Source organism: Crossiella sp. SN42 (assembly GCF_023897065.1).
Classification (GTDB): domain Bacteria; phylum Actinomycetota; class Actinomycetes; order Mycobacteriales; family Pseudonocardiaceae; genus Crossiella.
The window spans coordinates 1-45,271 of record NZ_JAMHIV010000055.1; the positions used below are offsets into that span (position 1 = coordinate 1).

The window sequence follows — 45,271 nt, forward strand, 5'->3', positions numbered from 1 at the left end:
GGCGGTCGCGTGCGAGGCTCGGCGGACACGCCCTAGGGTCTGGTGTGGGGTGCTACGCGCGAGTGGCGGCAGGGAGGCCGGGGTGATCTTCAAGGACGTCCGGGACGGGCGGCCGTACCCGGACCACGGGCTGAGTACCAGGGAGTGGGCGAAGATCCCGCCCCGGCCGGTCCGGCTGGACGAGCTGGTGACCACGAAGAAGGTGCTGGAGCTGGACCGCCTGCTCAGCTCCGACTCCACCTTCTTCGGCGACCTGTTCGCCCACGCGGTCCAGTGGCGCGGGGAGATGTTCCTGGAGGACGGGCTGCACCGGGCGGTGCGGGCGGCGCTCCAGCAGCGCAACTTCATCCACGTCCGGGTGCTGGCGCTGGGTTAGTCAGTAGCCTTGGGGTGCCCGGTGCCGGCCGCCTGCACCCAGACGGTGTGCCGGTCCTCGTCGAGCAGGTACCAGATCCGGCCGCCGCCGGTGACCTCGATCTGCCACTGCGGCAGGGTGCGGCCGCCGTGGCTGCCGGTGGCCAGCGAGCGGCGGAGCTGGTGGTGCCTGCTGGTCGGCTTGCCCGGTCCCGGACCGGGTTCCGCGCGCATCGTCTCCCAGGCCTTGCGCAGGTTGCCGGGGGCGGTGTTCTCCAGGTCCTGCCAGCCCTTGACCGCCTCGGTGGTGCTGAACCGGATCTGCCACTCCGCGCCGATCGCCGGGGGTGCGACCGGATCGCCTTTCTTCGGACTCACGCCCGCGTCGCCTCCGGTGCCGGGACTTCGCCCAGGTCCTCTCCGTCCTTGCGCAGGGTGGCCAGCAGTTCGGGGTCGGCGTGCACCTCGGCGGTGTGCCGCCATTCGGTGATCAGCTGGACCACCGGGGCGGGATTGCCGAGGGAGTTCGCCGCTTCCAGGATGTCGACCAGCTCGACCACGAAGGCCCGCACGTCCTCCCTCGGCAGGAAGCGCACCCACGGGAAGGCGGTCGGCATCACCTCGGTGACCAGGTCCCTGACCTCGGCGCTGTGCTGCATGAGCGCGACGAACAGGGCAGTGGTGGTGGAGACGACCTCCCGCACCTCGGCGGCCCGGCTGGCGGTGACCAGCACCAGGTCTTCCTCATCGCCCCTGCGGTGGACGCGCACCGACCGGCTCGGCGACTCCTGCAGCTTGCGCACGGTGTCGACCGGCTTGTTGGAGAGGTCCGAGAAGTTGACCTCCGGCGCGCTTGTGGTCATAGCTGCAAACTACTTTAAAACTTGGGGCGACGCCAGCTCACGGCACCAGTCGCCGGACCACCGCGTCGGCCAGCAGGCGGCCCTGGTCGGTGAGCACGCAGCGCCCATCGGCCAGGCTGGCCGGGTCGAGCAGGCCGTCCGCGGCGGCCACCCGCGCCTCGCGGCGGCCCGCCTCGTCCAGCACCGTCACCGGCAGGCCCTCGACCAGCCGCAGCTCCAGCAGGATGCGCTCCACGTCCCGGTCCTGCGCGGTCAGCGTCTCCCGGCCCGCCGCCGGTGAACGGCCCTCGGCGAGCAGGGCGGCGTAGCGGCTGGGGTGCTTGACGTTCCACCAGCGCACCCCGCCGACGTGGCTGTGCGCGCCCGGTCCCGCGCCCCACCAGTCGCCGCCGAGCCAGTAGCCCAGGTTGTGGCGGCAGCGGGCGGCCTCGTCGGTGGCCCAGTTGGAGACCTCGTACCAGGTCAGACCGGCCCGCTGGAGGGTCTGGTCGACCTGTTCGTAGCGTTCGGCCAGCACGTCGTCGTCCGGGCTGGGCAGCTCGCCCCGGTTGATCCGGCGGGCCAGCGCGGTGCCCTCCTCGACGATCAGCGCGTACGCCGAGACGTGGTCGACGCCGCCGGCCAGGACCACGTCCAGGGACTCGGCCAGGTCCTGCGGGCGTTCGCCGGGGGTGCCGTAGATCAGGTCCAGGTTCACGTGCTCGAACCCGGCGGCCCTGGCTTCCTTCGCCGCGGCGCGGGCGCGGCCGGGTGTGTGCGTGCGGTCCAGGATCTGGAGCACGTGCGGGGCGGCGGACTGCATGCCGAGGGAGACCCTGGTGTAGCCGGCGGCCAGGATGCCGGCGAAGAACTCCGGGGAGGTGGACTCCGGGTTGGACTCGGTGGTCACCTCGGCGCCGGGGGCCAGGCCGAAGGTGTCCCGGACCGCGCCGAGCACCGCGGCCAGGCCGTCCGCGCCGAGCAGGGACGGGGTGCCGCCGCCGACGAAGACGGTGTCCGCGGCCGGTGGGCTGCCCAGCACCCGGGCGGCCAGCTCCAGCTCCTGGCGCAGCCCGGTCAGCCAGGACTGCGGGGAGGCGGAGCTGCCCAGCTCACCGGGGGTGTAGGTGTTGAAGTCGCAGTAGCCGCAGCGGGTCGCGCAGAACGGCACGTGCACGTACAGCCCGAACGGTCGGGTGCCGAGGCCGGTCAGGGCGGTGGCGGGCAGCGCGCCGTCCTGGGGCGCCGGGTCGCCGTCGGGAAGTACGGAAGGCATAGCAGCAGTCTCTCAATCCGTCTCACCATCCCACTATGCGGATGGCGGTAGACCCATCCCGGGACGCGTGGCACGCTGGTCGTCGTGACCTCGCCTGGACGACGCCTGTTCCTCGTGGCCCGCCGCCACGTGGACTACCTGCGTGTCTCCAGCGCGCTCTGCCGACGGTACGTCTAGTCGGCCGCTGCATTTCTCTTTGCCAGCCGGCGACGGGCGTCCCGGCTGAAGATCCCCATCCCACCATGTGAACCCTGGGGCTTCGACGGTGCGCACGGCCGCCTCGAATCCCGGAGGTCGGACCATGGTCCCCCCAACCTCTCCCCCGGCGCGGGCCGTGAAACAGCGCCGCGGCGAAGGGCAGTGGGCGCTGGGCTACCGCGAGCCGCTGAACCCGAACGAGCGCTCGAAGAAGGACGACAACCCGCTCAACGTGCGGGCCCGGATCGAGAACATCTACGCCCGCGGTGGCTTCGACTCCATTGACCCGGCCGACCTTCGCGGACGTTTCCGCTGGTACGGCCTCTACACCCAGCGCAAGCCCGGTATCGACGGCGGCCGCACGGCCGTGCTGGAACCGGAGGAGCTCGACGACGAGTACTTCATGCTGCGGGTGCGCGTCGACGGTGGCGCGCTGAGCACCGAGCAGCTGCGGGTGCTGGGCGAGATCTCCCAGACCTACGCCCGCGACACCGCCGACATCACCGACCGGCAGAACATCCAGTACCACTGGATCCAGATCGAGGACGTGCCCACGATCTGGGAGAAGATCGAGGCGGTCGGCCTGAGCACCACCGAGGCCTGCGGGGACAGCCCGCGGGTGGTGCTCGGCTCGCCGGTCGCCGGGATCTCCGCCGATGAGGTCATCGACGGCACCCCGGCCATCCAGGAGATCGTCAAGCGCTACATCGGCGACCCGGCCTACTCGAACCTGCCACGCAAGTTCAAGAGCGCCATCTCCGGGTTGCAGGACGTGGCGCACGAGGTCAACGACATCTCCTTCGTCGGCGTCGACCACCCCGAGCACGGGCCCGGCTTCGACCTGTTCGTCGGCGGCGGCCTGTCCACCAACCCGATGCTGGCCAAGCGGCTCGGCGTGTGGGTGCCCCTGAACGAGGTGCCCGATGTCTGGGAAGGCGTGATCAGCGTCTTCCGCGACTACGGCTACCGGCGGCTGCGGCACCGGGCGCGGATCAAGTTCCTGGTCGCCGACTGGGGCGTGGAGAAGTTCCGCGAGGTGCTGGAGACCGAGTACCTCAAGCGGAAGCTGCTCGACGGGGTCGCGCCCGAAGCCACCGCGCCGATCGACCACGTGGGCGTGCACCGGCAGAAGGACGGCAAGTTCTACATCGGGGTCGCGCCGGTCGCCGGGCGGGTGTCCGGCTCGATCCTGCTGGACGTGGCCAAGGCGGTGGAGCGGGCCGGGTCCCGCCGGATCCGGCTGACCGCGCAGCAGAAGCTGGTCGTGCTGGACGTGGCAGAGTCCGAAGTGGACAGTCTGGTGGACGAGCTGGCCGCGCTGGGCCTGCACGCCAAGCCCTCGCCGTGGCGGCGCACCACCATGGCCTGCACCGGCATCGAGTTCTGCAAGCTGGCCATCGTGGAGACCAAGGCCCGCGCCGCGCGCCTGGTCGAGGAGCTGGAGCGGCAGCTCGCCGACGTCCAGGACACCCTGGCCGAGGCGGCGATCAGCGTGCACATCAACGGCTGCCCCAACTCCTGCGCCCGGATCCAGACCGCGGACATCGGGCTCAAGGGCCAGATCGTGACCAACGGCGAGGGCCAGCAGGTCGAGGGCTACCAGGTGCACCTGGGCGGCGGGCTCGGCCTGGACGCAGGCTTCGGCCGGAAACTGCGCGGGCACAAGGTGACCGCGGCCGAGCTGGGTGAGTACGTGGCGCGGGTCGCGCGCAACTTCGTGGCCCAGCGCACCGAGGGAGAGCGGTTCGCCCAGTGGGCGGCCCGCGCCGAGGAGGCCGATCTGCGATGAGCGAACGAGCGACGCCGTTCTACTGCCCCTACTGCGGGGACGAGGACCTGCGACCGGAGGAGGAGCCGCACGGCGCGTGGGGCTGCACCGCCTGCCAGCGGGTGTTCTCGCTGAAGTTCGCCGGCCTGCGACGCCCGGTGGAGGTGACCCGGTGAGCACCACGACCGATCTCCAGGCCCTCGCCGAGCGGGCCGGTCAGGAACTGGCCGAGGCCACCGCGACCGAGGCGCTGACCTGGGTCGCGGAGACCTTCCCGCTGGAGCGCTGGATCCTGGCCTCGAACATGCAGGACGCGGTGCTGATCGACCTGGCGGCCAAGGTCACCAGCGGTTTCGACGTGCTGTTCCTGGAGACCGGGTACCACTTCCCGGAGACCATCGGCACCCGAGACGCGGTTGCCACGGTGTACCCCGTGAACATCGTCAACGCGCTGCCGGACCTGACCGTGGCCGAGCAGGACGCCGAGCACGGGCCGAACCTGTTCGAGCGCGCGGCCGACCGCTGCTGCGCGATGCGCAAGGTGATCCCGCTGCGGCGCACGCTGTCCCGCTACGACGCCTGGGTCACCGGCGTGCGCAGGGTGGACGCGCCGACGCGGGCGAACACGCCGATCGTGGGCTGGGACGAGCGCAACGGGCTGGTCAAGATCAACCCGATCGCGGCCTGGACCGACGAGGAGTTCAACGCCTACATCGCCGAGCACGGCATCCTGGAGAACCCGTTGGTGGGCGCGGGATATCCGTCCATCGGCTGCGCACCCTGCACGGCCAAGCCGTTGCCGGGCGCGGACCCGCGCAGCGGTCGCTGGGCGGGCAAGGCCAAGACCGAGTGCGGACTGCACGGGTGAGGGCGGGGGGAATGACGAGCACGCTGCGACCGGCCCAGGACAACTTGACTGCCCTGGAGTCCGAAGCGATCCACATCTTCCGGGAGGTGGCCGGGGAGTTCGACCGGCCGGTGATCCTGTTCTCCGGCGGCAAGGACTCCACGGTGCTGGTGCACCTGGCGCTCAAGGCCTTCTGGCCGGCGCCGGTGCCGTTCACCCTGCTGCACGTGGACACCGGCCACAACTTCGAGGAGGTCATCACCTTCCGGGACGAGCTCGTCGCCCGGCACGGGCTGCGGCTGGAGGTCGCGCACGTGCAGGACTGGATCGACGACGGCCGCCTGCAGGAACGCCCGGACGGCACCCGCAACCCGCTGCAGACCGTGCCGCTGCTGGACTCCATCACCGCGCACAAGTTCGACGCGGTCTTCGGCGGCGGCCGCCGGGACGAGGAACGCGCCCGCGCCAAGGAGCGCATCTTCAGCCTGCGCAACGCCTTCGGTCAGTGGGAGCCCAAGCGGCAGCGGCCCGAGCTGTGGAACCTCTACAACGGACGGCACCGGCCGGGCGAGCACGTCCGGGTGTTCCCGCTGTCCAACTGGACCGAGCTGGACATCTGGCGCTACATCGAGCGGGAGCACATCGAGCTGCCCTCGATCTACTTCGCGCACCAGCGCGATGTCTACCTGCGCGACGGCATGTGGCTCACCGAAGGCCCGTGGGGCGGCCCACAGCCGGGCGAGACCGTGCTGCACAAGACCATCCGGTACCGCACGGTCGGCGACGGCTCGTGCACCGGGGCGGTGGAGTCGCAGGCGAGCGACCTCGCCGCGGTGATCGCCGAGGTCTCCGCCTCCCGGCTCACCGAACGCGGCGCCACCCGCGCCGACGACCGGCTCAGCGAAGCGGCCATGGAAGACCGGAAGCGAGAGGGTTACTTCTGATGACCGACCTGCTGAGGCTGGCCACCGCCGGATCCGTCGACGACGGCAAGTCCACGCTGGTCGGCCGCCTGTTGTACGACACCAAGTCCGTGCTCGCCGACCAGCTGGAAGCAGTGCAGCGGGCCAGCGTCGACCGCGGGCTGTCCACACCGGACCTGTCCCTGCTGGTGGACGGCCTGCGCTCGGAACGCGAGCAGGGCATCACCATCGACGTGGCCTACCGCTACTTCGCCACCCCCCGGCGCAGCTACGTGCTCGCCGACACCCCCGGACACGTGCAGTACACCCGCAACACGGTCACCGGCGCGTCCACCGCGCAGCTGGCCATCCTGCTGGTGGACGCGCGCAAGGGCGTGATCGAGCAGACCAGGCGGCACGCGGCCGTGCTGGCCATGCTCGGCGTGCCGCAGCTGGTGCTGGCGGTCAACAAGATCGACCTCATCGACTACGACGAGGCCAAGTTCGGGCTGATCGCCAAGGAGTTCCTGGCGCACGCCAACGCGTTGGGCTATCCCGAGGAGTCGGTGCTGTCCGTGCCGGTCTCCGCGCTGGTCGGCGACAACGTGGTGGACCGCTCCGAGCGCACCCCCTGGTACACCGGACCGACCCTGCTGGAGCACCTGGAAACCGTGCCGGTGCAACCGGATCCGCACGACGCGCCGTTCCGCTTCCCGGTGCAGTACGTGATCCGGCCGCGCACGCCCGAGTACCCCGACTACCGGGGCTACGCGGGCCAGGTGGCGGCCGGGGTGGTGCGGCCGGGCGATGAGGTCGTGGTGCTGCCCGCCGGGCTGCGCAGCACCGTGGTGCGCATCGACACCGCGGACGGCGAACTCACCGAAGCGGGGGCCGGGCAGTCGGTGACCCTGTTGCTGGACAACGATTTGGACATCTCCCGTGGCGACCTGATCGCCAGTGCGGAACACTCTCCCTCAGTCAGCGACGAGCTCAACGCCACCGTCTGCTGGCTGGCGGAGAAACCGTTGCGCGCCAACGCCAGGGTCCTGATCAAACACGGCACCCGCACCGTCCCCGCCATCGTCACCGAGCTGTCCGACCGCTTCGACGAACAGCGCCTGTCCACTGTGGACACGCCGGACTCGCTGGAGCTCAACCAGATCGGCCGGGTGCTCATCCGCACCGCGGAGCCGCTCCCGGTCGACGAGTACACCAGCAGCAGGCGCACCGGGTCCTTCCTGGTGATCGACCCGAACGACGGCGGCACCCTGGCCGCCGGCCTCATCGGCGCCCCCCTGCCCATCCCGGATGTCCACGAGGACGCCGGACTCGGCGACGCGACCGCCGACGACCGAGCCCTCGTCTCCCCCGGCCCCTAGCCATCTCTGCCTTGTCTCCCAGGAGGAATCCCGTGCGCACCCCGCGACGCCGCCATCGCGTCCTGCCCGCAGTGCTCGCCGCCACCGCGCTGGTCGCCGCGGTGAGCGGCTGCACCAGGGCCGCCGAGTCGACCGCCCAGGCGAGCGACTCCGGACCGGCGGCGGAACTGCGACTCGGCTTCTTCCCCAACGTCACGCACGCCCCGGCCCTGGTCGGCATCGACGAGGACCGCAAGTTCATCGCCAAGGAGCTGGGCGGCACCAAGCTCAGCACCCAGGCGTTCAACGCCGGACCCTCGGCGGTGGAGGCGCTGCTGGCCGGGTCGCTGGACGCGACCTTCATCGGGCCCAACCCGACCATCAACGCCTTCACCAAGTCCAACGGCAAGGCGATCCGGTTGATCGCGGGCGCGGCCACCGGCGGCGCGCAGCTGGTGGTGCGCAAGGAGATCACCGGCCCGCAACAGCTCAAGGACAAGACCATCGCCACCCCGCAGCTGGGCGGCACCCAGGACGTGGCGCTGCGGGCCTACCTGGCCCAGCAGGGGCTGAAGGTGGAGACCACCGGCGGCAAGGACGTCAAGATCGCCAACACGGAGAACCCGCAGACCTTCGACGCCTTCCGCACCGGCCAGCTCGACGGCGGCTGGCTGCCCGAGCCCTGGGCCTCCCGCCTGGTGCTGGAGGCAGGCGGCAAGGTGCTGGTGGACGAGCGGGACCTGTGGCCGGGCGGCAAGTTCCCCACCACGGTGCTGATCGTGCGCACCGAGTTCGCGCAGAAGCACCCGGCGACGGTGCGGGCACTGTTACGTGGACATGTTGCCGCGACCAAGTTCCTCAACGACAGCCCGGCCGAGGCCAAGAAGACGGTCAACGCCGCGCTGGGCAGGTACGCGGGCAAGCCGCTGCCGGAACCGGTGCTGGAGCGCTCGTTCAGCCAGATCGCCTTCAGCACCGACCCGGCCGCGAGCACCTTCCCCAAGCTGTCCAAGGACGCCGTGGCCGCCGGGGTGGCCAAGCAGGAGTTCGACCTCAAGGGACTCGTCGACCTGACCGCGCTGAACGAGGCGCTACGGGCCGCCGGGCTGCCCACCGCTGACGCATCCGGACTTGACGGAAAGTGAGGGCACGGTCATGACCGCGACTCTGGAACACCTTCGCCCGTCCGGCCACCTCGCCGAGGCGGTGGTGCACCTGGACAACGTGACCAAGTCCTTCGGCCGCGGCGCGAACACCGTGGTGGCCCTGGACGGGGTCGAGCTGACCGTGCGGCCGGGCGAGTTCGTCTGCCTGCTCGGCGCCTCCGGCTGCGGCAAGTCCACCCTGCTCAACCTGGTGGCCGGCCTGGACAAGCCGACCGCGGGCACCGTGTCCGTCCACAGTGGACGGCCCGCGGTGGTCTTCCAGGAGCCCGCGCTGATGCCCTGGCTCACCGCGGCCCGCAACGTCGAGCTGCCGCTGCGGCTGCGCGGCCTGGGCCGGGCCGAGCGCGCGGCCACCGCGACCAAGCTGCTGGACCTGGTGCGGCTGGCCGAGGTCGGCCGCAAGCGCCCGCACGAGCTCTCCGGCGGCATGCGCCAGCGGGTCGCGCTGGCCCGCGCGCTGGCCACCACCCTGGACGAGGCCGAGGGCGGCAACCCGTTGCTGCTCATGGACGAGCCCTTCGCCGCGCTGGACGCGATCACCAGGGACGCGCTGCAGGGCGAGCTGCGCCGGATCTGGGAGCGCACCGGCACCGCGGTGCTCTTCGTCACCCACGACGTGCGCGAGGCGGTCCGGCTCGGCCAGCGGGTGGTGCTGCTGTCCTCCCGGCCGGGCCGGGTGGTGCGCGAGTGGGCGATCAACGAACAGGACACCGGCAAGCTGACCGAGGAGATCACCGGCCACCTCCGGGAGGTGATCTCCAGCCATGGCCGTTCCTGAGGCCAAATCCGGCGAGGACCTGGCCGCGCTGGAAGCCGGGCTGGACGCCCTCGACGCGCCGACGACTGCCCGCTCCCGCGGCGGCTGGCTCCGGTTCGCCCGCACGGTGCTGCCGCCGCTGGTGGCGCTGGCGCTGATCCTGGTGGTGTGGCAGGTGTTGTGGGCCTCGGCGATCGAGCCGGAGTACAAGCTGCCCGCCCCGCTCACCGTGGCCGGGGTGCTGTGGGAGCGGATGCTGGACGGCCAGGCCTGGGAGACGCTGTGGGTCTCCACCCACCGCGCGGTGCTGGGCTTCCTGGCCGCGGTGGCCATCGGCACCCCGCTGGGCCTGGTGGTGGCCCGGATCTCGTTGGTGCGCGCGGCGATCGGGCCGTTGCTGAGCGGGTTGCAGAGCCTGCCCTCGGTGGCCTGGGTGCCGGCCGCGCTGCTGTGGCTGGGCCTCAACGACTCGATGATCTACGCCGTGGTGCTGCTGGGCGCGGTGCCCTCCATCGCCAACGGCCTGGTCGCCGGGATCGACCAGGTGCCGCCGCTGCTGCTGCGGGTGGGCACGGTGCTGGGCGCGGGCCGGTTGCAGTCCGCCCGGCACGTGCTGCTGCCCGCCGCGCTGCCCGGCTACCTGGCCGGGCTCAAGCAGGGCTGGGCGTTCTCCTGGCGTTCGCTGATGGCCGCGGAGATCATCGCCCGCTCGCCGGACCTGGGCATCGGCCTCGGGCAGATGCTGGAGGAGGGCCGCCAGCTCACCGACATGTCGCTGGTGATCGCGGCGATCCTGTTGATCCTGCTGGTCGGCATCGGCGTGGAGCTGCTGTTCTTCCGTCCCTTGGAGCGCGTGGTGCTGCGCGCCCGCGGCCTGGCCACGGCGGTGTGATGGACCACGGGATCCCGCTGGTCGCGGTGGCGCACGGCAGCCGCGACCCGCGTTCGGCGGCCACCGTGCACGAGCTGCTCACCGTGGTCCGCGCGCTGGCCCCCGGCCTGGACGTGCGCTCGGCCTTCCTGGAGTTGTCCGCGCCGCGCCTGGGCGAGGTGCTGACCGGCCTGTACGAGCAGGGCCATCGCGAGGTGGTGGTGGCCCCGCTGCTGCTGGGCCGGGCCTACCACGCCAAGGTGGACCTGCCCGGCGCGGTGTCCGAGGTGGTCACCCGGCTGCCCAGGCTGTCGGTGCGGATCGCCGACGTGCTCGGCCCGGACCCCCGGCTGGAGTCGGCCGCGCTGCGCAGGCTGGCCGAGGCCGGCGCGGCGCCCGGCGACCGGGAGCTCGGCGTGGTGCTGGCCGGGGCGGGCTCCTCGCACGAACCGGCCAACGCCACCGTGCGCGCGCTGGCCCGCCGCTGGTCGATGAACGCGGGCTGGGCCGGGGTGGAGGCCGCCTTCGCGGCCAGCGCGCAACCGGAGGTCGCCACCGTGGTCGAGCGACTGAAAGCCCTTGGCGCGCAACGGATCGCGCTGGCCTCCTGGTTCCTGGCCCCCGGCCTGCTGCCGGACCGGGTGATCGCCGCGGCGCGGGCTTCGGGGCTGGACACCGTAGTGGCGCGGCCGCTCGGGGACGACCCCGAGGTGGCCGAGCTGGTGCTGCACCGCTATGCCGAGGCGTGTGCGGCCGAACGGCGCAACCTCACGACTTTAGTGGGTTAACAACAGAATGATCGTCGTGTGAGAATCACCTCTGCCGCCGCCGTGTCGGGAGGAATTTTCTACAGCGAGGTGGGATATGGCCCCTGCACGACGCTCCACCGCTCGACTGTTGCTAGCCGCGACCGCGGTCGTCGCCCCCCTGCTCACCCTTGCCGGTCCCGCCGTGGCCACCCCTGCGGCCGCGGTGAACTTCGCCTGTCAGGCCAGCAGTCCACTCGGTCCGGTTGACGCCACCTTCAGCCAGGACCTGACCGCCACCGCACCGGCCACCGTCGCCCCCGGCGGCGAGGTCACCGCGGTGTTCGACCCCGCGCCGAACAAGGTGCCGGACAAGGTCGGCAACTACACCCTGCGCGAGATCAAGAACTTCCTGCTGACCGTCCCGGTGCCGGCGAACTCCACCTACGTCTCGGCCACCCTCTCCGGCGGCTCCGGCGTGGGCACGCCGACGATCACCAAGGTCGGCAACAACCTGGAGGTCAAGCTGAGCGCGGCGCTCGCCGGCGGCGCGGCCTTCGAGATCCCCACCATCACCGTCAAGCTCACCGCAGGCGCCAGCGGCACCATCGAGACCAAGCTCGGCGGCTCCAGCTTCGCCAACCCCGGCCTGACCTTCACCGCCACCGCGGTCGCGCTCGGGATCCCGGTCGACGCCCCCACCAAGTGCTACCCCAGCCCCAACCCGGCGTTGACCACCACGACGATCGGCTGAACTGCCTCCTTTCAGCCGGTTCCCGACCGCATCGGGGAGAACCGCCCGTCTCCCCGATGCGGTCACTTTTATGTTTAGGGTGCGTGCATGGCTGACGAACTCGTCCACTACGCGGTCGACCGCGGCATCGCCGAGATCACCCTCGACTCCCCGCACAACCGCAACGCCCTCTCCGCCCAGCTCCGCCGCGAGCTGCGCGCGCACCTGAGCACCGCCATCGCCGACGAGGCGGTGCGGGTGGTCGTGCTGGGCCACACCGGCACCGTGTTCTGCTCCGGCATGGACCTCAAGGAGTCCCGCGGCGCCGGTGCGGGCGACCAGGGCGTGAACGAGTTCCCGGCGATCCTGGAACAGATCTGGACCAGCCCGAAACCGGTGGTGGCCAAGGTCGCGGGCCCGGCCCGCGCCGGTGGCGTCGGCATCGTGGCCGCCTGTGACATCGCGGTGGCCACCCACGCGGCCAGCTTCGCCTTCACCGAGGTCCGCATCGGCGTGGTCCCGGCGGTCATCTCGGTCACCGTGCTGCCCCGGCTGCTGCCGCGCGCCGCGCACGAGCTGTTCCTCACCGGCGAGAAGTTCGACGCCCAGCGCGCCGCGGCCATCGGCCTGATCAACTCCGCGGTCGCCGCCGAAGACCTGGACACCGAGGTCCGCCGCTACACCGACATGCTCGCCCTGGGCGGCCCGAACGCGCTGGCCGCCACCAAGGCCATGCTCCGCCGCCCCCCGGCCGCGGGCCTGGGCGAGGACTTCGCGGACATGCTGGAGCTCTCCGCGGCGCACTTCGCCAGCGCCGAGGGCCAGGAGGGCATCCGCGCCTTCGCCGAGAAGCGCCCGGCCTCCTGGGTGCCCGCGGCCGAGTGAGTCCCGGCCGCGGGCGCACCGGCTAGGACTTGAACGGGGCGGTCAGGCAGGCCAGGCGCTCACCGGCGGTGCCCGCCTTGCCGTGGTCGTGGTGGTTGGTGGGGTCGATGTGCAGCACCACCGAGTTGGCCTCGTTCGGCCGCCACTTCCACTCCACCGTGGCCGAGACCTTGGCCGCGCCCGCGGCGTCGGTCTCGAAGTCCAGCCAGACCTCGTTCTTCGGGTTGGCGAAGGCCGGGTCCACCGAGGGCTGCACCGGGTCCAGCTTGTCCTGGTAGTGCGGTCCGGAGTCCGCGGGCTTCGGGCCGCACACCTTGGTGTGCACGTGCGAGCCGTACTTGCGGTTGGGGCGCAGACCGGTGACGTCAAGGGTCACCGTGGTGCGGCCGTCGGCGGAGGCGCCGGTGACCGTGCCCGCCGCGCCCGCGGGCACCAGCTCGGTGTTGTAGACCACGGCGGGTGGCTGGGCGCCGGTGGCCGCCGGTGGGGCGAAGGTCGCCGACACCAGCGGGGCCGGGGCCGCGCTGCTGGTCGCGCTGGAGGTCTGTGGGGAGCCGGTCCCGCCGGACGAGCACGCCGTGAGACCGAGGATCGCCACCGCGGTCAGCACGGCCGGGGTCATTCGTCGCATGCCAGCCGATTCTGGCCCTGCGCCAGGGATCTCGCCAAACCGGGTGCCTCTTTGGTGTCGCTACCGCAGTGCGTGCTCGGTGAACTGCCCGCAGACCTGGAAGCCCAGCCGCCGGTACACCGGCTCGCCCTCGGCCGAGGCCTGGAGCACCGCGGTCCGGTAGCCGGCGTCGCGGGCCAGGTGCAGGGCCGCGTCGGTGATCGCGCCGCCGAAGCCGCGGCGGCGGTGGCTGCTCGCGGTGCAGACGTTGTAGAGCCCGGCGACCCCGGCGTGCAGGGTCACCTCGGCGGTGCACACCGGCTGCCCGTCGGCGTAGCCCACCAGGAACTTCGCCGCGCGGTCCAGTGCGACGGGCTGGGCGTAGTAGGCGCGGACCGTGGCCGAGGGCGGGTCCCACAGCGTGGCCAGCACCCCGGCGTAGTCGGCCAGCTGTTCCGGCGTGCGCGCCACCACCACGTCCAGGCCCTCGGCCCCGCGCGGCGCGGCCAGCTCGTCCAGGCTGGCCCACATCGCGGTCTCGGACTCGGTGGCGGACAGCCCGGCCGCGCTCAGCCGCGCGGACAGGTCACCCGGCGTCGAGGCCGGGCCGACCCACCAGGAGAACGGGCGGCCGGTGCGGCGCAGCGCCTCGATGGTCTCGGCGATCCGGCGGTCCGCGGTCGCCTCGGTGAACCGGGCCCCGGCGATGATGTTGAAGGTGTCATCGGCCAGGCCGCTGTCGGCGTAGAACAGGTCCGCGGCCCGCACCACCCGCGCCGGGTCGTGCAACAGGCTCGCGTGCCGGGCGAGATTGGCCTCCATCTGGTCCAGCGACTCCATGTTCCACACCATAGGCTCGATCTCCGTGCCGAAGATCTTCGCCAGGCGGTTGTGCTCGCTGCCCGAGGCGCGCGAGGGCCTGACCTACGGCAGCCCCGAGCTGGAGGCGGTCCGCGCCGCGACCCGCGCCGGGGACCGGACCGCGGTGGCCGCGCTGATCGCCTGCGCGCACGACTCCGACGACCGCTCCGACGCCGTGCTGGTCGCCGCGGCCACGGTGCGCGCCGGGCACGGGACCTCGGTGCCGCAGTGGCTGCTGGAGTGGGTGACCAGCGAACCGGGCGACCCGATCGGGTGGATCGTGCGCGGTGCGGTGGAGGTGCTGCGGGCCGAGACCTTGCCGAGCGCGCTGCCTTCGGCCGAGGTGATGTGCGCCCGCGCCGCCGAACTGGACCCGGCCGACCCGACGCCGTGGGTGTGGCTGGTGCAGCTGGCCCGCGGCCAGCGGCTCGGTCCGGCGGAGACCGCGCGGCGCTGGCACCGGCTGCGCGCGCTGGCCCCGCAGCACCTGCGCGGCCACGAGCAGCTGCTCGCCTCGCTCTCGCCCAGGTGGGGCCACCCGCCGGAGGCCAGGATCGCCTTCGTCACCGAGGCCGCGGCCACCGCGCCGGTCGGCTCCGCGCTGAACCTGCTGGTCTTACGCGGCCACATCGAGCAGTGGGCGGAGTTACCCGGCCGCGCGCGCCGCCGGTACCTCGACCGCGCCGACGTGCGCGAGCAGGCGCGGGCGGCGGTGGCGCGCTGGCAGCACCCGCACGGCGTGGACCCCAGGGCCAAGATCAGCGGGCACAACCTGGTCGCGTTCTGGCTCTCGCTGTGCGGTGAGCACCAGCTGGCCCGCCCGCACTTCGAGGCCACCAGGGGGCACGCCGACCGGTACCCGTGGTCCTACCTGCGCACCGACTTCTTACGCGCCTACCTGCGCGGCAGGCGACGCTCTGGCCTGGTCTAGGCGCTGACCTGGACGGTGAGCCGGGGGTTGGCCGCGACCGCGTCCGCGAGCACCTCGCTGATCCCGGCGAAGGCGGCCGGATCGCTGCGCCGCAACACTTCCGCGTGCGTCCAGTGCAGCCGGTGCTCGCCGGGCGGCAGCCAGGACAGGTCGGTGAGGCAGTCGTAGAGGGCGTCCAGGTTGACGCCGAAGTAGTCCGGGAAGGACAGCGCCCGCGCGAAGGCCTGCAGGACGGCCCGCTTGGTGCGCAGCTCGCTGCCGTCGACCACGTGCTCCACCGCTGTCATCGGTTCGGGTCCACCTTCACGAAGGTCTCGTAGTGGTCGCCGGTGTAGTACAGCTCCTTGCCGGACCCGGTCACCAGCCGCCGCGCGCCGCGGGTGCGCTCGCCCGGCGTGGGCACGGTGTACTCGCGGTAGTAGCCCTTGCCCTGCGCGGGCAGCCGCTTCTCCCGGTTCTGGAACTCCACCCCGTCCCGGTCCGGGTACGGGAACGGCCCGTTGCTCTGGATCAGCTTCCAGGTCTTGGCCGCCTCCGCGGGCAGCTTGGACAGCGCCTCGGTGACGTCCCCGCCGGCGCGGGTGGCCTTTCCGGCGCTGGTGGAGACCGCCGAGCCCGTGCTAGTGGACGGCGGCGCGGCCGAGTTCCCGCCGAGCAGGTCGCGGCCGAGCCAGCCGAGGAGCACCAGGGCGATCAGTCCGGCCAGGGCCAGGGTGATGCGCTTACGAGAGGTCACTGTTGCGGCCCCGGATCTTGGAGAGTCCAGCGGAGACCTGGTCGACGCCCCGGTCGATTCCCCAGGCCAGCGCCCAGCACACGGGCAGCAGCACGGCCATCACGAGCAAGAACTGGAACGGGAACCACTGCTGGGCGAGCCACAGCCCGACCGCGTCCCAGGAGTCCGCCAACCACTGCACGGCCCCGAGCCTACGCCGGAGGGCCGCCGTGACCGGCATCACGGGCGGGTGAGAGGGACAGGCGATAGGTTTCGGTCATGTTCGCCGTATACGCCGACAAGCCGAATCCCGAGGATCCCCTGGCCGGCCTGGTGGTCGGCGAACGCCCCGAGCCCGAGGTGCCCGCGGGCTGGGTCGCGGTCAACGTCAAGGCCGCCAGCCTGAACATGCACGACCTGTGGACGCTGCGCGGGGTCGGCATCAAGGCCGAGCAGTTCCCGATGATCCTGGGCTGCGACGGCGCGGGCACCCTGGCCGACGGGTCCGAGGTGGTCATCCACGGGGTGATCAACGACGAGGACTGGCGCGGGGACGAGACCATGGACCCCAAGCGCACCCTGCTGACCGAGAAGCTGCAGGGCTCCTTCGCCGAGACCATCGTGCTGCCCAAGCGCAACGTGCTGCCCAAGCCTGCCGGGCTGTCCTTCACCGACGCGGCCTGCCTGGGCACCGCCTGGCTGACCGCCTACCGGATGCTGTTCACCAAGGCCGCCGCCCGCCCCGGTCAGACCGTCCTGGTGCAGGGCGCCTCCGGCGGGGTGGCCACCGCGCTGGTGCAGCTGGGCCGGGCCGCGGGTCTGCGGGTGTGGGCCACCGGCCGCTCGGCGGAGAAGCGCGCGCTGGCCGAACGCCTTGGCGCGCACGAGGTTTTCGAGCCCGGCGCCCGGTTGCCCGGCAAGGTGGACGCGGTGTTCGAGACCGTGGGCGAGGCCAGCTGGTCGCACTCCATGCGCAGCCTCAAGCCCGGCGGCGTGGTGGTCTGCTCCGGCGCCACCACCGGCGGCAACCCGCCTGCGGAGCTGCAGCGCCTGTTCTTCTTCCAGCTGCACGTGGTCGGCTCGATGATGGGCACCCGCGACGAGCTGGCCGACCTGGTGTCCTTCCTGGACCTCACCGGCCTGCGCCCGCAGATCGGCCTGGAGCTGCCGCTGGAGCGGGCCGAGGAGGGCTTCCGCGCCATGCTCGGCGGCGAGACCGCAGGAAAGATCGTCTTCACCCGCTGACAACCGGTGCGCGGGGACCGCGGGGCGGTTCCCGCGCACTGTTGTCAGGCGTACTCGCGCACCCAGCCCTGCACCTTCGGCGGCAGGTCGGCCAGGGCGGGCAGCAGCGTGGGCACCCGCTCGCGGCTGTTGCGGCCGACGAAGTCGAACACGTCCGCGATGGTCACCCCGTGCTCCGGCGTGGACAGCGTCTCGATCGCATCGCCCGCCCGCACCTCGCCCTCCTCCTCCACCGCGAAGTAGGCGCCGGTGCGGCCGACGACGGTGAACTTCTTCACCAGCCCGCGCACGTCCCAGAACCCGGCGAAGACCTGGCAGGGCACCCGGGGCGCGGTCGCCCGCAGCACCGCGCCGCCGACCCGCAGCCGCTGGCCGATCACCAGCGCCTGGGTGTCCACTCCGGACACCGACAGGTTCTCCCCCGCGTTGCCCGGCTCCAGCGTCCGGCCCAGCTCGGCGGACCAGAACGCCAGGTCCTCCACCGCGTAGGCGTAGACGGCCTGGTACTCGCCACCGTGGTGCTCCAGGTCGCTGATCTCGTCCCCGGCCAGGCCGAGCTTGCCGATCTTCGCCTCGGCCACCGGCCGTTTGTCGATCGCGGTCTTGCCCTTGCGCCCGGCCCACTCGGCGGGCTGGATGGCTCCGACATTGACCGACACGACACTCCCTGCACCCATGCCACCAACCTAGTCGGCGCGGATCTCCCGGGGCTGGCGATTTTCTGGTCTTGGACGGTGTACTGACGCTGCCGAGTGCCCCGCCGGTCGTCTACGGTGACCGCGGCACAGCGGCGTGCCGTGGGTGGAGGGAGCAGGAGATGACAAGGGCGCAGAGTCCGTCCGGCGGCCGGAGCGTGTTCCGGCGCAAACCGATCGAGCAGGTGACCGGCGAGTCCGAGAGCGGCGGACTGGCCAAGTCGCTGGGGCTGTGGCAGCTGACCGCGATCGGCGTCGGCGGCATCATCGGCGCCGGCATCTTCTCCCTCGCCGGCGCGGTGGCCAACAAGACCGCGGGCCCGGCGGTGCTGATCTCCTTCCTGATCGCGGGCATCGCCAGCGCGGCCGCGGCCTTCTCCTACGCCGAGTTCGCCGGGCTGATCCCCAAGGCCGGGTCCGCCTACACCTACGGCTACGTGGTGCTCGGCGAGCTGGCCGGCTGGCTGATCGGCTGGGACCTGCTGCTGGAGTACACCGCGATCGTGGCGGTGGTGGCCATCGGCATCTCCGGCTACTTCAACAACCTGCTCGGCATGCTCGGCATCGAACTGCCTGCCTGGATGCTCGGCGCGCCGGGCACCGAGGGCGAGGGCGTGGCGCCGGGCAGCTACAGCGTGAACCTCTTCGCCGCGCTGCTCTGCCTGCTGATCGCCTACGTGCTCAACCTGGGCATGAAGAACGCGGCCCGGTTCGAGAGCGCGCTGGTCTGGCTCAAGGTCGGCGTGGTGCTGCTGGTGATCGTGGTCGGCGTCTTCCACATCAACACCGGCAACTACAGCAACTTCTTCCCCTTCGGCTTCGGCGGCGCGGTCACCGGCGCGGCCACGGTGTTCTTCGCGGTGTTCGGCTACGACGCGATGAGCACCGCGGCCGAGGAGTCCAAGGACTCGCAGAAGCACATGCCCAAGGCGATCATCTACTCGCTGGCCATCTCGATGGTGCTCTACGTGCTGGCCTGCCTGGTGCTGACCGGCATGGTGCACTACACCAAGATCGACGGTGAGGCGGCCTTCGCCAGCGCGTTCGCCGACGTCGGCCTGCCCGCCCTCGGCATGATCATCTCCGTCGGCGCGATCCTGGGCATCCTCACCGTGATGTTCACCTTCATGCTCGGCGTGACCAGGGTCGGCTTCGCGATGAGCCGGGACGGCCTGCTGCCCCAGTTCCTGGCCAAGACCAGCAAGAAGCACCAGGTGCCCAGCCGGATCACCTGGATCGTCGGCGTCTGCTCGGCCTTCATCGCCGGGTTCCTGGACATCAGCGCGGCGGCCGAGCTGACCAACATCGGCATCCTGCTGGCCTTCGTGGTGGTCTGCGTCGCGGTGATCGTGCTGCGCTACCGGCGGCCGGACCTGCCGCGGACCTTCCGCACGCCCGGCATGCCGGTGGTGCCGATCATCGGCGTGGTGTTCTCCATCTGGCTGATCACCTTCCTGCAGCCGGAGACCTGGCTGCGGTTCGCGATCTGGTTCGGCATCGGCCTGGCCGTCTACTTCGCCTACTCCTACCGCAAGTCCAAGCTCAACCAGCCCGCCGCCGCGTCCACTCAGGACTGATCGAGCCACCTGCCGCAGGCCCGGGACCACGCGTCCCGGGCCTGTGCCATGAGCAGCTCCACCAGCTCGGCCGCGGGCAGCTCAGGGGCCAGCGGGTAGGTCTGCCCGGCCCACAGCGACATCGCCTCCGGATCGCCCGCCTTGGCCGCGGCCGCGCGCAGCGGCCTGGTCAGGTGGTGCAGCTGCGGGTAGGCGGCCGGGGCCTGCGCGCTGTGCTCGGTGAGCACCCGGTTGACCAGCCCGCGCGCGGGACGGCCGGTGAAGGCGCGGGTCAGCGCGGTCTCCCGGTCCGCGGCGGCCAGCGCGGCCCGCTGGGCGGGCTGGGTGCCGGCCTCGGGGCAGCGCAGGAACGCGGTGCCCAGCTGCGCGGCGGCCGCGCCCGCGGTGAGCACCGCGGCGATGTCCGCGCCGTGCACCAGCCCGCCGGTGGCCACCAGCGGCAGCTCGGTGGCCGCGCCGATCAGCCGCAGCGCGGCCAGCAGCCCGTACAGCGGCGCGGCCCCGGGCCTCGCCGGGTCGTTGGCGAAGGTCCCCCGGTGCCCACCGGCCTCCATGCCCTGCACCACCAGCACGTCCGCGCCCACGCCCGCGGCGATCCGCGCTTCTTCCGGCGTGGTGACCGTGACCCACACCTCGGTGCCCACGTCCTTGAACCTGGTGACCAGCTCCGGCGCGGGGTGACCAAAGGTGAACGACACCACCGGCACCCGCCGGGCCAGCACCAGCTCAGCCTTGGCCGGGTACTCGTCGTCCTCCCAGCGCGGCTGCCCCAGTTCGGCCCCGTACCGCCGCGCCTCCGCCGCCAGCCGCTCGGCGTACCCGGCCACCGGCGCGCCGGAGTCAGCGGTGGGCACGAACAGGTTGACCCCGAAGGAGGCCACCCCCAGCGCCCTGGTCCGCTCGATCTGCCCGTCCAGCGCCTCGGTGCTGAGGTAACCGGCCCCCAGGAATCCGGAGGCCCCCGCCGTCGCGGCGGCGGCGAGCAGTTCCGGGGTGGACGGCCCACCGGCCATCGGCGCGACGATCAGCGGCACCCGCGAGGCAAGCATCATGTGCTCGAATCTAGCCATGCCAAGCGAATCCGAGGGCTTCACACTCGCCCGTGCGGTGGAGATCGCGACGCGGGCGCACGAGGGCCAGGTGGACAAGGCGGGCCTGCCCTACATCCGGCACCCGCTGCGGGTGATGGACCAGGTCGAGGGCGAGTGGACCAAGATGGCCGCGGTGCTGCACGACGTGGTCGAGGACACCGGCGTGACCGCCGACGACCTGCGCGCGGCCGGCTGCCCGGAGCGGGTGGTGACCGCGGTGCTGGCGCTGAGCAAGGGCCCGGACGAGCCGATGGAGAGCTACCTGCGCCGGGCCGCCGAGGACGACATCGCGATCGTGGTCAAGCACGCCGACATCGCCGACAACAGCGGCCCGGAGCGGCTTGGCCGCCTCGAACCGGCCACCCAGGACCGCCTACGCGCCAAGTACGCCCGCGCCCTGTCCCTGCTGGCCAGGTACCGCGCCGAACAAACTTGAGCCTAATCCACTCAGGCTAGTTGCGCCGACCACACTCAAGCTGCCACAGTGCCCTGGTGACCAAGGACACCGCCCGGCGGCCCGGCGGGCTGCTCCGGCAACGCGACTTCCGGCACCTGTGGGCCGCTGACGTGCTCAGCCAGCTCGGCACCCGGGTCAGCCACCTGGCGCTACCCCTGCTCGCGGCCGAGACCCTGCGCGCCAGCGCCTTCGAGGTCGCCGCGATCCAGACCACGCAGACCGCGGCCTTCCTGGTGCTCGGCCTGCTGGTCGGCGCCTGGTGCGACCGGCTGCGCGCGCTGCCGGTGCTGGTGGTGGCCGACCTGGTGCGCGCGGCGGCGTTCTGCTCCATCCCGCTGGCCGCGGCCTTCGGTCTGCTCACCCTGACCCAGGTCTACCTGGCGGTGCTGGTGGCCGGGATCTTCTCGGTCTTCTTCGAGGTCGCCCACCAGACCTACCTGCCCCGCCTGGTCGCCGCCCCGGACCTGGTGGAGGCCAACGCCAAGCTGCGCGGCAACCACGCGGTCGCCGCCACCGCCGCCCCCACCGTCGCCGGCCTGTGCTTCCAGTTCTTCGGCGCCCCCGCCACCGTCCTGGTCAACGCCGCGGGCTACCTCTGGTCCGCCCTCTGGCTACGCGGCATCCGGCACCGCGAACCCCAGCCACCCCGCCCGGAAAACCGTCACCTGGGCCGCGAGATCGCCGAGGGCCTGCGCCTGGTCTTCGGCCACCCCCTGCTGCGCGCCTTCGGCCTGCACGGCGCCACCTTCGTCCTGTTCCAGTCCATGCAGACCGCCCTCGGCGTGCTCTTCCTGCTCCGCGAGATCCACCTCTCCCCCACCGCCATCGGCCTGCTCAGCAGCCTCGGCCTCACCGGAGCCCTGGCCGCCGCCCTGGTGGCCCGCCGCATCGCCACCCACCTCGGCCAGGACCGCACCGTCCTGCTCGCCGGCCTCACCCTGGGCGTCCTGTTCCTCGGCTTCCCCCTGACCACCCCCGGCTACGGCCTGCTCTGGTGGGCGGCGGGCGCCTTCGGCAGCGCGTTCAGCCTGATCGTGCTCACGGTGTCGATGACCAGCCGACAGCAGGCGGTCTGCCCGCCGGAGCTGCTGGGACGGATGAACGCCACGATGCTGTTCCTGGTGTGGGGCGCGATTCCGCTGGGGAGCCTGCTGGGCGGGGTGCTGGGGGAGACGATCGGGCTGCGCGGGACGCTGTGGGTGTCGGCGACGGGAGCGCTGCTGTCCACGCTGTGGCTGATCTGCTCGCCGCTGCGGAAGGCGGCGAGGTAGCGGCTCAGGCAGGCCGCTTGGCCGCGCCGGGTGCGCGCACGGTCAGGCCCGCCTTGGCCGCCGCCTCGTTCAGCCGCCGGTCGTAGCTGACGAACCGGGTGGTCGGCACGCGCAGCGCGGTGGCCAGGTGCAGGGCGTCCAGGCTGCGCAGGTAGCGGTCGGGCAGGGCCGCGGCGGCGCGGACCACCGGGGCCAGCGGCAGCTGGGTGATGTTGTCCAGGATCTCCTCCGCCAAGGCGCGGGCCTCGTCGCCGGCTTCGACGCGGGTGAGCGCGCGGTGCACCTCGACCACGGCCAGCTCGGAGCTGACCAGGGGTTCGGGGCGGCTGTCCAGGTAGGTGAACAGGTCCTCGGACAGGGGTTCCGGCAGGATCAGCTTGATCAGGGCGCAGCTGTCGAGGTAGATCACCGATCGGTGTCCTCGCGGTCGGCGAGCACCGCCGCCGAGCCGCGGTCGTCCCCGGCCCGCGCGGTGCGGGCGGGCAGGGTGCGGAGCAGACCGCGCAAGGTGTTCTGGCGGTCGCGCCAGTCGGCGGCGACCTGGCCCGAGGCGGCCAGCTCGTCCAGGGCGACCTCGTCCGGGTCGGGGGCGGTGAGCACCGCGACGACCTTGCCGTTGCGGGTGACCTGGACCCGTTCGCCCTCGGTGATCCGGCCGAGCACGCTGGGCCAGTCGTGCAGAAGGGTGCCCACGGGGACCTGGATGGTCACCGCGGCAGGCGCGCTGACCAGCAGCGGGTATTCCTTCCGCTTTCCCATGTCACCAGGGTAACGCAAAAATGACTGCACGCACGGCTTGGTGACCGAACCACCCGGTCCGGTCACCGCCGCGACTACTTCTTCTTCTTGTCCCCGGCCTCGTCGGTGGACAGCGCGGCCACGAACGCCTCCTGGGGCACCTCGACGCGGCCGACCATCTTCATCCGCTTCTTGCCTTCCTTCTGCTTCTCCAGCAGCTTGCGCTTACGGGTGATGTCACCGCCGTAGCACTTGGCCAGCACGTCCTTGCGGATCGCGCGGATGGTCTCGCGGGCGATCACCCTGGACCCGACCGCGGCCTGGATCGGCACCTCGAACTGCTGCCGCGGGATCAGCTCGCGCAGCTTGCTGGCCATCCGGGTGCCGTAGGCGTAGGCGGCGTCCTTGTGCACGATCGCGCTGAAGGCGTCCACCGGCTCGCCCTGCAACAGGATGTCCACCTTGACCAGGTCGGAGGCCTGCTGGCCCGCCTCCTCGTAGTCGAGGGAGGCGTAGCCGCGGGTGCGGGACTTCAGCGAGTCGAAGAAGTCGTAGATGATCTCGGCCAGCGGCATGGTGTAGCGCAGCTCGACCCTGGTCTCGGAGATGTAGTCCATGCCGCCGAGCTGGCCGCGCCTGGCCTGGCACAGCTCCATGATCGTGCCGACGAACTCCGAGGGCGCGATCACCGTGCACTTGGTGATCGGCTCGTAGATCTCGCTGATCTTGCCGCCCGGCCAGTCGGAGGGGTTGGTCACGATGTGCTCGGTGCCGTCCTCCATCACCACCCGGTTGACCACGTTGGGCGCGGTGGAGATGAGTTCGAGGCCGAACTCGCGCTCCAGCCGGTCGCGGGTGATCTCCAGGTGCAGCAGGCCGAGGAAGCCACAGCGGAAGCCGAAGCCGAGCGCGGCGGAGGTCTCCGGCTCGTAGGTCAGCGCGGCGTCGTTGAGCCGCAGCTTGTCCAGCGCCTCGCGCAGGTCCGGGTAGTCCGAGCCGTCCAGCGGGTAGAGCCCGGCGTAGACCATCGGCTGCGGCTCGCGGTAGCCCGAGAGCGCCTGGGTGGCGCCCTTACGCTCGGAGGTGATGGTGTCGCCGACCTTGGACTGGCGGACGTCCTTCACCCCGGTGATCAGGTAGCCCACCTCGCCGACGCCGAGGCCGACCGAGACCTTGGGCTCCGGCGAGATGATGCCGACTTCCAGCAGCTCGTGGGTGGCGTTGGTGGACATCATCCGGATCCGCTCGCGCGGGGTGATCTTGCCGTCCACCACGCGGATGTAGGTGACCACGCCGCGGTAGATGTCGTAGACCGAGTCGAAGATCATCGCGCGGGCGGGCGCGTCCGGGTCGCCGACCGGGGCCGGGATGGTCCGCACGACCTTGTCCAGCAACTCCTTGATGCCCACGCCGGTCTTGGCCGAGACCCGCAGCACGTCGTCGGGCTCGCAGCCGATGATGTGCGCGATCTCCGCGGCGTAGCGGTCCGGGTCGGCCGCGGGCAGGTCGATCTTGTTCAGCACCGGGATGATGGTGAGGTCGTTCTCCAGCGCCAGGTACAGGTTGGCCAGCGTCTGCGCCTCGATCCCCTGCGCCGCGTCGACCAGCAGGATCGCGCCCTCACACGCCTCCAGCGCACGGGAGACCTCGTAGGTGAAGTCGACGTGCCCCGGGGTGTCGATCAGGTGCAGCACGTACTCAGTGCCCTCGTGCACCCACGGCAGGCGCACGTTCTGCGCCTTGATGGTGATGCCGCGCTCGCGCTCGATGTCCATCCGGTCCAGGTACTGGGCGCGCATGGAACGGTCGTCGACGACGCCGGTGAGCTGCAACACCCGGTCGGCCAGCGTGGACTTGCCGTGGTCGATGTGGGCGATGATGCAGAAGTTCCGGATGCGCTCCGGCGGCGTGAAGGTCGTGTCGGCGAACGTGGCCACTGATTCCCTCGCTGAAACGGACGGGTGACGACCTATCGTCCCATGCCGGAGGGAGTGCCCCGCACAAGTCCCGGTGATCTGCGTCTCGACCCCGCACGAGGGCCTGGTCGCCGGCGCCCGCCGCGGTGTCCCAGCAGAACGGCCGGGGTGAAGGAATTTCAGGGATGACCCCGATGCGAACAGCGAGGATGCGAGCTGTTCTGGAGTCATGGCTACTTCCTTCCCGCGGATCGTGGACTCCGCGTTCGGGCATCCCCGCGGCCTCGCCGGCCGGATCGGTGGCGCGATCATGGCGCGCGCCGGCGCCGCCACCGAGCGGGAACTGGTGGCCGAGGCGGGTTTACGGCCCACCGACACGGTGCTCGTGCTCGGCCCGGGACCGGGTGTCGGGCTGGCCGAGGCGGCCAGGGTGGCCGCGGCCGGGCGGGTGATCGGGGTCGACCCGGCCGAGGAGATGCTGCGCCAGTGCCGTCAGCGCTGCGCCGAACAGGCCAGGACCGGGCACGTGCGGCTGCACCGGGGCGACGCCGAGGACACCGGGCAGCCGGCGGCCAGCGTGGACGTGCTGCTGACGGTGAACACGGTGCACCTGTGGCGGGACCGGACCAGGGCGCTGGCCGAGCTGTACCGGGTGCTGCGGCCGGGCGGCCGGTTGATCATGTCCACGCACCGGATGCTGCTCGACGACAGCCCGGCCACGCTGCGGCTGGACGTGGAGTGCGCCGGGTTCGCCAGGGTGCTGCTGCGACTCAACGACCGCCGTGGCCTGCTCGGTCCCAGTTACGAGCTGACCGCCTGCCGCCCCGAGAACCGGTAGCCGCCCTCCCCTGACGTCATCTCGGGGTTGTCATAGTCATGATCTAACTAGTAGGTTTATGGCTATGACAGCCCCGATTCGCCGTTCTCCGCTCGCGCTGACCGTGTTGTGCTTGGTCATCGAGGCTCCGCTGCACGCGTACCGGATGCAGCAGCTGATCAAGGAGCGCGGCAAGGACCGGGTTGTCAACGTCCGGCAGCGGGCCAGCGTCTACCAGACGATCGAGCGCCTGCTGAAGGCCGGACTGATCAAGGTCAAGGAGACCGAACGCGCCGACAACCGGCCGGAACGCACCGTCTACGAGATCGGCCCGCACGGGCTGGAGACGGCCCGCACCTGGCTGCGCGAGATGTTCACCGCCACCGGCAACGAGTTCCCGGAGTTCCCGGCCGCGGTGGCCTTCATGCCGCTGCTGGAGCCGGAGGAGATCCGCGCGCTGCTGGAGGTGCGCGCGGCCAAGCTCGCCGAGGCGGTCCAGGAGATCGACACGGTGGTGGCGGAGGCATCGGCCGGTGGCCTGCCCCGGCTGTTCCTGCTGGAGGAGGAGTACCAGCGGGCCACCCTGGGCGCCCAGCTCGACTGGTGCCGGGCCACGGTCGCCGAGCTGGCCGACGGCCGGATCACCTGGAGCGAGGACTGGCTGCGCGAGATCGGCGCGAACTTCATCTCAGCACCCGACGAGGGGGAATCGTCATGAGCAGCAACGAGGAACGGACGCCGGTGCTCATCACCGGTGGTGGCCTGGCCGGCCTGACCGCCTCGCTTTTCCTGTCCTCCCACGGGATCGACTCGATCCTGGTGGACAAGCACCCCGGCCCGTCGCCGCAGGGCAGGGCGCGCGGGATCAACGTACGGACCATGGAGATCTACCGCGCCTTCGGCATCGCGGAGGCGGTGTACCAGGCGGGCAAGCCGTTCGAGCGGGACGAGGGCGGGGTGCACTGCCAGTCCATCGCGGGCGAGTGGCACTGGCTGTTCCGCGGCGGCACCGCGGTGAGCTACGACGAGCTGAGCGCGGGCAGGATGTGCCTGGCCGACCAGAGCTCGGTGGAGCCGGTGCTGACCGAGGCCGCCCGCGCCCGCGGCGCGGACCAGCGGTTCAGCACCGAGCTGTTGTCCTTCACCGAGACCGCCGACGGCGTGCACGCGGTGACCAAGGACCGGACCACCGGCGTGGAACGGCGGATCCACGCGGACTACCTGATCGGCGCGGACGGCAACCGCAGCACGGTCCGCGGCCGGCTGGGCATCCACCGCGACGGCCCGGGGGCGGCGGGTGACTACCTCAGCGTGCTCTTCGACGCCGACCTGTCCGAGCTGATCCCCGAACGCGCCATCCTGTGGTTCGTGGTCAACCCGGAGGCCCCGCCGGCCTTCCTGACCACCACCGCGAGCCCGAACCGCTGGGCGGCCGCCTTCAGCTACGACGCGGCCACCCAGGACCCTGCCGGGTTCACCCCGGAGCGGCTGACCGCCATGGTGCACACCTTGCTGGGCCGCACGGACATCCCGTTCGACATCGTCGACGTGGCCCCGTGGCAGCAGTTCATCGGTGTGGCGGAGCGTTTCCGCCAGGGCCGGGTGTTCCTGGCCGGGGACAGCGCGCACGTGTGGCCCCCGGCAGGCGCCTACGGCGCGAACACCGGCGTCCAGGACTCGCACAACCTGACCTGGAAGCTCGCCGCGGTGCTCAAGGGCTGGGCCAGCCCCGCCCTGCTGGACAGCTACGAACCGGAACGCCGCCCCCTGGCCCAGGCGTTCATGGACATCACGGTCGCCCGCCAGGCCCACCGCACCAGCTCCAACCCGGAGCAGGAGGTCAAGGACGACCTGCGCTGGATGTTCGGCCAGCGCTACACCTCCCCCGCCATCCTGGGCCGGCCCTTCGACACCCCCTTCGCCGACGACCACCTGCCACCGGCCACCCCCGGCCACCGCGCCCCGCACCTGTGGCTGGACCGCGACGGCACCCGCGTCGCCCTGCACGACCTGCCCAGCACCGGCTTCACCCTCCTCACCGGCCCCGACGGCGAGGCCTGGTCGCAAGCCGCCAAGGAAGTCGCCGCGGACCTCGACGTCCCGATCACCGCACACCGCATCGGCACCGACCTGCTCGACCCGGAAAACCAGTGGCCACCCCGCTACGCCCTCCCCGAAGGCGCGGTCCTGCTCCGCCCAGACGGCTACATCGCCTGGCGCACCGACACCGGCACGGACCCCCACCACCAGCTCCACGACGCCCTGCGCCGCCTGCTGCACCGCTGACCGGCGCACTGTCACCGCTCCAACACGACCGCACCGCGCGCGACGGCTCCTCCTCGCGCGCGGTGCGCCCGCGCGGGCGGGTTCGGGTGGCGGAGGCCGTCGCCGCCGGGCGGGTTCGGGTGGCGCAGGCTGGGACCGGGGCGTTCTGGTGGCGCAGGCTGGGACCGGGGCGTTCTGGTGGCGCAGGCTGGGATCGGCGCGTTCGGGTGGCGCAGGCCGCCGCCGGGCGGATTCGGGTAGAGCGGGCTGCAGCCGGGCGGATTCGGGTAGCACGGGCTGCCGTCGGGCGAGCTCCGCTGGCGCGGCCTGCCGCCGCCCGGCACGCGAGGCCACATCAGCCGCGGAGTGACCAAGACCACGCAGACCAGATCGTTACCTCGCCCGAGCCGCGTCCAACCGCCCGCAACCCCCTGACCAGGCATCCAGCCCCGCCGCGCCCCGGCCCCGCGCCGTCCACGTCGCTGGGCACCGGACCGGCGCGCCCCTGGGCTGCGGCAAAAGTGGGGACCCGCACGGACGCTGCGAACCCCTCATCAGCACTGAACGTGACCGGTGCCGCGCTGGCTGCACCCGAAAGTTGCCGGGAATGCTCTGTTCGGCGTAACGCCAACGAGTCCTAAGGCACTATTTTCGCCGACCTAACGCTCACCAACCCCCTCCGGCGCGTCAATTAGGGTGGACGCGTCTGGCAGACGGCGAGGGGCCGTCACCACTCATCAGGACGAGGAGCGATCGGCCATCGACAGGGGCCAGGTGATCGCCGGGAACTACCGGCTGGTCGAGCACATCGGCAGCGGCGGCATGGGCGCGGTGTGGCAGGCGTACGACGAGCGCCTTCAGCGCCCCGTCGCCATCAAGCAGCTGCTCCTACAGCCGGGCCAGTCCGAGGAACAGACCTTGGACGCGCGGCGCAGGGCGATGCGGGAGGCGCGGATCGCCGCCCGGCTGTCCCACCCCAACGCGATCACCATCTTCGACGTGGTGCAGCACCACGGGGACCCCTGCCTGGTCATGGAGTTCCTGCGCTCGCGCAGCCTGGCCGACCTGCTGGACGAGCGCGGCACGCTGCCGATCCGCGAGGTCGCCGCGATCGGCGGCCAGGTGGCGGGCGCGCTGGCCGCCGCGCACCAGGCCGGGATCGTGCACCGGGACATCAAGCCAGCCAACATCCTGGTCAGCGACTCCGGCATCGCCAAGATCACCGACTTCGGCATCTCCAGGGCCGCGGGCGACGTCACCGTCACCCAGACCGGCATGATGGCGGGCACCCCCGCGTACCTGTCCCCAGAGATCGCCAAGGGCCACGACCCGGCGCCACCCTCGGACGTCTTCTCCCTCGGCGCGACGCTCTACACCGCGATCGAGGGCAGGCCGCCCTTCGGCAACAACCCGAACCCGCTGGCGCTGCTGCACCTGGTCGCCGCGGGCAAGGTCGACCCGCCCCGGCAGGCGGGCCCGATGACCGCGGTGCTCATGAGCCTGCTCCGCGAAGAGCCCTCCGACCGGCCCAGCATGTCCCAGGCCGCCGCCACTCTCACCTCCCTCGCCAATGATCCGAACCTGGCCAACGCGCAGCCCACGCCGCTGCGGCCCGCGCCGGCCACCCAGGTGCTCGGCGGCAACACACCGCCGCCGCCGTACCGCCCGCCGACCCAGCCACACCTGAACCGGCCGGCCGCGACACCAACCCCGACCATGGCCAACTCCCGGCCCGCGGCCTACGTCCGCGACCCGAACCGGCCGCCGCGCAAGAAGTCCAAGCGCGGCCTGGTGATCGGCATGCTGGCCGCCGTGGCGCTGGTCGCCGGCGGCGTCAGCTTCTACCTCGCGAGCCGCGAGGCGCCCAAGGGCAACGCGGGCAGCCAGACGACCAGCTCCACCGCGGCCCCGCCGACCTCCTCAGTGGTGGACAAGCCGACGCCGCCGGATGACTCGGCCCCGATCGGCTTCCGCGAGGCCGGGCAGTACGTCGTCGACTACTACAGCGCGGCAGGCCGGGCAGGCGAGCGCGCCCAGGCCTTCGCCATGCTGACCGACAACGCCAAGGCGCTGATGGGCGGCGAGTCCGGGTTCAACGACTACTGGTCGCAGTACAAGCAGGTGTACAGCCAGAAGGCGACCGCCAAGAAGACCCAGGACGTGGCGGTGGACGTCACCCTCACCGTCATCTACGGCACGAAGACCGAGCAGCGCACGGTGCGGGTGACCCGGTCCGGCGGCGGGCTGAAGATCGACAGCGATGCCCGCTGACCGAGGACACGACCTAATCGGTCTCCTCGTCCAGTAACTTCGCCAGCGCGACGGCCACACCGGAGCTCCAGCCGCTGGCCATGAACTTGCGGGACAGCTGCTGGAACTCGTTGTCCGGGTCGAAGCCGTCGTGCACCAGGAACAGCCGGGTGCCGCGGCCCTCGGGTGCCAGGGTCCAGGTGATGGTGGTGCGCATGCCGTTGTCCGGACCGCTGTCGTTGAAACTGATGCGCAGCAGGCGTTCCGGCTGGATCTCCAGCACCTCGCAGTGCGCGATGCCGTCGGTGCGGACCGCGGGCAGCGGTTCGCCCCGGTTGAAGGTGAAGCGGTGGCCGACCACGGGCTGGAAGTCGTTGGGCATCAGCCAGCGGGCCAGCCTGGCCGGGTCGGTGAGCGCCCGCCAGACCTTGGCCGGCGGGTGGGCCAGGAACTGGTCTGCCTTGACGGTGGTGAACTCGGTGGTCATTCGTCTTCCTCCTCGTCGAGCAGGTCGGACAGCGCGGACAACCGCTCCCGCCAGAACCGCTCGTACGGTGTGAGCCAGTCCCGAAGCTCCTGCAGGGGCTCGGGTTCGAGCTGGTAGTGCCGTTCCCGGCCGCGCCTGGCCTCCGCGACCAGCCCCGCGTCCTTGAGCACGCGCAGGTGCTCGGAGACGCTCGGGCGGCTCATGTCGAAATGCTCCGCGAGGGACTGCACCGGCCGCGGCCCGGTCAGGAGCAACCCCAAGAGCTCCCGGCGGGTCGGGTTGGCCAACGCAGCGAACACATCCATGAGGAGGAGAATAGGTAGGAAATCTCCTACGGGTCAAGTTCGGACGGCGGCGAGCAGCTCGGGTCCGCGCTCGCTCAGCCGCCGGGCCGCCAGCGCGCCCCACCACCAGCCGAACAGCACGCCCGAACCGATGCCCACCGGCAGCGCCAGCCAGGTCAGCACCGCGTTCCCGGTCAGGTAGCCGCCGAGCAGCAGCAACCCCGGCGGCAGCGCGGCGAGCACCAGCAGCAGCCCGATCACCAGTTGCAGCAGGGCCTTGGCACAGCCGGGACTACCGCTGCCGGAGAACGGGTTCCCGCGCTGGGCGGGCACCGGGAACGGCGCGAACACCGACAGGACCACCAGCAGCCCGGCCCCGCCGCCGAGCAGCGCGGGCAGCAGCGCGAGCACGAACGGATAGGTCTCCGGCCGGCCGGTCACCCCCGGCAACACCAGCACCGCGAGCAGGGACACCGGCGCCACGTAGACCAGCCAGCCGAGTTGCCTGCCCCGGATGTCGGCGCGGGCGGCCGAGGGCTGCACCAGGGTGTGCCACAGCGCGGTGCCGTCGAAGCCGTACAGGTTGCCCGCGTTGAGCGCGCCGAAGGCCACCACCAGCAGCCCGCCCGCCGGGGCGAGCGCCGCGGCCACCGGGTTGAAGCCGGAGATCACCAGCGGCAGCACCAGCCCGATCACCAAGGCGGGCAACAACACCGCCCGCCGCCGAGGATCGCGCCACCAGGTGCGCACCTCCTTGGCGGCCACCGCGCCCACCGGCCCGGCGGGCAGGAACCGTTCCAGCGCACCGCCGCCGGCCCGCACGTCCGCGCCGCGCAGTCCCGCGCTGGGCCTGGTCATCCTGCGGCGCAACAGGATCGCCCACCACTGCGCCAGCAACACGATCAGCAGCACCAGCCCGGTCAGCGCCGCGGCCACCGTGGCCCACTCCCCCCTGGCCGCGGCGGCGACCGCGACCGGCGCCCAGCCCGTGGGCAGCCAGCGCAGGAACTCGCCCAGCTCCGGCGGAAAACCCAGCACCAGCCCGGCGGAGACCGAGTTCATCAGGTACTGGAACGGCAGCACCAGCAGACCGACACACGCCGCGAGCAGCACCCCCAGGTCCTGCCCGCGACGCGAGCGCAGCACATCGCCGAGCGCGCCGATCACCACGCGGGACAACGTGATCACCACCGCCAGCTGCAACAGCGCGCCGACGATCGCGACCAGCACCGGCCCTGCCCCGTCCGCGGTGGCGCGCAGCACCAGCCCGCCGAAGGCAAGGAGGCTGACCACCGCGGGCACGCCGACCGCGGCGGCGACCAGCAGCCCGGCAGCCAGCTTGCGCGAGCTCACCGGCAGCAGCCGGAAGTGTTCGGGTTGCAGGGTTTCGTCGCTGCCGGCCACGAACACCGGTCCGATCACCCAGCCCAGCGTCCACACCGCGAACAGCCCCGCGGTCAGGTCGTAGCCGGGCACCGGCGCGCCGAGCCGGTCGAGGTTCATCAGGAACACCGACAACCCGGCCGCGAGCAGTCCGACCACCGCGCCGCCGATGAGCGTGGCGGCCCGCGCCGCGCCGTGCAGCCCGTGGCTGAGCAGGCGCAGCTTCATCCGGATCAGGACGCCAACCACGACAGCCCCTCCCCGCCGCCGGTGCGCCCGCCGACCAGGTGCACGAACCGCTCCTCCAGGCTGCCCTCGCCGCGCACCTGCGCCAGCGGACCGGCCGCGACCACCCGGCCCCCGGCGATCACCGCGACGTGGTCGCAGAGCCGTTCCACCAGGTCCATCACGTGGCTGGAGAGCACCACCGCGCCTCCGGCGGCCACGAAGCGCTGCAGGATGACCCGGATGGTGCTGGCCGAGACCGGGTCCACCGCCTCGAACGGCTCGTCCAGCACCAGCAGCCGCGGCCCGTGCAGCAGCGCGGTGGCCAGCGCGATCTTCTTGCGCATGCCTGCCGAGTAGTCCACCACCAGGGTGCGCTCGGCTCCGGTGAGCTCCAGCACGCCGAGCAGCTCGGCCACCCTGGCCGCGACGGTGGCCTCGTCGAGGCCGCGCAGCAGTCCCATGTAGGTCAACAGTTCCCGGCCGGTGAGCCGCTCGGGCAGGGACAGCCCGTCCGGCAGCACGCCGACCAAAGCCTTGGCGCGCACCGGGTCCTCCCACACCTCCACGCCGAAGACGCGCGCGGTGCCCGCGTCCGGCCGCAACAGGCCCACCGCCATGGACAGCGAGGTGGTCTTGCCGGCCCCGTTCGGCCCGACCAGCCCGAAGAAGGAGCCGCGCGGCACCGCGAGGTCCACGTGGTCCACCGCGACCGTCTCGCCGAACCGTTTGCACAACCCGGACAGCCGCAGCGCCGGTCCCTCGGTCTCCACCGGTTCCCCCTTCCGGCCGGCGCGTTGCCGGTTCCGCATTTAAGTGATATCACTTTGCTAGGCACCGCGGAAGAGCGGCGCCCAGGGGAGAGTGGACCAGAGATGACGACGTCGACGCTTGTCAAACCGCCCGTTGCGGGCGTTCGGGAACGGGTGCCCTTCACCCTGCCGGGGGTCCCGTCCGCCCTCATCGGCCTGCTGCTGAGCCTCGGCTCGCTCGGCGGGATCGCGCTGGGCGTGCTGACCTACCAGTTCTGGCTGATCGTGGTCAGCGCGGTGCTGCTGGTGCTCGTGCTCACCCTGTCCCGCGGGCTGATCATGGTCTCGCCGGGCGAGGCGCGGGTGCTGCAGTTCCTCGGCCGGTACAGCGGCACGCTCCGCCAGGACGGCCTGAGCTGGGTGAACCCGTTCACCGAGCGCACCGCCGTGTCGACCAGGATCCGCAACCACGAGTCCGCGGTGCTCAAGGTCAACGACGCCGAGGGCAACCCGATCGAGATCGCCGCCGTGGTGGTGTGGCAGGTCGAGGACACCGCGAAGGCCGTCTTCGACGTGGACAACTTCGTCGGCTTCGTCGGTATCCAGACCGAGACCGCGGTGCGGCACATCGCCACCAGCTACCCCTATGACAACCACGGCGAGACCGGCTTGTCCCTGCGCGAGAACGCCGATGAGATCACCGAGAAGCTCAGCGCGGAGATCTCCGCCCGGATCACCTCCGCGGGCGTGCACGTGATCGAGTCCCGGATCACGCACCTGGCCTACGCTCCGGAGATCGCGCACGCGATGTTGCAGCGGCAGCAGGCCAGCGCGATGGTCGCGGCCCGGCAGCGGATCGTGGAGGGCGCGGTCGGCATGGTCGAGCTGGCCCTGGACCGGCTGGCCGAGCACAACGTGGTGGAACTGGACGAGGAGCGGAAGGCGGCGATGGTGAGCAACCTCCTGGTGGTGCTGTGCGGGGATCGTGCGACCCAGCCGGTCGTCAACGCGGGTTCGCTGTACCACTAGCGGAACGCCGTCGTGGCTGAACGCAAGAGCTTCCTGCTCCGCCTGGACCCGGCCGTGCACGACGCGCTGACCAGGTGGGCCGGGGACGAGCTGCGCAGTGTCAACGCGCAGATCGAGTTCCTGTTGCGCCGGGCGCTGAGCGAGCAGGGGCGGATGCCCAGCGAGGCCGGGAAACCGGCCAAGCGGGGCCGCCCGCGCAAGCCGGCCCCCGCGGAGGACCAAACGGAAGATCAGCAGGGCGACCGTTCGGCGGAGTGACCGCCGTTGTGACGCAGCTTACATTGGGTTCTCCCAGGTTACCGCCAGGTAATAGCGGAGGAACCCATGCGCCGGACACTCGCCCTGCTGGTCATCGCGCTGTTCGCGCTGCTCGGACTTCCACTGGCGGCTGCCGCCGCCCCGGCGCAATCGTTGGCGGACGTCGCGGGCTGCCAGTCCACCAAGCGGCCGGTGGTGCTGCTGCACGGCACGTTCAAGAAGTCCGGCTGGAGCTGGGGCAACCTGGCGCCGGAACTGGCCCGCACCGGCTACTGCAGCTACACGCTGGACTACGGCAACGGCGGGCTGAACCCGGTCGCGGACTCCGCCGCCGAACTGGCCCGTTATGTGGACCAGGTCAGGGCGAGCAGCGGATGGTCCACTGTGGACATCGTCGGATACAGCCAGGGCGGGATGATGCCCCGGTACTACCTGAAGTTCCTCGGCGGCGCGGCGAAGGTCAACGCGCTCATCGGGATCGCGCCGTCCAACCACGGCACCACCCAGCCGCTGGCCAAGCTGCTCGGCGCCACCTTCTGCCCGGCCTGCGGCGACCAGGCGGCGAACTCGGCCTTCATCCGGCGGCTCAACGAGGGCGGCGACCTGGTGGGCGCGGTGAAGTACACGACGATCACCACCCGCTACGACGAGGTGGTCACCCCCTTCGCCAGCCAGCACCTGGCCGGTCCGGCGAACCGGGTGACCAACGTGGTGCTGCAGGACGCCTGCCCGGCCAACCTGAGCGAGCACCTCTACATCCCGCACTCCTCGGCCACCATCAAGTGGGTGCTCAACGCCCTGGGCCGCGGTGGCTTGGCCGACCCGCGCTACCGGCCCTGCGGCTGAGTTCGCCCGCTTAATTCAAGCCAAAAATAATGGCTGTACTTCATCTGCATGAAAGCGCTCCCACATTCGGCCGTTCAGCCGATGGACGTGGCCGCAACCGGGCATCAGGGCCGTTTCCTGACACCGGTCCCACGCCAATGGAGGCTTTGTGCTGCGGACACGTCCCACCCTCGCGTTAACGGCCGTCGCGGCCTTGATGCTCGGCTCAGCCCACGCCAGCACGGCGCAGGAACCGGGTGAGGACCGCGGCCCCGCGGTCTACCTGGACGCCGCCGCGCCGGTGGAGCGGCGGGTCAGCGACCTGCTCCGGCGGATGACGCTGGAGGAGAAGGTCGGGCAGATGGCCCAGATCCGCCTCGGCAAGCTGCGCGGCAACTGCGACTACGGGCCAGGACCGCTGGTCGAGTCCTGCATGAAGGCCGTGCTCGGCGATGCCAAGGTCGGCTCGATCCTCTCCGGCGGCGGCGACAACCCGGCGCCCGACCCCAGCCCCAAGGCGTGGGCGGAGATGACCAACGCGATCCAGAAGTACGCGCTGGAGCACCAGCGGCTGCGGATCCCGATCATCTACGGCGCGGACGGCGTGCACGGGCACAGCAACCTGCCCGCCGCGGTGATGTTCCCGCACCAGATCGGCCTGGGCGCGACCTGGAACCCGGAGCTGATCCAGCAGGCGGGCAAGGCCACCGGCGAGGCGATGCGCGCCACCGGCGTGTTCTGGAACTTCGCCCCGGTCTCCGACATCGCGCGGGACACCCGGTGGGGCCGCTACTACGAGGCCTACAGCGAGGACCCGTTCCTGGCAGGTTCGCTGGCCGCCGCGGCGGTCAAGGGCATGCAGACCCCGGCCTCGGACACCGCGCAGCTGACCGCGACGGCCAAGCACTTCGCCGGGTACTCCCAGCCGTTCAACGGGCACGACCGGGCCAACGCGTTCATCCCGGTGCGCCAACTGCAGGACACCGTGCTGCCGCCGTTCCAGGCGCAGTTCGACGCGGGCGTGAAGACGGTGATGATCAACTCGGGAGCGATCAACGGCATCCCGGTGCACGCCTCCCGGCACATGTTGGTGGAGCAGCTGCGGGAGCGGATGGGCTTCCAGGGTGTCGCGGTCAGCGACTGGGAGGACATGAAGAAGCTGGTCACCGACCACAAGGTCGCGGCGGACTACCCGAGTGCGATCGCCATGTCGGTGAAGGCGGGTGTGGACATGGCGATGGAGCCCTCCGACGCGCAGGCCTTCACCCAGGGCCTGCTCACCGTGGTCCGGGACGGGCGGGTCAGCCAGCGTCGGATCGACGAGGCGGTGCGGCGGATCCTCAAGCTGAAGTTCGAGCTGGGGCTGTTCGAGAAGCCGTTCGTGGACCCGGCCAAGGCGGAGCAGGCGGTGCGCGGCAACGGCGCGGACCTCTCCCGCAAGGCCGCGACCGAGTCGATGGTGCTGCTGCGCAACGAGAAGTCCACGCTGCCGCTGTCGAGTTCGGCCAAGAAGCTGGTGGTCACCGGCGACACCGCGAACGACGTGAGCCGTCAGCTCGGCGGCTGGACCGTGGAGTGGCAGGGCGTGCCGGCGGCGGGCCCGTTCCCGGACACCACCACGGTGCTGGAGGGCCTGAAGGCCGCGGCCCCGCAGACCGAGATCAGCCACGCCCAGGACCAGGCCACCGCGGTCGCGGAGGCGAAGACGGCGGACGCGGTCGTGGTCGTGCTGGGTGAGAAGGAGGGCGCGGAGGGCACCGCCGACACCGAGGACCCCTCGCTGAGCCCGGCGCAGCAGCAGCTGGTGGACGCGGTGCAGGCGACCGGCAAGCCGGTCGTGGTGGTGCTGCTGACCGGCCGTGGCCGGGTGCTGGGGTCGGTGGCCGACGCGGACGCGCTGCTCTCCGGCTGGCTGCCGGGCACCGAGGGCGGGCACGCGGTGGCCGACGTGCTCTTCGGCAAGGTCAACCCCAGCGGCAAGCTGCCGGTGTCCTGGCCCAAGACCGTCGGCGACCAGCCGATGTCCTACGACCAGCTGCCCGGCGCCAACGCGGGCGTCAGCTCGAAGTACGACCCGGCCTACCCGTTCGGCTTCGGCCTGTCGTACACCAGCTTCGAGGTCGGCGCGCCGGTCGCGCCGGGCATCGTCAAGGCCAGGGACAACGTGAAGGTCTCGGTCACCGTGCGCAACACCGGGTCCCGGGCGGGCACCGAGATCGTGCCGGTCTACGTCCAGCAGCCGGTGAGCCTGGTGCAGGTGCCGGAGCGGCGCCTGGTCGGGTTCACCAAGGTCACGCTGAACCCCGGCGAGCAGAAGTCGGTGGAGGTGACCTTCGACACCGACCAGCTGGCGCTGACCGTGGGCGATGTGGACGGCGCCGGCCGTCGCGAGGTGCCCAAGGGCGGTTACCTGGTGGAGGTGGGCGGCAAGACCACCCCGCTGACCCTGCGCTGAACCCCGGCTTGACCTGCCTCGATTGGGAGTCCGCACGGCACGGCTGCTAGCATCTCCAGCCGTGCCGTGCGGCATTTCCGCCCTGGAGGAAGGCTGCGCACGTCTGGCAGCGCCATCAAGCGCGGCACGACTTCCGATCAGATGAGACCGAGGTAGGACCATGGCCAACATCAAGTCGCAGATGAAGCGCATCCTGACCAACGAGAAGGCGCGCCTGCGCAACAAGTCCGTCAAGTCGGAGGTCAAGACCGCCGTCCGCAAGTTCCGCGAGGCCGCCGAGGCCGGGGACAAGGACAAGGCGCTTGAGCTGCTCCGCGTGGCCAACCGCAAGCTGGACAAGGCCGCGAGCAAGGGCGTGATCCACGCCAACCAGGCCGCGAACAAGAAGTCGGCCCTCGCGCTGCGCGCCAACAAGATCTGACCTCGCCGCTCCCCCGCGGAGCGAGCAGGGCCGCAACGCTGAACGACGAAGGCGCCGCCCCACCGGAAGGTGAGGCGGCGCCTTCGTCGTATCGGGTCCCCGGTGCGGTGCCCTGCACACCGCACCGGGGTCCCTATTTAGTAGCCGGCTCGCTCCCCTGCTGAGCGGAGCCGACGAGCCATCCACCGGCGAACCCGGCATCGCGCCCTGCTCGCGATGCACTCGGTCGCCCTGCGGGTGGTACCGAGCAGACGAGAGATCTCCTCATGTGGAAGCCCCTGGTCCAGCCACAGCAGGACGAGCCATTCGCGCTGACTCAATTTCCCACACCTGGCCAGCAACCAGCGAGCCTCATGGCGATCCGTCACCACATCGGCGGGATCGATCACCTGCATGGGCAAAAGTCTGGGGTGGGTGCACACTTGCTGTGCTGATGCCCGCCGCCGCAACTCGTCCACGCACAGGCGTTTGACCACCGCGACCAGGAAGGGCATCAGCCTTCCGGGGTCGAGCTGCGTGTACTGAGCGGCACGAAGGAACGCGTCGTGCACCACGTCCTCCGCCTCGGCCGGGCTCACCCCTTGCCGCCGGGCCACCCGGATCAGCGATGGCCGCAGCCGCAGGCACTCCCGCCAGAAGTTCTGCCGCGTCGCCACGGCAGACGTCTCACCATCCAAACCACCTTTGTCCTTCACCAACTGCCCCTTCGCCCCGTCAGAAATCAACCCGGTAGATCCTGGGGTAATCACCGGTGTTTCCTTTCGAGGCGCGGCCCGGCCATGGGGGCGGTCATCCGGAAGTGCGTTACTCCCTGATGACACCGCAGAACCGGCGCGTTGGCAAGCTTCGTTGCTTTCAGGGACAAGCTTCGTATGTTTCGGGCCTGCTGCGTACCGCCATTCGTGGGACAGGAATGGGTGTTACCCGGCAGTCATGTGACCACAGTCACCGTGCGCCGCAATGGCTGTATTCGTATTCATCATGGCGGCCGGAACAGGTCGCCACAAACGGACTCATTCCTTGAAAGGCGAACAATGTCTCGCAAGCGACTTCTGCCGTTGGCACTCGGGCTGGCAGCGACCCTGCTGCCCCTTGCCGTGGCCGCCGCGCCGACCGCGGCCGCCACCGCGGCGACTCCGCGAGCTGCAGGCTGGCTGGTGCTGACCGTCAACCCAGGCGAGGCTCCCACCAGGGACGCCCGCTCCAGCACGCTGACCTGCGACCCCATCGGCGGCAGCCACCCGAAGCCCACCTGGTCCTGCCGCGAGCTGAAGAAAGCGGGCGGCGACCCCCGCCGCGTGGACACCGGCCGCGAGGAGCCGTGTTACCTGATCTACGCACCGATCACGGTCACCGCCCGCGGCGTCTGGAACGGACGCGCCATCAGCTATCAGGAAACGTTCCCCAACGATTGCGTGCTGTATCTGGAAAAGGGCGAGCTCTTCCGTTTCTGATTCCGCCACCGGGTATCACCCGGTCGTCGTATTGACAGAAATAGGAGAACCGAGCGCCACCCGCCGCACAGATCCTTTCCAGGCGGGCAACCGATTGCCAGGCACACCATCAGCAATCCCCGGTCTGCAATACTCACCACCGTTCTACGCGCCCACTCACCCAAGCGGCAGACCAATGACAAACAACACTCGTACCCACGGTGACAAACACTTCCGGCAACCCCAATAGGCCGGGGCGCCAAACCCATCCCAGCCGCCGCCACCCACCCAGGTCCTGGCGGCCAACTCCAGTAAAACCACCCATAAGTTACCTAGAGATCTGACGGGTGACGGCCCGCTGATCCCAGCCCAGGCCTGACCCACCACCAACCGCCTGCCACCCGGCAGGCCCCGGCGAGGTTCCTCGGCGCGCCGCTAGCCGAGGAACCTCGCCAGCCACGTCTCCAGACATTCCGGCCGGCACACGCCTCGCGCCTCGGTCCAGGACACCGCCGCCTGCGGCCTCCTGGCCACTACCGGCCCCGGCCACTGCCGTCTGCCGCCCCCGGCGACTGCCGTCCGCAGCATCCCGGCGACAGCCGTTCGCGGCACCCGAGCCGCAGCCAGCTCCGGCCCTGGGTTCAGCGCCCTCGTCGCGCCAAGATCAATCGCAGCACGGCTCGCTCCAGCGCGTATCCGGCGTCCGCGGCGACGCCCTTCACGTCCGCGTTCAACCCGGCCACCAGGTTCATCGCCTCGGCCAAGCCCTCGGGCTCCCAGCCGCGGGACTGACCCAGCGCCTTCTTCACCTTCCACGGCGGCATGCCCAACTGACTGGCCAGCGCGAACGGATCGGCCCGCCCGCCGGCCGAGACCCGCGCGATGGTCCGGACCGCGTCGGCCAGCGCGTCCGCGACCAGCACCGGCGGCACCCCGGTCTGCAGCGCCCAGCGCAACGCCTCCAGCGCCCCGGCCCGGTCGCCGGTCACCGCTTTCTCCGCGACCACGAACCCGGTCACCTCGGCGCGGCCCCGGTGGTAGCGGCGCACCGCCTGCTCGTCGACCGAGCCGCCGGTGTCGGCCACCAACTGGGAGGCGGCCGCGGCCAGCTCCCGCAGGTCCGATCCCACGGTCTCGATCAGCGCGGCCAGCCCGGCCGGGTCGACCCGCCCGCCCGCCCGGCGGAACTCTTCCTTGACGAAGGCCTCGCGGTCGGCGGGCTTGGTCAGCTTCGCGCAGGTGGTGATCTTGGCGCCCGCCTTGCGCAGGGCGTCCGGCAGTTCCTTGGCGAGCTTGCCCCGCCCGCCGCCGCTGTGCACGACCACCAGCACCACGCCCTCGCTGGGCGCCTTGCAGTAGGAGCCGATCGCCTCCGCGATCTCCTTGCCCGCCTCCTGCGCGGCCTCCAGCACGATGACCCGGCCCTCGGCGAACAGGGAGGGACTCACCAGCTCGATCAGCTCCGGCGGCGTGAGGTCGGTCACCCGGACCTTGGTCAGCTCGGCCTGCGGATCGGCCAGCCGCGCCGCGTCGAATGACGCCTTCACAGCTCGCTCGACCAGCAGTTCCTCTTCCCCGATCACCAGGTGCAGCGGCTCGGGGGTGACGGCTGGGGCGCTCACACCGGCAATCCTTTCACGGGGGTCTGACAGCCCTGCGGCCTCCCGCATACTGGGCTGGCGGTAGCTCTCAGTGGCGACCGTGCCGTACGGTGAGCCACAGACAACTGAATACAGCTCATCCAGAGGGGTAGAGGGATCGGCCCTACGACACCCCGGCAACCGGCACAGGCTCGACGCGAATTCCGCGAGGGAGCAGGTGAACACGGTGCCAAATCCGCCCCGCGACAGCGGGAAAGATGAGGAGATACCTCGCGATGACGACCATCGAGGCGCCCAGCAGCGCCCAGCAGACCCTTGACCTCGGCCCGGCGCGCAGCCTGGTCTGCCGGGAGTGCGGCCACCAGGTCCCACTCGCCGCCGAGTTCGCCTGTGCCGAGTGTTTTGGTCCCCTTGAGGTCGGCTACGACTTCGGGACCGTCCGCCGGGAGGACATCGAGGCGGGCCCGCAGTCGATCTGGCGCTACCGCAACCTGCTCCCCGTGCCGTCCACTGTGGACGCCCACCCGAACACCGACCCCGGCTGTACCAGGCTGGTCCGCGCGGACCGCCTGGCCAAGGCGCTGGGCGTCCGCCGGATCTGGGTGAAGGACGACACCGGCAACCCCACCCACTCGTTCAAGGACCGCGTGGTCGCGGTGGCCCTGGCCGCCGCCCGCGAACTGGGCTTCAAGGTCCTGGCCTGCCCCTCCACCGGCAACCTGGCCAACGCCGTGGCCGCGGCCGCCGCCCGCGCCGGCTGGGAGTCGGTGGTGCTGATCCCGTCCTCGCTGGAACGGGCCAAGATCCTCACCACCGCCGTGTACGACGGCGCCCTGATCGCCGTCGACGGCAACTACGACGACGTGAACCGCCTGGCCACCGAGCTGGCCGCGGACCACGAGGACTGGGCGTTCGTCAACGTCAACGTCCGGCCCTACTACGCCGAGGGCTCCAAGACCCTGGGCTACGAGGTCGCCGAGCAGCTCGGCTGGCGGCTGCCGGACCAGATCGTGGTGCCCATCGCCTCCGGCTCCCAGCTGACCAAGGTCGACAAGGGCTTCCGCGAACTGGGCGAACTCGGCCTGGTCGAGCAGAGCCCGTACCGCGTCTTCGGCGCCCAGGCCACCGGCTGCTCCCCCGTCGCCGCCGCCTTCAAGGCAGGTCACGACGTGGTGACCCCGGTCAAGCCGGACACCATCGCCCGCTCCCTGGCCATCGGCGCCCCCGCCGACGGCCCGTACGTGCTCGACACCGTCCGCCGCACCAACGGCGCCATTGAGAACGTCTCCGATGAAGAGGTGGTCGAGGGCATCCGGCTGCTGGCCCGCACCGAGGGCATCTTCGCCGAGACCGCGGGCGGCGTGACCGTCGCGACGGCCAAGAAGCTCATCGAGACCGGCCAGCTCGACCCGGACGCCGAGACCGTGCTGCTGATCACCGGCGACGGCCTGAAGACCCTGGACGCGGTGCAGGACCGGATCGGCCCCCGCGCCACCGTCCCGCCGTCGGCCGCGGCGGTCCGCGAGGCCCTCGGCCTCTGATCCCACGCTTCACCGCACGGCGTGCCGGCCGGTTCTTGTGACCGGGGTGGCACGCCGTGCGTGTTTGTGGCGGACGGCGCGCGGACGGCTCGGACGGCTCGGACGGCGAGCGTTCGTGGCGGATTGGCGTGCGGGTACCGCAGGCTGCCATGCGGGCATCGCGGGTTGGCGCGCGGGTGCGGCAGGTCGGCGTGCGGGCGTCGCGAGTTGGCGTGCGGGTGCCGCGGGTTGGCTGGGTCATCTGGGTGTCCGGGATTTTTCTTTGCCGTGGCGGGAGATCACCGGGCCTTGTGGGCTGGGGGCGATGGCCAGGTCGCCGTCTTGGTCGGTGCGCAGCACCTGGGTGCCCTGGGTGTCCAGGGTGTCCAGGATCAGTGGGCTGGGGTGGCCGTAGTCGTTGTCCGCGCCGACGCTGATCAGCGCGACCCGGGGCCGGACGGTGGCCAGGAACCTGGGCAGGCTGTAGCGGGAGCCGTGGTGCGGGACCTTGAGTATGTCGGCGGACAGCTCGGATCCCTTGTCCGCCAACAGGTCTGCTTGACCGGCTAGTTCGATGTCGCCGGTGAGCAGGACCCGGCCCGCGGTGGTGTGCGCGCGGATGACCAGTGAGGCGTCGTTGAGGGCGGTGCCGCTGGCGCGTTCGCCGGTGGCACCCAGCGCGGTGGGGCTGCGGGGGCCGAGGATGTCGACGGTCAGTGCGGGCCAGGTGGTGCTGGTGCCCGGGTGGAGCTCGACCAGGGGCACGTCCGCGGCCTCGGTGGCGCGGCGGATTTCCTTGACGGCCCAAGGTGGTTGCTGGACGGAGCTGATGCCGACCGCGCCCACCGCGTGCTCGGCGAGGACCTCGGCCAAGCCGCCGATGTGGTCGGCGTGCAGGTGGGTGAGAACCAGCAGCGGAATCCGGTCGATGTCCAGGTCGCGGAGGCAGGCGATGATGGCGATCGGGTCGGGGCCGGTGTCGATCAGCACCGCGCGGCCCGGATCGGCGGTGGCGAGGACGATGGCATCGCCTTGGCCGACGTCGCAGGCCACCACGGCCCAGCCGGGTAGCGGCCAGCCGGGGCGCAGCACGCGGATGGGCACCAGGACCAGGATCGCGAGCAGGACCGCCGCCAGGAACAGGACGCGGAACCGGCGTCGCCGTAGCAGCAGGGCGAGCACTAGCAGCACGCCGATGAGGAGGAAGGCGCCGCCGACACCACTCGGCCAGGGCAAGGTGGACATGGGCACGGCGGCCGCGTGGTGGGCGACGGTGACCAGCCACCACATCGCCGGGCCGGTGACGTGGACCAGGAGCTCGGCGGCGCCGGGATGGATCACCGACAGGACGGCGGCCAGCACACCGAGGACCGTGGCCAGGGCGACCACCGGGGCGGCGAGCAGATTGGCCAGGATGGCGATGAGGCTGAGTTCGCCGGTCATGCCGACCACCACCGGGGCGGTGAACAGGTGGGCCGCGGCGGGGATGGCCAGCGCTTCGGCCAGACCGCCGGGGACGCGGCGTTGACGCAGGTTGTCCGACCAGCGTGGGGCCAGCAGCACCAGGGCCGTGGTGGCCAGTACGGACAGCAGGAAGCCCAGGTCGCCGGCGAGTTCGGGATCGGCGAGCAGCAGGATCGTGATGGTGCCAGCCAGGGCGGGGATCGCGGCTCGTTCCCGTCCGGAGGTCAGGGCGTAGAGGCCGATGGCGGCCATGACCGCGGCGCGGAGGACGCTCGGCTGGGGCCGGGCCAGGATCACGAATCCCAGTAGTGCCAAGGCCGCTGCCGCTGTCGCCGTGCGGGGACCCGCGCGGAGGGCTTGGCACAGCAGGAGAACCGCGCCGCAGACGATCGCCAGGTTGGTGCCGCTGACGGCCAGCAGGTGCGACAGGCCAGCGGCACGGAAGTCGGCGACGACCCTGGGGGCGAGGGTCGTGGTGTCGCCGACCACCAGGGAGGGCAACAGGCCCGCCTGGTCGGCGGGGAGGACGGAGCTGGCCTGGCGGAGGCCGGTGCGGATGTCGGTGGCGGCGCGTTGCCAGAACGGTGGTGTGCCAAGGAGTTCTGGCGATTTGTGCACCCGGAGCACGGCGGCTGTCAGGTCGCCGGGGCGGGCTGGGGCCAGTTTTCCGGTGGTGCGCAGGCGTTGGCCGGGTGAGACCGCGGACCAGGAGTCGTGCAGGGCGAGCAGGAGGACGGTGCCGCCGGTGGACATCTGGTCGCCGGTGGTGTGCGCGGATTCGAGTTCGAGGGTGAGGACAGTGCCGTTGCTGTTGGTGGGACGGCCGCCGTAGGCCGGGGTGCGCATGGGGCGGGGGTCGCCGGTGACGGTGCCGGTGAGGGTCGCGGTGGCGCCTCGTTCGGCGAGGGCGTGCAGGGGGTGGGTGGCGGTGGCGTGGGTTCTGAGGGCGATGCCGATGGCGGCGGCTCCGGCCAGGGCGCAGGTGGTGAGGG

General features: G+C 71.4%; 49 protein-coding genes and 1 riboswitch. Of the genes, 29 read left to right on the top strand and 20 right to left on the bottom strand.

Annotated elements, in window-relative coordinates; translation table 11 throughout:
• Window positions 1-82 precede the first annotated feature (82 nt).
• Window positions 83-376 carry a type II toxin-antitoxin system VapB family antitoxin gene (locus tag M8C13_RS41575; RefSeq protein ID WP_247759489.1) on the top strand — a complete coding sequence of 98 codons (294 nt, stop codon included), beginning with the start codon at window positions 83-85 and terminating at the stop codon, window positions 374-376.
• On the opposite strand, the gene M8C13_RS41580 is transcribed toward M8C13_RS41575, so the two are convergent.
• From M8C13_RS41580 to hemW, 3 genes are read right to left on the bottom strand one after another with little or no spacing between them, the layout of a single operon-like run.
• Entirely contained in the window at window positions 373-732 is a 360-nt protein-coding gene (locus M8C13_RS41580) for a hypothetical protein (protein WP_252486342.1), read from the bottom strand. The genes M8C13_RS41575 and M8C13_RS41580 overlap by 4 nt on opposite strands.
• Window positions 729-1,217, bottom strand: coding sequence for a hypothetical protein (locus M8C13_RS41585; RefSeq protein ID WP_252486343.1), 489 nt, complete (start codon window positions 1,215-1,217; stop codon window positions 729-731). The genes M8C13_RS41580 and M8C13_RS41585 overlap by 4 nt, the downstream gene beginning before the upstream one ends.
• Window positions 1,218-1,254: 37 nt before the next feature.
• Window positions 1,255-2,472 carry a radical SAM family heme chaperone HemW gene (gene hemW, locus M8C13_RS41590; protein WP_252486344.1) on the bottom strand — a complete coding sequence of 406 codons (1,218 nt, stop codon included), beginning with the start codon at window positions 2,470-2,472 and terminating at the stop codon, window positions 1,255-1,257.
• Window positions 2,473-2,556: 84 nt separating this feature from the next.
• Here hemW and M8C13_RS45920 point away from each other — a divergent pair, with 84 nt between their 5' ends.
• From M8C13_RS45920 to M8C13_RS41645, 12 genes are all read left to right on the top strand, one after another.
• A complete protein-coding gene (locus tag M8C13_RS45920; RefSeq protein WP_349497452.1) occupies window positions 2,557-2,649 on the top strand; it encodes a putative leader peptide in 93 nt (30 codons plus the stop codon).
• Window positions 2,650-2,773: 124 nt separating this feature from the next.
• Complete coding sequence (locus tag M8C13_RS41595) at window positions 2,774-4,459, top strand: nitrite/sulfite reductase (RefSeq protein ID WP_252486345.1); 1,686 nt, start codon at window positions 2,774-2,776, stop codon at window positions 4,457-4,459.
• Complete coding sequence (locus M8C13_RS41600; RefSeq protein WP_252486346.1) at window positions 4,456-4,614, top strand: Insertion element protein; 159 nt, start codon at window positions 4,456-4,458, stop codon at window positions 4,612-4,614. The genes M8C13_RS41595 and M8C13_RS41600 overlap by 4 nt, the downstream gene beginning before the upstream one ends.
• A complete protein-coding gene (locus M8C13_RS41605) occupies window positions 4,611-5,306 on the top strand; it encodes a phosphoadenylyl-sulfate reductase (protein WP_252486347.1) in 696 nt (231 codons plus the stop codon). The genes M8C13_RS41600 and M8C13_RS41605 overlap by 4 nt, the downstream gene beginning before the upstream one ends.
• An 11-nt stretch (window positions 5,307-5,317) precedes the next feature.
• Window positions 5,318-6,229 (top strand): sulfate adenylyltransferase subunit CysD, encoded by a 912-nt coding sequence (gene cysD, locus M8C13_RS41610; protein WP_252486348.1) that lies wholly within the window; start codon window positions 5,318-5,320, stop codon window positions 6,227-6,229.
• Window positions 6,229-7,566 (top strand): sulfate adenylyltransferase subunit 1, encoded by a 1,338-nt coding sequence (locus M8C13_RS41615; protein ID WP_252486349.1) that lies wholly within the window; start codon window positions 6,229-6,231, stop codon window positions 7,564-7,566. Before cysD ends, M8C13_RS41615 begins: the two co-directional genes overlap by 1 nt.
• A 32-nt stretch (window positions 7,567-7,598) precedes the next feature.
• Window positions 7,599-8,690, top strand: coding sequence for an ABC transporter substrate-binding protein (locus tag M8C13_RS41620; RefSeq protein ID WP_252486350.1), 1,092 nt, complete (start codon window positions 7,599-7,601; stop codon window positions 8,688-8,690).
• Between the two features lie 10 nt (window positions 8,691-8,700).
• Window positions 8,701-9,489: an ABC transporter ATP-binding protein gene (locus M8C13_RS41625; protein WP_252486351.1), complete on the top strand. Its 789-nt coding sequence runs from the start codon at window positions 8,701-8,703 to the stop codon at window positions 9,487-9,489.
• Window positions 9,476-10,360 (top strand): ABC transporter permease, encoded by an 885-nt coding sequence (locus M8C13_RS41630; protein ID WP_252486352.1) that lies wholly within the window; start codon window positions 9,476-9,478, stop codon window positions 10,358-10,360. Before M8C13_RS41625 ends, M8C13_RS41630 begins: the two co-directional genes overlap by 14 nt.
• Window positions 10,360-11,127, top strand: a complete 768-nt coding sequence (locus tag M8C13_RS41635; RefSeq protein WP_252486353.1) for a sirohydrochlorin chelatase — start codon at window positions 10,360-10,362, stop codon at window positions 11,125-11,127. Before M8C13_RS41630 ends, M8C13_RS41635 begins: the two co-directional genes overlap by 1 nt.
• Before the next feature lie 76 nt (window positions 11,128-11,203).
• Window positions 11,204-11,839: a cyclase gene (locus tag M8C13_RS41640; RefSeq protein ID WP_252486354.1), complete on the top strand. Its 636-nt coding sequence runs from the start codon at window positions 11,204-11,206 to the stop codon at window positions 11,837-11,839.
• Between the two features lie 87 nt (window positions 11,840-11,926).
• A complete protein-coding gene (locus tag M8C13_RS41645) occupies window positions 11,927-12,703 on the top strand; it encodes an enoyl-CoA hydratase family protein (RefSeq protein WP_252486355.1) in 777 nt (258 codons plus the stop codon).
• A 22-nt stretch (window positions 12,704-12,725) separates the two neighbouring features.
• Here M8C13_RS41645 and M8C13_RS41650 read toward each other — a convergent pair whose 3' ends face one another.
• Window positions 12,726-13,334 carry a superoxide dismutase family protein gene (locus M8C13_RS41650; RefSeq protein WP_252486356.1) on the bottom strand — a complete coding sequence of 203 codons (609 nt, stop codon included), beginning with the start codon at window positions 13,332-13,334 and terminating at the stop codon, window positions 12,726-12,728.
• Between the two features lie 60 nt (window positions 13,335-13,394).
• Window positions 13,395-14,153 carry a GNAT family N-acetyltransferase gene (locus M8C13_RS41655; protein ID WP_252486357.1) on the bottom strand — a complete coding sequence of 253 codons (759 nt, stop codon included), beginning with the start codon at window positions 14,151-14,153 and terminating at the stop codon, window positions 13,395-13,397.
• A 25-nt stretch (window positions 14,154-14,178) separates the two neighbouring features.
• On the opposite strand from M8C13_RS41655, the gene M8C13_RS41660 reads away from it, so the two are divergent.
• The gene (locus tag M8C13_RS41660) at window positions 14,179-15,105 is read left to right on the top strand and encodes a hypothetical protein (RefSeq protein WP_252486358.1); all 927 of its coding nucleotides are present in this window, start codon (window positions 14,179-14,181) and stop codon (window positions 15,103-15,105) included.
• Here the strand turns inward: M8C13_RS41660 and M8C13_RS41665 are convergent.
• The 3 genes from M8C13_RS41665 to M8C13_RS41675 are packed head-to-tail and all read right to left on the bottom strand — an operon-like array spanning window position 15,102 to window position 16,022.
• The gene (locus M8C13_RS41665; protein WP_252486359.1) at window positions 15,102-15,392 is read right to left on the bottom strand and encodes a barstar family protein; all 291 of its coding nucleotides are present in this window, start codon (window positions 15,390-15,392) and stop codon (window positions 15,102-15,104) included. The genes M8C13_RS41660 and M8C13_RS41665 overlap by 4 nt on opposite strands.
• Window positions 15,389-15,841, bottom strand: coding sequence for a ribonuclease domain-containing protein (locus M8C13_RS41670; protein WP_252486360.1), 453 nt, complete (start codon window positions 15,839-15,841; stop codon window positions 15,389-15,391). The genes M8C13_RS41665 and M8C13_RS41670 overlap by 4 nt, the downstream gene beginning before the upstream one ends.
• A complete protein-coding gene (locus tag M8C13_RS41675; protein WP_252486361.1) occupies window positions 15,828-16,022 on the bottom strand; it encodes a hypothetical protein in 195 nt (64 codons plus the stop codon). Before M8C13_RS41675 ends, M8C13_RS41670 begins: the two co-directional genes overlap by 14 nt.
• A gap of 77 nt (window positions 16,023-16,099) precedes the next feature.
• Between M8C13_RS41675 and M8C13_RS41680 the strand changes: the two genes are divergently transcribed.
• Window positions 16,100-17,065, top strand: coding sequence for a zinc-binding dehydrogenase (locus tag M8C13_RS41680; protein ID WP_252486362.1), 966 nt, complete (start codon window positions 16,100-16,102; stop codon window positions 17,063-17,065).
• 44 nt (window positions 17,066-17,109) lie between these two features.
• Here the strand turns inward: M8C13_RS41680 and M8C13_RS41685 are convergent, their stop codons facing one another.
• Window positions 17,110-17,724 carry an MOSC domain-containing protein gene (locus M8C13_RS41685; RefSeq protein WP_252486363.1) on the bottom strand — a complete coding sequence of 205 codons (615 nt, stop codon included), beginning with the start codon at window positions 17,722-17,724 and terminating at the stop codon, window positions 17,110-17,112.
• Between the two features lie 158 nt (window positions 17,725-17,882).
• On the opposite strand from M8C13_RS41685, the gene M8C13_RS41690 reads away from it, so the two are divergent.
• The gene (locus M8C13_RS41690) at window positions 17,883-19,337 is read left to right on the top strand and encodes an amino acid permease (protein WP_252486364.1); all 1,455 of its coding nucleotides are present in this window, start codon (window positions 17,883-17,885) and stop codon (window positions 19,335-19,337) included.
• Here M8C13_RS41690 and M8C13_RS41695 read toward each other — a convergent pair.
• Window positions 19,328-20,386, bottom strand: coding sequence for a nitronate monooxygenase (locus tag M8C13_RS41695; protein WP_374213355.1), 1,059 nt, complete (start codon window positions 20,384-20,386; stop codon window positions 19,328-19,330). The genes M8C13_RS41690 and M8C13_RS41695 overlap by 10 nt on opposite strands.
• Window positions 20,387-20,405: 19 nt before the next feature.
• Between M8C13_RS41695 and M8C13_RS41700 the strand changes: the two genes are divergently transcribed.
• Complete coding sequence (locus tag M8C13_RS41700; protein ID WP_252486366.1) at window positions 20,406-20,864, top strand: phosphohydrolase; 459 nt, start codon at window positions 20,406-20,408, stop codon at window positions 20,862-20,864.
• 56 nt (window positions 20,865-20,920) lie between these two features.
• The gene (locus M8C13_RS41705) at window positions 20,921-22,156 is read left to right on the top strand and encodes an MFS transporter (RefSeq protein ID WP_252486367.1); all 1,236 of its coding nucleotides are present in this window, start codon (window positions 20,921-20,923) and stop codon (window positions 22,154-22,156) included.
• Between the two features lie 4 nt (window positions 22,157-22,160).
• Here M8C13_RS41705 and M8C13_RS41710 read toward each other — a convergent pair whose 3' ends face one another.
• From M8C13_RS41710 to lepA, 3 genes are all read right to left on the bottom strand, one after another.
• Window positions 22,161-22,565 carry a type II toxin-antitoxin system VapC family toxin gene (locus M8C13_RS41710; RefSeq protein ID WP_252486368.1) on the bottom strand — a complete coding sequence of 135 codons (405 nt, stop codon included), beginning with the start codon at window positions 22,563-22,565 and terminating at the stop codon, window positions 22,161-22,163.
• Complete coding sequence (locus M8C13_RS41715) at window positions 22,562-22,915, bottom strand: type II toxin-antitoxin system Phd/YefM family antitoxin (RefSeq protein ID WP_252486369.1); 354 nt, start codon at window positions 22,913-22,915, stop codon at window positions 22,562-22,564. Before M8C13_RS41715 ends, M8C13_RS41710 begins: the two co-directional genes overlap by 4 nt.
• A 74-nt stretch (window positions 22,916-22,989) precedes the next feature.
• Window positions 22,990-24,831, bottom strand: coding sequence for a translation elongation factor 4 (gene lepA / locus M8C13_RS41720; RefSeq protein WP_252486370.1), 1,842 nt, complete (start codon window positions 24,829-24,831; stop codon window positions 22,990-22,992).
• Window positions 24,832-25,039: 208 nt separating this feature from the next.
• On the opposite strand from lepA, the gene M8C13_RS41725 reads away from it, so the two are divergent.
• The 4 genes from M8C13_RS41725 to M8C13_RS41740 all read left to right on the top strand — a co-directional run bounded on the left by M8C13_RS41725 (window position 25,040) and on the right by M8C13_RS41740 (window position 30,163).
• Window positions 25,040-25,648: a class I SAM-dependent methyltransferase gene (locus tag M8C13_RS41725; protein WP_252486371.1), complete on the top strand. Its 609-nt coding sequence runs from the start codon at window positions 25,040-25,042 to the stop codon at window positions 25,646-25,648.
• A gap of 64 nt (window positions 25,649-25,712) precedes the next feature.
• Entirely contained in the window at window positions 25,713-26,345 is a 633-nt protein-coding gene (locus tag M8C13_RS41730; protein WP_252486372.1) for a PadR family transcriptional regulator, read from the top strand.
• Window positions 26,342-27,913, top strand: a complete 1,572-nt coding sequence (locus M8C13_RS41735) for an FAD-dependent monooxygenase (protein WP_252486373.1) — start codon at window positions 26,342-26,344, stop codon at window positions 27,911-27,913. The genes M8C13_RS41730 and M8C13_RS41735 overlap by 4 nt, the downstream gene beginning before the upstream one ends.
• A gap of 753 nt (window positions 27,914-28,666) precedes the next feature.
• Window positions 28,667-30,163, top strand: a complete 1,497-nt coding sequence (locus tag M8C13_RS41740; protein WP_308202918.1) for a serine/threonine-protein kinase — start codon at window positions 28,667-28,669, stop codon at window positions 30,161-30,163.
• A gap of 13 nt (window positions 30,164-30,176) precedes the next feature.
• On the opposite strand, the gene M8C13_RS41745 is transcribed toward M8C13_RS41740, so the two are convergent.
• From M8C13_RS41745 to M8C13_RS41760, 4 genes are read right to left on the bottom strand one after another with little or no spacing between them, the layout of a single operon-like run.
• Entirely contained in the window at window positions 30,177-30,629 is a 453-nt protein-coding gene (locus M8C13_RS41745; RefSeq protein ID WP_252486374.1) for an SRPBCC domain-containing protein, read from the bottom strand.
• The gene (locus tag M8C13_RS41750) at window positions 30,626-30,934 is read right to left on the bottom strand and encodes a helix-turn-helix transcriptional regulator (protein WP_252486375.1); all 309 of its coding nucleotides are present in this window, start codon (window positions 30,932-30,934) and stop codon (window positions 30,626-30,628) included. Before M8C13_RS41750 ends, M8C13_RS41745 begins: the two co-directional genes overlap by 4 nt.
• Before the next feature lie 33 nt (window positions 30,935-30,967).
• Complete coding sequence (locus M8C13_RS41755) at window positions 30,968-32,545, bottom strand: hypothetical protein (RefSeq protein ID WP_252486376.1); 1,578 nt, start codon at window positions 32,543-32,545, stop codon at window positions 30,968-30,970.
• Complete coding sequence (locus M8C13_RS41760) at window positions 32,530-33,294, bottom strand: ABC transporter ATP-binding protein (RefSeq protein WP_252486377.1); 765 nt, start codon at window positions 33,292-33,294, stop codon at window positions 32,530-32,532. Before M8C13_RS41760 ends, M8C13_RS41755 begins: the two co-directional genes overlap by 16 nt.
• Before the next feature lie 102 nt (window positions 33,295-33,396).
• Between M8C13_RS41760 and M8C13_RS41765 the strand changes: the two genes are divergently transcribed.
• The 5 genes from M8C13_RS41765 (at window position 33,397) to rpsT (ending at window position 38,261) form a co-directional block, all read left to right on the top strand.
• Window positions 33,397-34,302 (top strand): SPFH domain-containing protein, encoded by a 906-nt coding sequence (locus tag M8C13_RS41765; RefSeq protein ID WP_252486378.1) that lies wholly within the window; start codon window positions 33,397-33,399, stop codon window positions 34,300-34,302.
• Window positions 34,303-34,314: 12 nt separating this feature from the next.
• The gene (locus M8C13_RS41770; RefSeq protein ID WP_252486379.1) at window positions 34,315-34,560 is read left to right on the top strand and encodes a hypothetical protein; all 246 of its coding nucleotides are present in this window, start codon (window positions 34,315-34,317) and stop codon (window positions 34,558-34,560) included.
• Between the two features lie 66 nt (window positions 34,561-34,626).
• Window positions 34,627-35,406, top strand: a complete 780-nt coding sequence (locus M8C13_RS41775; RefSeq protein ID WP_252486380.1) for a triacylglycerol lipase — start codon at window positions 34,627-34,629, stop codon at window positions 35,404-35,406.
• 148 nt (window positions 35,407-35,554) lie between these two features.
• The gene (locus M8C13_RS41780; protein ID WP_252486381.1) at window positions 35,555-37,840 is read left to right on the top strand and encodes a glycoside hydrolase family 3 N-terminal domain-containing protein; all 2,286 of its coding nucleotides are present in this window, start codon (window positions 35,555-35,557) and stop codon (window positions 37,838-37,840) included.
• 160 nt (window positions 37,841-38,000) lie between these two features.
• Complete coding sequence (gene rpsT / locus M8C13_RS41785) at window positions 38,001-38,261, top strand: 30S ribosomal protein S20 (RefSeq protein ID WP_185002186.1); 261 nt, start codon at window positions 38,001-38,003, stop codon at window positions 38,259-38,261.
• Window positions 38,262-38,398: 137 nt separating this feature from the next.
• Here rpsT and M8C13_RS41790 read toward each other — a convergent pair whose 3' ends face one another.
• The gene (locus M8C13_RS41790; protein ID WP_252486382.1) at window positions 38,399-38,956 is read right to left on the bottom strand and encodes an RNA polymerase sigma factor; all 558 of its coding nucleotides are present in this window, start codon (window positions 38,954-38,956) and stop codon (window positions 38,399-38,401) included.
• Between the two features lie 339 nt (window positions 38,957-39,295).
• On the opposite strand from M8C13_RS41790, the gene M8C13_RS41795 reads away from it, so the two are divergent.
• Window positions 39,296-39,715: an SSI family serine proteinase inhibitor gene (locus tag M8C13_RS41795; RefSeq protein WP_252486383.1), complete on the top strand. Its 420-nt coding sequence runs from the start codon at window positions 39,296-39,298 to the stop codon at window positions 39,713-39,715.
• Between the two features lie 620 nt (window positions 39,716-40,335).
• On the opposite strand, the gene holA is transcribed toward M8C13_RS41795, so the two are convergent.
• Window positions 40,336-41,316 carry a DNA polymerase III subunit delta gene (gene holA / locus M8C13_RS41800; RefSeq protein ID WP_252486384.1) on the bottom strand — a complete coding sequence of 327 codons (981 nt, stop codon included), beginning with the start codon at window positions 41,314-41,316 and terminating at the stop codon, window positions 40,336-40,338.
• Between the two features lie 112 nt (window positions 41,317-41,428).
• Window positions 41,429-41,559, top strand: a riboswitch (SAM riboswitch).
• Window positions 41,560-41,570: 11 nt separating this feature from the next.
• Between holA and thrC the strand changes: the two genes are divergently transcribed.
• Window positions 41,571-42,836, top strand: coding sequence for a threonine synthase (thrC, locus tag M8C13_RS41805; protein WP_252486385.1), 1,266 nt, complete (start codon window positions 41,571-41,573; stop codon window positions 42,834-42,836).
• A gap of 237 nt (window positions 42,837-43,073) precedes the next feature.
• Here the strand turns inward: thrC and M8C13_RS41810 are convergent.
• Window positions 43,074-45,271: DNA internalization-related competence protein ComEC/Rec2 (locus M8C13_RS41810; protein WP_256510616.1), on the bottom strand; the 2,198-nt coding region annotated here is incomplete at its 5' end.

Excerpts from the sequence above, each read along its gene's own strand:
- M8C13_RS41585 (WP_252486343.1), bottom strand. The coding sequence starts at position 1,217 with ATGACCACAAGCGCGCCGGAGGTCAACTTCTCGGACCTCTCCAACAAG.
- hemW (WP_252486344.1), bottom strand. The coding sequence starts at position 2,472 with ATGCCTTCCGTACTTCCCGACGGCGACCCGGCGCCCCAGGACGGCGCG.
- M8C13_RS41595 (WP_252486345.1), top strand. The coding sequence starts at position 2,774 with ATGGTCCCCCCAACCTCTCCCCCGGCGCGGGCCGTGAAACAGCGCCGC.
- M8C13_RS41600 (WP_252486346.1), top strand. The coding sequence starts at position 4,456 with ATGAGCGAACGAGCGACGCCGTTCTACTGCCCCTACTGCGGGGACGAG.
- cysD (WP_252486348.1), top strand. The coding sequence starts at position 5,318 with ATGACGAGCACGCTGCGACCGGCCCAGGACAACTTGACTGCCCTGGAG.
- M8C13_RS41615 (WP_252486349.1), top strand. The coding sequence starts at position 6,229 with ATGACCGACCTGCTGAGGCTGGCCACCGCCGGATCCGTCGACGACGGC.
- M8C13_RS41625 (WP_252486351.1), top strand. The coding sequence starts at position 8,701 with ATGACCGCGACTCTGGAACACCTTCGCCCGTCCGGCCACCTCGCCGAG.
- M8C13_RS41630 (WP_252486352.1), top strand. The coding sequence starts at position 9,476 with ATGGCCGTTCCTGAGGCCAAATCCGGCGAGGACCTGGCCGCGCTGGAA.
- M8C13_RS41635 (WP_252486353.1), top strand. The coding sequence starts at position 10,360 with ATGGACCACGGGATCCCGCTGGTCGCGGTGGCGCACGGCAGCCGCGAC.
- M8C13_RS41640 (WP_252486354.1), top strand. The coding sequence starts at position 11,204 with ATGGCCCCTGCACGACGCTCCACCGCTCGACTGTTGCTAGCCGCGACC.
- M8C13_RS41645 (WP_252486355.1), top strand. The coding sequence starts at position 11,927 with ATGGCTGACGAACTCGTCCACTACGCGGTCGACCGCGGCATCGCCGAG.
- M8C13_RS41650 (WP_252486356.1), bottom strand. The coding sequence starts at position 13,334 with ATGCGACGAATGACCCCGGCCGTGCTGACCGCGGTGGCGATCCTCGGT.
- M8C13_RS41655 (WP_252486357.1), bottom strand. The coding sequence starts at position 14,153 with ATGGAGTCGCTGGACCAGATGGAGGCCAATCTCGCCCGGCACGCGAGC.
- M8C13_RS41665 (WP_252486359.1), bottom strand. The coding sequence starts at position 15,392 with ATGACAGCGGTGGAGCACGTGGTCGACGGCAGCGAGCTGCGCACCAAG.
- M8C13_RS41680 (WP_252486362.1), top strand. The coding sequence starts at position 16,100 with ATGTTCGCCGTATACGCCGACAAGCCGAATCCCGAGGATCCCCTGGCC.
- M8C13_RS41690 (WP_252486364.1), top strand. The coding sequence starts at position 17,883 with ATGACAAGGGCGCAGAGTCCGTCCGGCGGCCGGAGCGTGTTCCGGCGC.
- M8C13_RS41695 (WP_374213355.1), bottom strand. The coding sequence starts at position 20,386 with ATGCTTGCCTCGCGGGTGCCGCTGATCGTCGCGCCGATGGCCGGTGGG.
- M8C13_RS41700 (WP_252486366.1), top strand. The coding sequence starts at position 20,406 with ATGCCAAGCGAATCCGAGGGCTTCACACTCGCCCGTGCGGTGGAGATC.
- M8C13_RS41715 (WP_252486369.1), bottom strand. The coding sequence starts at position 22,915 with ATGGGAAAGCGGAAGGAATACCCGCTGCTGGTCAGCGCGCCTGCCGCG.
- M8C13_RS41725 (WP_252486371.1), top strand. The coding sequence starts at position 25,040 with ATGGCTACTTCCTTCCCGCGGATCGTGGACTCCGCGTTCGGGCATCCC.
- M8C13_RS41730 (WP_252486372.1), top strand. The coding sequence starts at position 25,713 with ATGACAGCCCCGATTCGCCGTTCTCCGCTCGCGCTGACCGTGTTGTGC.
- M8C13_RS41735 (WP_252486373.1), top strand. The coding sequence starts at position 26,342 with ATGAGCAGCAACGAGGAACGGACGCCGGTGCTCATCACCGGTGGTGGC.
- M8C13_RS41745 (WP_252486374.1), bottom strand. The coding sequence starts at position 30,629 with ATGACCACCGAGTTCACCACCGTCAAGGCAGACCAGTTCCTGGCCCAC.
- M8C13_RS41750 (WP_252486375.1), bottom strand. The coding sequence starts at position 30,934 with ATGGATGTGTTCGCTGCGTTGGCCAACCCGACCCGCCGGGAGCTCTTG.
- M8C13_RS41765 (WP_252486378.1), top strand. The coding sequence starts at position 33,397 with ATGACGACGTCGACGCTTGTCAAACCGCCCGTTGCGGGCGTTCGGGAA.
- M8C13_RS41775 (WP_252486380.1), top strand. The coding sequence starts at position 34,627 with ATGCGCCGGACACTCGCCCTGCTGGTCATCGCGCTGTTCGCGCTGCTC.
- rpsT (WP_185002186.1), top strand. The coding sequence starts at position 38,001 with ATGGCCAACATCAAGTCGCAGATGAAGCGCATCCTGACCAACGAGAAG.
- M8C13_RS41795 (WP_252486383.1), top strand. The coding sequence starts at position 39,296 with ATGTCTCGCAAGCGACTTCTGCCGTTGGCACTCGGGCTGGCAGCGACC.
- thrC (WP_252486385.1), top strand. The coding sequence starts at position 41,571 with ATGACGACCATCGAGGCGCCCAGCAGCGCCCAGCAGACCCTTGACCTC.